Below are 57,671 nucleotides of genomic sequence, written 5' to 3'. Positions count from 1 at the left end.
AACGTAAATAATTTCTTTTTTAAATGTACCATCTCCTGCGTCAGGTACAACTTGCTCAATACTTAATGACTGGTCACCAAAACCACCCTTTGGTACTGGTGGTATATCAGCTGTAATCTGATTTGGTGTGTTGGTACCGAAATCACCATAATCAAAGTATTCTCTTTCTAGAGTCCCGTAAGATGCCTTGATGTTTACACCATCAATCAAGTCAAAGCTTGAACCTGATAGGACAATATCATCTCCAGCATCCACGTTGTATCTGGTCTTGTCAGCATCCGTGAAATTTGGAAATGTATCTAAGGCTAAATCAAACTGTACGCCATCAACGGCTAATCTAGAACCGAAACTGATGGTTTCATCTTTATCAAAGTAGTATTTCTTAAAACCTGGTGTATCTGTCTGGAGTTCACCCATGTTGTCGGTAAAACCATTGATGGAATCCTCAAACAAGATGGTTGCCTTATCTAACTCCACACCCCAAATTTCAACAAATGATCCAGAAATCTCATAACCATTATGGACCTTACGGAAGATAATCTCGTTAACAACAACATCACCTATGGTGACAGTCGCTTGAGCGGGTATGACCCCTGATGTCATAAAGACAACCAGAGCTAAAAATAATGATAATATTCTTCTTTTCATGCTTGCCTCCTACTTGACATACTCAATAGTAATATTGCCGTCCACAGTATATTTAAAATATGATCCACTTGGTACAGTAGATGATTTAAAACCATTTGAAAGATTTATATAAACAGTATTGGATGAATTGAATTTTTTTGCAGTTGGATCGTAACCTGATTGAATGAGTTCAACCATAGTTTTTAAAGTATCATACTTGACCACATCGGACTGATAGAATATATTGATTAAATCCTCTTGTTGAGACAAGATATCTGGTCTGTAACTTGATACCATATTTGAAATAACATATTTTAAACCAGTATCAGTCTTAAAAACAATCAGCTCTGACGCATCATTATTTGGCACTCTTAAGCCATAGATTTCACTTGAGTTGGCATTAGAAAAATGGTCGTCAACGTACTTGTTTTCAACCCAACCATACTTTGATGCAATCTTATGAATCAAGACTAGGGCTTGTTCTCTAGTAGCATTAGCAGTTGGTGCAACCTGGTTGTTACCAACGCCTGATAAGATACCATTTTCAGAAGCGAAATTAACCGCATCATAAGCCCAAGCAGCTACAGCCTGCTCGTCAGAATATGCCATTTCACCCTTAGACGTTGTATTAACACCTAAAAGCTTTAGTTCTTTTACTAGCATAACAGCAATCTCTTGGCGGGTTACTAAGTTGCTTGGAGAAAAGAGTCTCTGGTCCTCATCGTTAAAACCCGTTCCTGAAACAATGCCTAAATTAAAGGCCTTTGCAACCATCTTATTATTAGAGTCTGCAAATGGGTTCCATTCTACTAAGTCTTCTATTTTTTGTCCTTTAGATTTTGCATATAAACGAACCGTTAATTCTGCAAATTCCTCTCTTGTAATGGGATGTTGCATCTTTGTTGTATCCAGGAGTTCCTCACTGGCAAGCCCTTCTAACAACATAGCCTTTACAAAAGGTTCTGCCCAATCAGAAGGTGATGCAAAAACACTTGTAAGCATCCCAAAAAGAATGACCACTATTAAAGTCATTGATAAGATGCGCTTAAAATTATTCATATTATTCATCCTTTCAGTATTTCTCTACTTATATTATATCGGATGAAAGTATCAATTTCATTAGGCTTTCATTACACTTGTGTTACTTTCATAAAGAAAAAAAGCAACCTCAAAAGGTTGCTACGGTAATAGAATTTCACCCGCCAGTACAGTAACGGCTTTGCCGCCTACCAATACGCGCTTATCTGAGACTTTAACATAAATCTGACTTGGACTTTCCATCCAATAACCTTGATAGGCATAAAAGCTCAGTTCATCATTTTCTTTTAAACCCTTGTTATATAGGCAGGCCCCTAGAGCACCGTTAGATGTACCCGTTGCAGCTTCTTCATTAATACCACATCCCGGCGCAAAATTTCTGCACCATACATCTTTTTCATCTAGTGTAAATGCATGAACACCTATAACATCTAATTCATGACTTAAACTTGCCAATTTCCCCATATTGGGAGAAATATCCTTTAAAGCCTCTTTTGATTTTACCGGCAACATAATATCCTTTAGGCCTGTTGACCATACTTCAGGTCCTTTCATAAGGTCAATACCTATTAGATCTTTATCAATCCCCATGATGAATGCAAAATGATCTAGATCGATATTTACATCCACGCATACCGGGTCTGCTTGTGTCATGACCACCTTATCATCAATAAACTCGATGTCTAATAAGCCAGCCTTGGTCTTTTGAACCAGCTTGTCTTTTTTTATCATACCAAGTTCTTTTAGAAGACTAAAGGTTGCAATGGTAGCATGACCACATAAGTCCACTTCTTCAGTTGGCGTAAAAAATCTTACTTCAAAGTCATAATCACTTGATCCAGGAAATACAAATGCTGTTTCTGACAGTTGCATCTCTCTTGCTATTATTAACATTTGATTTTCTGTTAATCCTTCAGCATTTACCATAACACCTGCTGCATTGCCGCCAAATGCTTGATCTGTAAATGCATCTACTTGATAAATTTTACGTTTCATCTTTTTCCCCCATTAGCTTAAGAAATCAAAATCCTTACCTAACTTTAAACTCTTAGCCTTATTATACAACAAAGTCGCAAGACATGTATCTTGTATGCCCATACCAGTGGTATCAAACAGAGTGATTTCTTCTCTTGTCGTCCTGCCATATTTATCTTCAAGCACCAAGTCTGATAGTTCCTTTAAGTCTGAAACATTTAGTGTACCTGCTTCTATGGCATTTCTTGTTTCGCCTAAAGCTGTCACTTGAGAGATTGAATCACAGAAAGCCCTCGCTTTTAGATATAGGTCAGGATCCAGTTCTTGTTTACCTTCTGCATCCGCACCTACAGCAACTATATGAGTACCTGGCTTAACCCAGTCACTTTTTACAATAGGCTCTTTGCTAGGTGTTGTCGTTACGAGAATATCCACATCACATGCTTCTTTTGCCGTTTCACAAATTGTGACCTCGACCCCCAGTATTTCCATTTCCTTTTTAAATAAAATCATGCTATCAAGTGATAAAGCCCATATTTTAACTTGTTCTATATCTAGAACTTCCTTGATTGCCATCAATTGCATTCTTGCCTGATTGCCTGCTCCTATGATACCGACAAGCTTGGAATCTTTTCTGGCCAAATACTTGCAAGATAAACCTCCAGCGGCCCCTGTCCTATAGCCTGTGATTAAAGAACCATCCATCATACACAGGGGGGAACCTGTCTTTGAATCTAGGAGGGTCACCGTCGCCAAAAGACTTGGCAGTCCCAGGTCTTTGTTACGCCAGAAGCCACTGGCAGACTTGATGCTGATCAAATCCGTTTCTTTTGAATAGCATGATTTGATATCTAATTCACCTATTTCCGCATCAATAGACACGATAGGTGGTTGAACCAATGCTCTTTTTCCATATATCTTATAAGCTTCTTCTACAGATTCTAAAGCATCTTTCATGGTTAATAGATGCTCAACATCAGATTTTCCAAGCATCAAACTCATCTTACACCAACTTCTTATCGATGAGATAATTCTCAAAGTGCTTGAGACTCTCCTCAAAGTTATCACGACCAAAGCCCATTCTGAAATACTGGCCTTCAAAGCCGTAAATCGATGATGGTAATAATAAAACACCTGCCTCTTCTACAAGTTTGTCGCAAAAATCTGCAATAGGCATATCAATCTTCATTTCAATAAAGGCAATTGGACCTGCCATTGGTCTCGTATAATTGAACAGCTTAGGATATCTATCAAAGAATGCTTCTGCTATGACTAAGTTATCTTCAATAATCTTTGTGTTTCTTGCCAGCAGCTTATCAGAATGCTTTAGAGCAACACCTGCTAAGAACTCAGAAGGTCCACTTGAACAGATACTGGTATAATGTTTCATCTTAATAAGTTTACCTAGCAAATCTTCATCTTTTGTTGCAAGCCAGCCAATCCTTAAACCTGCTAAACCATAAGCCTTACTCATAACCCCTAAAGAAATACCCTTTTCATATAAATCAGCTAGCCATGGACGTTTGATACCATCTAGCTCTACACCCTTATAAACTTCATCACAAAAAACATAGATATCATGTTTTCTTGCAAGCTCTACAATTCTCTTAAGCTCTTTAGCAGTAAATGTATAACCCGTTGGGTTATTTGGACTGTTTAATACAATCAACTTGGTAGTATCTTTTATCATTGATTCCAACTTATCTATGTCCATAAACCAACCATTTTCAGTCATCTCTAGTGACCATTTTGAAACATCACACCCAATGGCATGGGCCACTTCAAACAAGGATTGATAAATCGGAAACTGAGTAATCACATGATCACCCTTATCTAAAAGCACATTCATACAGTTAAAAATTGGCTCCTGCGCCCCTGCATGAACGATGATATTTTCTGTTTCCATTGTCGTGTAAAGACCTGCAATAATCTTTCTAAGCTCTGGATTTCCAGGGACTTCAGTGTAACCCAGCCATTCGGTCATAAATTTTTCTTTAGAACCAGGCTCCATAGCAAGCACCTGATCTATAGACATAGACGCACAATCCGACTGTGTTAATAAATAAGGTGCTGTAAATTCATGTTTTCCAAAAAATACTTCTAATTTAAAATCATTAATCTTCATAACAAACCTTCCCTTCTTGTGTATAATAAAAGTATAAGAGATATTTTTTCAAAAATATCCAACCAATGCAGATTTATTAACCAACCAATTTAGGAGCTTGATATGTCTAAAAAAATACAAGTGAACTGGCAACCCGACAGAAAGTCAAAAGTATCTCTTTCGGATCAGATTGTGTCTTATATAAAAAGCAAGATTTACAAGGGTGATTGGTTAGTTGGTGACCTTTTACCGTCACAAAGGGCCTTGTCTCAAACGCTTGGTGTTAATCGTTCAACCATTGTAGATGCTTTTTCTGAGTTAAATGCTCTTGGGATCATAGAATCCAAAACAGGCAAAGGCACCCTTATCGCTAACTCCTCTTGGTCCATGCTTTTATCCAAAACACCGGACTGGCAAAATTACATTAGCGGGAGCATTCATAAATCCAACTTGCCAACCATTCAGTCCATCAACAAGTATGAGTTTGAAGAGGATATCATCCGATTATCTACAGGAGAAATAGCTTCTGACTTGATGCCCCATGATGCCATTTCAAGTGTTCTTATGAAATTGGCAGAACTAAAGGAGCCTTATAACTATCTAGAACCTCTTGGCCTAGAAGAACTTAGGATCCAACTTTCAAATTATTTAAAAAGGTATCATCTAAATTTTAAACCTTCTGAAATACTGATTGTTTCTGGATCTTTGCAAGCTCTCCAGCTTATATCAGTTAGTCTTCTTGGAGAAAACTCAACTGTACTTGTTGAAGAAAACTCCTATGTGAAGTCACTCAAAGTTTTTGAATATGAAAAAATGAATATGAAATCTGTTCCAACAGATTCAAATGGACCTATTCCGTGGCTGATTGATGAGAAAGAGTTAAAATCAAATGCTTTACTATATACCATACCGACATTTCATAATCCCACCGGTCGCCTTATGTCAACTTCTAGACGACTTGAACTATTAGACTGGTGCAAACATCACCATTTACCCATTATAGAAGACGATGCTTATAGGGAACTTTATTTTGATAGTATGCCACCTGTACCCATTAAGTCTTATGATGACAGTGGCAATGTGCTCTATCTGGGTTCTATATCAAAATCCCTTGCACCAGGTCTTAGAATTGGTTGGATTGTTGGACCAGAATCGATCATTGAACGACTAGGTGATATAAAAATGCAGTCAGATTACGGCGCATCTTCTATTTCACAATGGATGTTAACCTATTTAATAAAAGATGGTCACTACGAAAAACATTTGGAAGTTCTAAGAAAAGAACTTAAAGACAGGTGTCATCATTTAAATGATCTATTAATTAAGCATTTTTCTAATATAGCAAGTTGGGAAGTACCAGAGGGCGGCTTCTATATATGGCTAAAACTCAATGATCATATCTCAACTGACATACTCTTCGATCTTGCACTAAAAGAAAAACTTCTAATCAATCCCGGTCACATATATGCCTTTAAAAAACATACCTATATCAGATTGTCATATTGTTATGCCAGTAAAGATCAATTGAGTGATGGCATAAAAAAATTGGCTGATATCATAAAAAAACTTTAAGGAATCTCTCCTTAAAGTTTTTTAATACAGCCATTTGTTATCTTCGAACTCGATGGAAATGCTTTTATTTGAAGCCGTTTCACCTGTCATAATCAGTGAAAAGTCATCTACTTGTCTTGGATCATTGGTTGGATGGCCAAGATAATTATGAGAAAAGAAACCACTTCCAATTTTGCATGCACATGACTCTCCTTGTATGCGGATATTGCCTTCTTTAAGAATCATATAATTACCTGATGATGCTTCTAGAGTAAACTGGTCATTCTCAAGCATAGCATACTTGGGAATGCCTATCTCCAATCTAAATGGAATATGCTCATAACCACCAGCATCCAAATGAATAGTTAAAGTCTTTTCTTCATGTTCAATCTTTACCTTCATGCTAAATGTATTATTTATCAGTAACTCACGTTTTTCATGGTCCATTTTCCACCAGTCACTGCTTTCTTGCTTTTGCTCAAAAGGCCTATAATACCAGCCTTCAGCATCAAAAAATAATTCATAACCATTTTCCTTAGGAACTATTTCTTGTATTTCAAAGTACCTCACATGACATAAACTAACACCAATATGTACCTGTAATCTCATGTCCTTATACTTAAGTATAAGAAAGTGTTTCTTATCTTTAACTAAAGAGTAGGTCAGATTATTCTTTCTGTAACGTACTACTCCAGATTCTTTAAAATACTTATTGTAATCTAATATAAACTCAGGTGACGATAACTTGTGATCTAGCAAATGTTTACGCAATAATATATCCACTAGGAAGTTGGGGAACTCATCTCTCTTTATGCCACCTTCTATCAGTTTGCATGCTGCCCTACTAAACAGCTCATCTTCATTTGAGACATAAAGGTATTGGAAAAAGTATTTTAGGCCAAACTCTTTGGTGCCCATGTCTTGTCTAGTTGAGTTGTCAGTAAAAATAGTATCATCTGGATCAAAGTAATACAGCATCATTTTTAGATTGCGTTTTATATATTCCAAATACTCTTTTTTGCCAGTGATTTCATAAAGTGAAATTAAGGCTCTATTTACAACTGCATTATAGTTTCCTGAAGAACGCTCTGCATATTCTCCATCCTCATTACAATCTATGCCTTCATTCAAATACTTGTCAGCTGCTTCTGTAAACACTTTTACCATTTTGCTATCTAAGTTAATTTGGCTTGACTGTAACAAGGCTGATGAGATAGCCCACCTATGATTTGGCGTATGAAAACCACCTTTGCAAATACCAATTGTCATTTTCTCAATTAGGATATAAAGTTCATGAGCAACTGACTTCAATGACGGCTCATGGTCAATAAGCTTGAAAGATGGTACCAATTTTTCTATACAAAATGCAGTATCTGGCGCTGAAGAAAAATTACACATGACAAAATCAATAGTTTGAGTCTCTCTTAACTCTCTGTTAAAAAAATCTAGTGACAAAGACATTGCATCTTTTAACGCTGGGCTTTTAAAGTATTTACTGTCTGGACATACATAAGCAGCTGCCATATAAGAGAATGAATACACGGTCTTTTTAATATCTACAAACTTATCTCTAAAACCTCCGTAATCTCTCCTACTTGGGTCTAAGACTCTTGAACATAAGTAGTCATCTACAGCTTCATCATTCTTAAAAACAATATAATCATAGTATTTTTTCATCTTTCCCCCTCATATACTCAATAAAAGCCAACATGGTAAGCGCCTGTCCATATGGTTTGGCTTCTAAAGGAATTTTTCTATAGTAGTCTAAATCATGTCCCATAGCAGTACCTGCTGACACACCATGTACAAGACCTTTTTCATCAACACATGCCAGTAAGGAGCTAATGCCTTTTTCTAACAGCGAATGATCAAGACAGTCGATTAAACCATCATTATAGCCTTTAAGTAATCCATAAATGATACCAGCACTACCGCTTGCCTCAATATATGTTTGGTTGTCATTTAATAATGTATGATAGAGTCCATTCTCTGAAGAAAGTGAAATTAAAGATTTAATCTGAGTTTTATAAGTTCTAAGTAGTTGCCTTTTTAAGTTTGTTTCACCTATAATATCTAGTAGTTCAGGTACAAATATTGTAATCCATGCGTTCCCTCTGGCCCAAAATGCTTTAGAGAAGTTATGACATCCTTCAAAAGTCCATCCATGATACCATAAACCGCTTACTCGATCGCTTAGATAATATTCATGTAAGGAATACTGGTATAAGGCTTCATCAATATACGCTTGTTTGTCAAAAACAACGCCTGCTTTGGCTAGAAATAAGACAGACATAAAAAGCGTATCATCCCAGAGTTCCTGACGGTTCTCTGCTTCACAAGTTAAATGTGATAAGCCACCTTGCAGCGTTCTTGGATGTTCATTGTATAGCCATGAAGCCCATTCTTTACATATTTCCCCATACTTCGCATAATTGTCTTCATCTAGAATTGAAACCATCGTCAACATCGGAGCCATAGAGTTGATGTTTTTACTAGGTAGACCATCTTTGATCCTATCATCGAAATATTCCATAATTATCTGTAAATACTTTTGATCTTTGGTGTGCTTATACATCTTATAATAGCCATAAAGACCCACACCTTGGAACCAATCAAACAGCTCAATTCGTCTTATGTCATCCTCTAAGAAGCCCTTGCTCTTCAAGCTTTTAACGACATGCGGATTAGATGCATATAAAAATTGCTTAAAGTTTTTGGCTATTAAATCTAATTTCGTCTCTATATTCATAAATACCTACTTTCAAGTTTATCTTATGATGAACAGAATATCTTTTCTCCTCTATTTTTGTCATAGGTGCTCATAAAACCGCATATTTTGTCAAAAAAAAGCCCCTTGAGATTATCTCAAAGCGACTCTTTATGGATGTGGACAAATCCCGATTAGAAGAGTTTATCCACATTTTTATTGACTTATCCTCTTATAAAGCACTCGAATAAAAAGTGTGATTTGAATCAATAAGATACCTATGATCATGACCCACTTTACAGCGCTGAAGATTGAAGCGAGGCTTGCAACAAATTGATTTTCTACTACTTTAAAATAGAGTGAACATGTGATGTTCTCAAGTAAATCGAAGTTAACTGCTATAAGAGGCAAGTACCTTATAAACTTTGTTTTTTCATCAAGCATCAAAGCCAAAGTGGCTACCATAAAAAACAGATAAATCAGTGGCCATACAAGATCATATGAGAATCTTGTCCATACATATGCATTTATGCCTTCTTGACTATAGGTCATCTTAATTTCATGTAACCTTCCTGCATTATAAAAGAAATCACTGTCAGGCGTTATATTATGACCGTTTAAAGACTCTAGTACGCCAGACATCTGAGGTAGCAAAATTAAAATGGCAGCTACAAACATAAATATTGATATAGATGCTTTTATTTTACTTGGTTTATACAATCTTTCTAACATTATTCCTCCTTGACACATTTGTATCATTTGCATATTTAATGTAAGCTAGATATAGAGTCAAATCAATTAAAAGTAAAAAAATAACACAAAACATACACCTTTGTGTCATGGAGATTATATGGAACTAAACATCAATAAAGACAATGAAAATTTTAAAAGCCTTACTAAAACAAAGTTGATGATCATCAAGGCTTTAGTAGATCTCATGCACGAAAGAGACTTTTCTTCTATTACAATAACAAACCTGTGTGAACATGCTCAGGTCGGTAGAAAAACCTACTACCGTCACTTTGAGTCAAAGTTTGAGGTTCTTATAACTTATCTCAAATTTCTTATGGAAGATGCTATTTTAGATCTTGAAAAAAAAGACCCTCAAACACTTGAAGATCTTCTTACTCATTACTTTTACTTTTGGCAATCTCATAAATCACTCATTCTTCTACTTAGACAGCACCAACTGTGTTATTTGATGATTTCTGTATGTGAAAACTACTTTGAAAACAGACCAGGACTTAAAAATGACTTTATTCACAAGATGCCTCATTCAGTTTCTATCTTCTTATTTTCCGGAGCCACTAGAGTGGTTCAAAAATGGATCTATGATTCTATGCCAAAGTCAGCCAGTCAAATGGCAAAAGAATTACATGATGCCATGGAAAATCTTATCTAGTTATTTTCTTTTAACAGTGATGATATCACCGTACTTGTTAAAAGACACCAAGACATCATGGGTACCACTGATGATGTAGATATGGTCCAGTTTAGAAGCCCTGATAACTTCCGATTTTTGTATACCTTTTCTTAGAATTTCAAAGTCATCTTGTCTTCTAAAGGCAATCCTGTTGTTAAATATAATGACATTCCTAGTCTTTAAAGTCACATCATACTCGTTGTACTTTAGGGCCTTTTTTTCGATGCATTCAAGAATTCTCTTGTGTATATCAAAGTCATTGTAATTGGTCTTTTGTCTTGTATGTGTGTTCTTTAAAGATCTTTCAATGTGTTTGATATAGGTTTTAAACTCTTTGGTGTTATGATCCATACCTGTAAGAAGATAAACTGCTTCATTAAACTTAGCATTATGCATATCTGTCGCTTCAGTCACTTCATAACCATGTTCAAAGTCATTGTGAATAATGAAATCCGGAGATTCACAATCTGTAAACCTGATATGGCTGTAATCATCAAAATAAAGATCTAGAAAATCGAAGAAAGCACGTCCTTCTTTTTTAAACTTCCACTTGAGATATTCTTCTTTTATAATCCTAGACTTTATCTTAGACCTGAGACTAACAGGCATTTTAGACTTAGCGACAAAGTCCAGTGTTAAGAGGTTAAATCTTACCTGGTACTCATGACCTCTATAACGGAAGGCATAATCACAAAAGCAGTCGCCTGCCAGCATTTCTTCATGTGCTTTTTTCATCCATGTTTCATGATCTCTTTTGATATGCTTTAACAGTTCATTTAAAGTCATTTTGCCCTCCTTTTTAATCTTATACCCAAGAAATAAGGCATTATTTAAGAACAAAAAAATAACCATAAAAATGGTTATTAAAATCTCAGAAGTTTTTTAGTTTGAGAAATTAGAAGATGCATCTCATCTTTTCTAATCTTATCCTGGGGAATGACCATGACTTGTCTACCAGAGAACAACTTGGATGTCTTATACCTTAAGTCTTCAGACATCAACAAGTAATACAAGTCATCACAAGTATGGTGGTCAGCACTTTTAAAGAGTTTTTTGATAAAGCCCTTCTCCTCTGCAGGCTTTAACATCATGTTGACAGTCACATGATCCCCTTTCAGTTTGCTCGACATATTAACAGCATACATCAAAAGCATGCGCATGGCGTTTGAATAAGATTTGCCTTCAGAAAACAATAGGCTTGCATCTTGAATATCACCCTTTAAAGCTGTTTCTGATATGAGATAGACAATTCTTGCATGTTCTTCTGTTTTTAAAGAAACTGACAGACCCTCCGTTAACATGAAAGGAGCCAGATAATGCATGGCAATCAAAGGATCAAACCCCTCTGATGTAAGTGTTCTTTCACCACTCTCACATTGTTCTTGAAAAAGCAGTGCATCTAGATATGCATATCGTTTGTTAAAGTCTTTTAGAAAAGACGACACACTTTTTAAGTCGGTCAAATCCAAATACATATGACTGACACGAGAAGCTTGTTGACTCTTACAAGCGACAATAACTTCATGTCCCTCTTCTTTAAATTTTTCAATTAATTCTTTGGTCGTGGAGACGACCTCACCTATTATGAGTATTCTTTTTTTCATCATCACCTACATATTTTTTCGCATTTTATGGCAACAGAAAGTTGCTCATAGAACTCACCATCAGATGTAATCTTCATAAGTTCTTTCATTTTTTGTATTCTGTAGCGTATGGTATTTTTGTGCTGAAACATATGATCTGCAGTCAAAACCATGTCTCCTAAATTTTTAATATAAACTCTGGCAGTCTCAATCAACTTGCCATCATCATAAGATTTTATAGGGTCTAGTACACCTTCTACATAACTTTTCATCCAAGTATCTTTATGAGGCAGTAGCATCTTATAAAGACCAATATCATGGTAATCAACTATAATATCCTGGTTCATTTCACAAACCATATTGGCATAAACGGCTTCTTTTATACCCTTGTCCAGTAGTTGAAGAGATTCAGAAATATGACCATGACCAATATAAAAGTCACTCACCTTATAATCGCCAATGGTCATTAGGTAGTCCAGATCTACCCTCGGATGACTGGGTCTCTTTTCATATGTCAAAACCACAAGTAGACCATCCCTATACTTAAATATACCATGTTCAGACGGTCTTTTTCTAGAACGTTTGTAGCGTTCAGATATTTCAATGATGCCCTCATCATTTATATACCTTTTTTCTTTAAGGAAAAACACTTGATGATAATTTAAGAAATCACCATTTAGTTCAAAGGCCATTTCTTCTACAAGAGAAGCTTTTAAGTCATTTGAAAACATGGTTTCAATTTTAGATTCAATGATTTCCATATAAGACCTCGAGTGCATGCCTTTTATTAAGCCCTCAATGACATCTTCAAAATAGGCATTCGATTCAAATAAAAAAATGGGAATATCCTTTTTATTAGCTAAACTGAGAACACTTTCAGACACTTCTTTCACATAGATATTTTTTATAGCAAGGGCTGCAATATTGCAGTCTATCAAATCATAAATAGCCTGATCAATTAAATCAGGATAATTTCTAATTGGTGTAAAAGTCGTTAAGACAAAGTCACCACTTCTAAAATTGCCTTTGATGCCTTCAATAAGCTCATGATCTAGGATCCCTATTTTATCAATTCTTTTAATTAACTTGACCTCTTTGTTTAAAAGCTTTAATGGTTTTAACTCGTTTAACATCAAGGCATCAGCAATAGAAATAGACATAAAGCCTCCTTTTGTATTTTATACAACAATTCTACATGATTTTCTTTTCTAGTACAAATACAATCGTCAGAATTTTCTATATAATAGAGAAAAAGATAAACAAATCAAGGAGGTTTTATGTTTAAGGTAAAGGTATTAAATCAAGCGGTATTAGAAGAGGTATTAGAAATGCCAATGGTAATTGAAGCCATTGAGCAGGTATATACATTAAAAGAACAAAATCAAACAGCACTATTCCCAATGGTTTTCCATGAGTTCAACCCAGGTGTTGCAGATATGGACATTAAGTCAGGCCACTTAAAGGGTGCTGATATATTCGGTCTAAAACTGGTTTCATGGTTTGGTGAAAATAAAGATAAAAATCTACCACTCTTAATCGGAACAACTATGATTTTCGATTCTAAAACTGGTGCACCACAAGCCATCTTAAATGCAGACCACATCACTGGTATGAGAACAGGTGCCGCAGGTGCAATCGGTGCTAAATACTTGGCTAAAAAAGACTCTAAAACAATGTTAATGGTTGGTACAGGCCACATTGCACAATTTGAAATTGCTGCAACTCTTATTGCAGTACCTAGTATTGAAAAAGTTTTGATTCACGATCCTATGTCAGTAGAAAGATCAAAAGATTACGCTGGCTCTATCAAGGAAAAACTCCTTAAGAACTTCAATGTAGATAAAGAAGTGACATTTGAAGCAGTAGAAAACTTTGAACAAGCAGTTGGTGTTTCTGATGTTATCATCACAGCAACACCTTCAAGACAGGCAATGATTCAAAAAGACTGGGTGAAGCCAGGTACACACCTCTCTTGCGTGGGTGCTGATATGGAAGGCAAACAAGAAATTGATGAAAAGCTATTTGCAGATGCCATTGTCGTTGTAGATGATATTGGCCAAGCCGTTAATGTTGGTGAAACTGAAACAGCTTTTAAAGCAGGTATCATTTCGGAAGATAAAATCTACTCTGAAATCGGTGCTGTTATATTAGGTGACAAAAAGGGTAGAACATCTGATGAAGATATTACAATCTTTGACTCTACAGGTATCGCACTTCAAGACTTAATGACTTCAAAGATTGCTTTAGAATTAGCAGATAAAAAAGGATTAGGTACAGTTATCGATTTATAGGGGGCAAAATGAAAATTAAAGATTTTGGTGTAGAGATTTGGATGAATCTCTATGAAAACAATTGTAAGTACAACCTAGCAGAAACATGTGTAGAATCTATGACAGTAAAAGAACTTTTAACACTCGCTGGTAACCAGGATGAGGTCATGAACAATATCCTAAACATGCAGATGAGCTATGGCGATATTGAAGGTTCAGATAAACTTGTAACAGGAGTTAGATCACTTTATAAAACTGTAAAACCTGAGCAAGTAACCATTACTCATGGTGCTATTGGTGCAAATGCACTGACTATGTTCAGCTTAATTGAACCAGGTGATAGAGTTGTATCTGTTCTACCGACTTACCAGCAGCACTATTCTATTCCAGAAGCCTATGGTGCTGATGTTCAAATCTTAAAACTAAAGCCAGAAAATAAATTCTTACCTGACTTAGAAGAGCTTGCATCACTTGTGAATGACAATACAAAACTTATTTGCATCAACAATCCTAACAACCCTACAGGTGCATTAATGGATGAAGCATTCTTAAAGGAGATTGTTGAAATCGCAAAGTCAGTGGATGCTTATGTAATTTGTGATGAAGTATACAGAGGACTTGACCATGAAGGTTCAGGCTTCACAACTTCTATTGTAGATTTATATGATAAAGGTATCTCTTCAGGCAGTATATCGAAAACTTTCTCATTAGCTGGTTTGAGAATCGGTTGGTTAGCAGGTCCAGAAGACTTTATTGAAAAAGTGAACAGAAGAAGAGACTATACAACCATTTCATGTGGACGTATAGATGATTACCTAGCATCAATAGCCCTAGAGAATAAAGACAAGATCATCGAAAGAAACCATAAGATTGTACGTGATAACATCAAAATCTTAGACGAATGGGTTCAAAAAGAGCCTAAGATTTCTTACGTAAAACCTAAGGCTGGAACAACAGCATTTCTTAAGTATGATTTTGATATGCCATCTGAAGAATTCTGTATTAAGTTGCTTGAGTCTAAGGGTGTTATGTTGGTGCCAGGTTCAGCACTTCATACAGAAGGCTTCTTAAGAATCGGCTATGCATTTAGTCCTTCTGCATTAAAAGAAGGCCTTGATAAATTCTCAGAATTCTTAGAGGAACTCTCATGTTAGATTTAAGATTAATCATAGAGACAAAGAAACTCATTGATTCATATGTATTGGAAACGCCACTGAGCCTTTCCAATACTTTAAGTTCTAAAAATAGAAAAGTCTACTTTAAAAACGAAGGATTACAACCAACAAGAAGTTTTAAAATGCGTGGCGCCTTTAGTAAAATGCTTCGTCTTAGTGATGAGGAAAAATCAAATGGTGTTGTAGCAGTCTCTTCTGGTAATCATGGAGTAGCAGTATCTTATGCAGCCAAGATGCTGGGTATTGAAAAAGCACTTATCTTTGTTCCAGAAAACACACCTGACTCAAAGATAGATACCATCAGACATTACGGCGCAGAGCTTATCGTCAAAGGTAAATCATACGATGAAGCTCATGCCATTGGTATGGCCTATGTAAAAGACCATCAAATGACCTATATTGATGCTTATGACAAGGATCCACTTATCTATGCGGGACAAGGGACTGCAGGACTTGAAATTCTTAGACAGAATCCTAATATTGATACCATCTTGGCGCCAATTGGTGGCGGTGGCTTGATTTCTGGTATCTCAACTGCTGCTAAGACCATCAATCTCAAGATCAAAGTCATCGGTGTCCAAACTGAAGCTTGTCCAGCAATGAAAGCTTCTATGGATGAGAAACACTTTTATCCAGAATATCCATCAGATGAATCTGTTTGTGAAGCACTCATCGGCGGTGTTGGCGAGCTTGCTTACAATCTAGCTGATGAGTTGATTGATGACATCATCATCGTAAAAGAAGAGAGCATTATAAAAGCCCTTAAACATATGATACTAGAAGAACGTACCATCATCGAAGCATCCTCTTGTGTTGTTGTGGCAGCACTTATGGAACATGCAGACTATGATTTTGGTAAAGAAGTGGCACTTTTATTATCAGGCAATAATATAGACGTTGAATTAATGAAAAAAGTGATAAATGATTAGGACATCCAAAATGGATGTCCTAATTTTGTGGTTGAAGATAGAGATGTTCGATGGTATTGCCACTGATCTCAATGTCATCGACAAGATAAACCAAACGGTTAGTGCCCTTTCTTAAAACAATCTTTATCCAGTAGGGAGACTTAAGACGATTGTTTTCAAGGTCTTTTGTGGAGTCTGTAAGGGGTAAAACATAATGAGTAGTCCAGTTAGATTTATCACTTGTTGACATTAAGATTGGGAATAGAACTTTACTACCAACCATTTCTTCATAATTGTATGTGTTGTTGTTTTTATCGACATAGGTCATGGCCATTAACTCATCACTCATGGTCACCTGGATGTCATCAGGTTCGCCTATAGTTTCTACATATATATCAATTCTTTCAAGGGACATAAAGCGGTGTGGCTCGTCTGTTAGCGTCTCTCCAAATATGTTTTCTCCACCATCCCAGTATGTCCAAGCACCTACAATTGAAATATTTAAAGCCCTTAATGAAACTTTTTCAGTTTGATCAATTTTGGACTCATCTTGATAAGGACTGGAATGGATAATAGCCCTATAATGAACATCATAGAAACCATCTTCAAGATCAGAAGCTTCATAGTCATAAAACCACTTATCATCCACTTTGGTCATTTTATAAGTTTCAGCATATGGAGACCCGTAATAAATGGTTAACTGAACTTCATCAACGTATTTTGAAGTTTCACACTCAAAGGTATTGGAGCCAGGTAAAATCATGTCAGGCGTAAAAGTTATCAAGTCGATTGGTGTATCAATAACAATATCAAAGGCTCTAGCATCTGAATTAGAACTATTATCTGAATCTCTTACACATAGCTCAACTTCGTAATCGCCATTAACATACGCCTTAGGAACAAGAAAGGTCATTTCATCATAATGCCTGTCACCTTCATGGAGGCTGTAATCACCTATATAGTCCATGTAAGAAGAAACTGGTCTACCATTTTCTAACCATCTATAAACCAGGTCATGGTCATAAGGATACCTAGTCTTTACATGAAAAAACCTCAAATATTCTGTTCCTGGAATACCATTTAGGCTAAAACGATTATCCTCTACTTTTACTTTTGCATCTAAGAGTTGTGGTGGCGGTGTATCCGACAGAGTAAAGGTCACCTGCTTTGGATCACTCCAAGCCCCTTCCATATCTTTTACTGAGTATCTAAACTCATAGGTACCTGCTGACAGTTTGTCCGGCACAGCATAAATCCATACTGATGATAAGGTGTTTCTATACATAGCCTTTACATCACGTATGCCCTTACGGTCATCTGAATATTCATGGTCTAAATCATAAGACTGATCTACAAAAATAGTCTGATACATTGAAGATGATGCATCATATGTCCAGTCAAGGACATAATCTGCAATAGGTTTTCTGTGGACCAATATAGAAACTTCTGAAACATTGGATTCTTTATCAAAAGAAACCTGACCTGTATTGTCTTTTAAGAGTGCGTATATCTTAAACAAACCAACCTTAGAAAATGATGCGGCAACGTGGTTTGAAAAATTGGTCTTAGCCTGTTTATAAATCACACTAGCAAAAGACTCTAAACCCATAGGATTATCAAAAACCTGGTCTTGTACATATTGATAACCATAGTTGGTTAAAGGATCACCTTCCGTATCGAACATTATTTGACTCAAAGTAAAGGTGTCACCTACTTCAACTAGATATTTTGATGAAAATGGATACTTGCTTCCAATATAATCAATGGCCTGCTTCATAAGATTATCCATCCCTGAACCATCATTTTCAATAAACATGACTTCATTTGAAACGGCATTCTTTAAGGCTATATCTCCAATCAGAATAACATCATAGTGAGCTCTCGATTTCATGATGTTAAAATCATCTAAGTTAAAGGTATCATCTGCAATGTAAACGAGATACTTATCCGATGTTTCTCTAAAAGGATTTGCATAGGCTTGTTTTACCGATTTATAAACCGTACCAGAATAGTAACCCGTGTACCTGTTGACAGTATAATAATGCCTTTTTGTCGTAGTTTTGGTTTTACACTCCTCTTTCTGCCTATAATCTTTATCACAGCAGCCAGAATTGCAGCCAGACTGGTTTCCTATCCCATTACATGCCCTAAGACAAGCAGAGTCACAATTGACATAGCCATTAAAAACATTCACTGTTTTACAGGATTCGTAAGATTCCTCGGTTGTATAATAGTCTTCATAAGAGTTATTAATCACATTGTATCTTGAAAGAACACCTATGAATCCAGAAGATGAATAAGTCAAGGTGGCTGAAGGATAGGTATCGCCACTATAATCAGAAGTATCAATTTGCTGAGATTGTACATAAGTCTTCAAGTCTCTATAGTCCGCCTTAACGTCTAAGCCATAAAGACGAAGGTCATTGTTATAATCCACACGACTTTCTCTAAGCTCTGAAATATCTCCATCACCTAAGTTCTCATCAGACATGATATACATATCAACCTTTTGAAAACTTTCGGGTATATCAAGGTCAATTTCTACAAGAGGTCTTAGATTATCAACATAAAAAACTCTTTCAACCTTCTTTGTCCTTTTATCTTCTTCTGTAAGAAAGGCTTCAATGGTTGCCTCTCCATAGGATTCACTGACATTATTAACAATTTTGTAAAATCCTAACATTGTCGGTGTAAAAAAATTTAACTGCCCTTCAGATTCATGAATCAACTTTTCTGCAATGCCATCGTTATCCTCATCAAAGTAAACTTGAAAATGATTGAATGAAATCCTATCACCATCAAGACTATCTGCAGAATACGTGATGTTTAAGGTTTCATTTCTAGTTAAGACATTGTTCCAAATGTTGAAATATACATTGGGTTCATAGTCAGGTACAATGCCGATATGATAATCCGTTGATGTAGACTCAGAACGTGCATCATTACTTGCAACTATAGTCGCCTTATAAAAACCCGGACTCTTAAAGATCATATCAATTTCATTTTCTGACACAGGTTTCATTTTCCAATCATTCATTAATCCATCTACTGAAGTATAAGAAATTGTATAAGAGTTGGGATACTTTGCAGCAACAAAGGGATCTTCAACATCAGATGACTTGTTATAAAGAGTTACCAGACGATTTTCCTTTAAAGTGCCTTCTGCTACCAGTTTAGACCTTGGTAAAGAAGAATGCACATTAAAAGCTTCTTTAAAGGTGCTCTCTACATCTTGATCATTTACAACTTTAATGACAATATCAGCTATATAATTATTATGAGTCTCTCCAAATGAAAACTTGCCATCAAAGAAATCATCCCAATCAACCTCATCACCGTCAATAATTATAGACTTTGATTTTACTATCTGACCACCATAATTGGTATTATCACTTGCCTCTACGGGATCAATGTCTATAACATGGTGGGGTATGTCAAAGTCAAGTTCAATGGCCTGCTTGACTTCTTTTCTAAAGGAAAAGGCGTCATAGTAGCGATCTGAAGACCTGCTGTTTTTAACAGTCTGGTAAACTATATACGACTCATAATGATCGTCTACAGTAATGAAGTCATACAAATCATCTACAAACCCAATAGGCTGACCAATATAAGTATAGGTTGCTTGTCTTGAAAGATCACCTGTCTTAACTAATATCTCATATGTTTCAATATCGCCAGTAGAATAATCCTTATAATCTAGCATGTCCACAGTAAATGGCAAAGTCTTAGAAGGATCACTCGGGTCAGGCAGCAACTGAACATCTTTTACATCAAATAGTGATTTCAAGCCATCACCTACAGTGTCCACGTCTAAGGCTGAAACCTCATCGTTGACAACCTCTGATTTATTAGCACCATAAAATGAAGTATACGATTTACCTGTAGCTGTAACCAAACCATCTTGAATATCGTCTTTATCAATCTCAAGTTCAAAAATATGTTCTAATGCGGTATTGCCATTTACTACAGTATTCGGTCTTCCTGAATAAACGACACTCTTATTACCTATTGCCAAACTAAGATGAATTCTTTTTAACTCCTCTTGATTATAAAAAAGCACCTTATCGGAATCAGAAATAATATCAGAATCTAGATATTGACCGATAACTTTAACAGAAACCGCAACACGACCAGTAGCATCAATCTTATAAGTACCCTTATCTAGAATCTCTACAACAACAGCCTGATTCTTCTTATCTTTAGCCTTAGCAACCTCAGTCGAAAACATCTGATACCACAATCGTCCAGCATTCCGCTGATACATCTTACCTTCTCCGTTATAAAGGGTAGAGTTGATTGTATAGATGTTCATATGATCTGCAACAGCTTTTCCTTGACCACTGTAGTCACTATACTTTGGATTATTTTTATCTAATCCTTCATATGTAGAATACAATAGAACATCATCCACCATATCATCTATCTGTTTTCTTAATGGTGTATATTTTGGATTTTTTTCATTTGTAGCATCTAGTGTTATTTTTGACGCATCTTGTCCTGAAACTTCATCCCAATGATGATAAATCCACTTTTTTTCTGAAACAGATCTACCTGAATCTGAATCTCTAGGAAAATCATCGTTAGAATAAAGAATGCCATTTAAAGCATAACCATGATGCCTGTACTCTCCTCGAATATCGTTTTTTTCATAGTAACCTATACCACTAGAATTTCTAGTTTCAGTTTTAAAATCATTTTTTCCTTCAAACAAGAATACAGAACCATAGTAACCATAAACCTGTATAGCTTTTTCTTTGTGCAGCTCCACATTGAAATATAATTTCTTATCGTTAATGTTGATATAGTGTGGAATCGAGTTATGTTCAAAATCACCATTATCATCATTCCCATCAATATAATAATTGATATAGTATTTTGCCTTGTATTCATCACTCTGTTTATACTCACTTTCAATGTAGCTCTCATTATATAGGACACTATCATTAACTTCTTCTGCATAAGGCACATGAATAGGTATATTCAAAAGCAACAAGGAAAATAAAAGCGTCCATGCAATTATTTTTTTCATAAAGTCTCCTATTTATATAAAAGTGCGTTAACTAGCAAAATGTCTGTTTTTCTTGTCGAATAAAGAGTAATTGAACCATCATTGGTATCGATACGAACATCACGCCCATTATGAACACCAATATACTCAACATCACCTGAACTTCCTTGAAGAGATAACTCAACAAACTTGTTCCAAACCAGTTCTGAATCATCTTCAAACATGTATGCAAACAAAGCTTTTAAGACCTTTTCGTGTTCCCATTGATTTGGATCATCCCAACCATGAACTTCAATCCAATCTGTATAAGTTGCATGTGGAGGGGCTTTTCTAAAAATTAATCCCCATCTTTTATATAAATGTGTTTGAGTAAATGGTGCATAGTCAAAATCGAACATATTGTCATATAGATTCACACCGTGGAAGGATTCAAAGTTTTCTTCCATAATTAATGCATAACCATTTTCCACATCTTCATTTTCAATGGCATCAATGAGTGTAAGCATATTGTAGATATCTTGGTGCTCGGGTAGATAATATACTTTAAAGCTTTCAGCTGTTACGCTTGTTGTTTTATATTCAAATACACCCATTTCTAGAGTGATTTGCTTTCTTTTTTCTGGCAGTGCTAGTCTAGAAATAAAGACTGCTGCTTCAGCTCTAGTAAGGTTGTTAGTAGGTTTAAATGAACCATCGTCATAGCCTTCAACTATGCCTGATGCTATAACACCTACAACACCTTGAAGGTGCTCATCGTTTACATGGCCAATGTCAGAGACTATGTCTAAAATTTGTTGTTTTTGGTCTGAATTATATAGGGCCTCTTCTTTTAAATAGGCATTATAGATAACACTTGCAGTTTCTTGTCTCGTGATATAGCCATCAGGTTCTGATACCATTAAACTTTCACTATCAATGATATTTTCTTCAACTGCTTTATCAATAATATTTTGTCCCCAGTATCCATCAGCTATTTGAATGTCATGCCCCAGTGATTTCATGGTAAATGAAAGAAGTTCTATTCTTTTTAGCTGATTATCAGGTCTAAATGTACCATCAGGATAGCCCGAAGTAATCTTCAGTTCATCTATCGTTTCTATCCACTTAGAGTACCACATGCCAGCGTCTACATCTTTAAACTTTGTTCCAGCAAAAACAGGTTTTACTAATATCAATAAGACCATCATAATTAGCAGTAGTTTCTTCATTGTGTACTCCCTTCATTTTTCAGATAAAGATCATAGCCGTCTTTCATATTGTAAACACTAAAGCCCTTTTCAACTAAGATATTGGCTGCTCTTATAGACCGGTAACCTAAGCTGCAATATACCAGGACTGCTTTGTCTACACTAAGTTCTAAATACCTATCTTTTAACTCATCAACGGGTATGTTAATAGCCTGACTCAAGTGATTTTCTTTAAACTCCTCTTTAGATCTAACATCTAGAATCACAAGATCTTTACTTACTTCAATCAACTTGTCTATATCATTACAACAAACATCCATGTAAGTAGCACCACTACTTCCTACTTGTTCACCTCAGAGAGTGGAATCCTTATCTCTAGCATCCGTTTTCTGCAACAATGCCTTATCGCCGTTTGATAAGGTGGATGTATAATTGATGATTAATCTATTACCATCTTCAGATAACATCAGTGGAAGTGCATCTTCTTTTCTTGAAACCAAAAGTCTTACTTTAGCTTCATCTGCTATAATATTTACTTGTCTACCAAATGATTCACAAGTATATGTATGACTTATATCTTTTTCTCTTGGTAAGTCTGATTGTTCTACAAACTTATCCCATAGTCTACTGGTGTCTTCAGCAAATAGATAGTTGAATACAGCATCAATGGTTTCTTTATGTTCTAACTGATTGTCATGTCTATAGGATATTAACTCAATCCAGTCTTGGCCTTTCTTTGGCTCTTGTCTCAAAAGATTCAAAGACCATCTTTTATAAGTATCCCTTTGAGATGTTTTTGTATATTCAAAATCACTTAGGCTTGAGTAAAGATCAAGGAAAAAATCATCCTTCATTTCTATTTCAGCATAACCCTTATCTGCATCCATATTTTCTAAGTGATCTACAAGAATAAGAAGGTTGATGATATCCTGGTCTTCTGGATTATACATGACTTGAAAATCACCTGTAACCTGACTTTGAGACTTATAATTGTATACACCCACTTCATCTATCAGATGTCTTTTCTCAGGCTTTGAAAGTCTCGATATAAAAACACATGCTTCCGCTCTTGTTAGCGTATTTTGTGGTTTAAAGGTCTTATCTTCATAGCCAACCACAATACCCGAGGCAATCAAGCCAATAACACCATCTTTGTAGATAGCGTCCACTTGATCAAAGTCACTTACCTTAATTTGTGTTCTTAACTCAGATTCAAAGTCTAGTGTCTTGTTGTTCTTTAGATAGGCATTATAAATGACTCTAGCCGTTTCCTGTCTTGTGATAAAACCATCCGGCTCACTATACATCAAATCAAAGGGTTGATCACTTATGATATTTAACTCAAGGGCCTTGTCAATGATATTCTGACCCCAGTAATTTTTTGATATGGGTATCTGATAGCCTAGTGATTTTAAAGTCATAGATAGAACTTCAATTCTTTTTATCTTGTCCATTGGTCTAAAGCTTCCATCAGTATAACCTGCTACAAAACCTAACTCTTCAGTATCTTTTACCCACTCTGCATACCATGCAGAATCATTCACATCACTAAAATTTATTCCATAGGCTGTCTGAATCAAGAATGTCAAGCTAATCAATACAAGTGCTACCTTTTTCATTTTGGCTCCTTATTAACTTCTCAATACATAAATAGTTTTTCTATATTTTGCCAGTTTGTGTTATTATATCCTGTATTCCTTTTTTTGTAAATAGCACAACTTCTCATTTCTGAATTTCTAAGGTATAATATAAAAGATAAAAGGAGAATATCATGAGAATATTAATTGCAGTAATGGTCATCATTCTAGGACTTGTCGGTTTTTTATTTTATAACTTTGTTTCTGATGAAGTCATTGAGTTTGAAACATCAGGTATCAACACCATCGTTACAGAGGAATCCAATCCTATCACTGTGGATAACCTAGATGATTTTAACAACTATTCACACAGGGTATCCACTTATGAACAAACTTCAGAAAACTTAGTTAAGGCAACAGCACATTTAATCAAAGATCTAGATATGAACTATCTTCATATTTTCTATAAAGATGATGTTTTAACACATGAGGAGTTTTCTGGTGATACCATCGATTTGGGGAAAATCCACAAGGAATGTTTGATTGTTCTTGATCACCAAGTCACACTAGAATCCAATCTAGAATCTGATGATTTTACATTTTATGAGGTAGATGACTATGTCTTAATTCATATAGTACCAAAGCAAACTGGCATCTTTAAAATAGCCTTTGATGATGTTTTAATCACATTTGAAAACATAGAACGTAAATAACTTCGGGAAACCGAAGTTTTTTTATTTCAATTTTGGGTAGTTTATTAATAGGAGTTCTTATGAAAAAACTGTTTGTAATCGTATGTGTGCTTATGCTATTAATCTCTTGTAATAACAGTACACAGGAAACATTTGAATTAACTGAAGAAGAAAAAGCCTGGTTGCAAGATAACCCGGTTATTTATCATGTGCCGGACCCTGCTTTTGCACCTTACGAATATATCGATGATTATGACTTAATGAAAGGTGTGGTTAAAGATTATCTTGATTTAATCGAAGAAACACTAAGTATAAGATTTGAAGTTGTCAACACCCAGACTTGGACTCAAGCACTAGAAACTGCAAAATTAAATGAAAACCATATGCTTTTTATGACCAAAACCGAGCAACGTGAAAAAGATTTTGTTTTTACAGAGCCCTTTGTTTATGCACCCAATGTTATGGTTATCAACAATCAAAATCATACGGAGATTGATAAAGAAAATATATCCAATTACATGTTTGGCTTAATAACAAATTATGCGGCCAGTGAATACTTTAAAATAGTTTATCCCGATGCAAACTACCTTGAGTTTGAAACCATTAATGAAGCTTTGTTTGCTTTAAAATCTGGACAAATTGATGTATTTGTCGGTGACTTAGCTCAAACCAGTTACTACATCAGTTTGAATAAACTGGACCACTTAATTGTTTATGAATCGATAGAATTTGATTACAAGTTTAGGTTTGCAGTAAATAAAGACTCTATTATGTTTGTTCAAATACTTGATAAGGCCATCTCTAACATTACCTTAGAAGAACATGCCAACATTAAAGAAAAATGGTTCCAGGCAGAGTACAAAGACTGGCTTAATAGAGACAGAATTCAAATCATCTACATCGCAAGCATTGCCATCTTCTCAATTGCAGGATTTATGGTTATCATCATTATCTTGCTAAGAAGAATTGTAAAAGCCAGAACTGAAGAACTTAAAAAGGTCAATGAAGAACTTGAGCAGAGAGTTCAGGACAGAACAAAAGCCTTAGAAAAATCTCTAAAGGACCTTGTTGATACACAAGACAAACTGGTTCAGTCAGAAATGTATGCCTCACTGGGTAAACTGGTATCTGGTGTCGCCCATCAGTTAGGCTCGCCCCTAGGTACCAGTATTACCAATATTGGTTTTAGTAAAAAGAAAGTTGAAAACTTAATCTATAAATATGAAAATAGACAACTCAGTAAATCTCTTTTGGAAGAAACAAGCTCTGATTTGATGACGCTTTTGAATCAGTCTGAAGATAATCTAAGACTGATAGGCTCTAAACTATCTCAGTTTAAAAAATTAGAATCTACTCTTATGACCAATGAGACAGATGACATACAACTACTTGCAGCCGTCAACAAGTCTGTCAAACAAATGGAAGTACAAAACCTTATTCCAGATGCCTACAAGATAGAAGTTGCCATAGATGCATCTATCTATCTCAACTGTGCTGGACTTTGGATTGATACAGTTATCAATAGTTTAATATTAAATGCCATAGAACATGGTCATATTCAAACCGATACTATTAAGGTTATTGGTTTTGAAAGCGATTCTATACATTTGATCATTGAAGATCACGGCAGAGGTATTGAAGTGAAACACCAGGCAAGGATATTCGAGCCATTCTTCAAACACGATTCAATGAGTGAACATACAGGACTGGGACTGAGCATTGTAAGAAATATTGCAATTAACAAGTTAAAAGGGACCATACAATTAAAAAGTGAGTCCTATAAAAAGACTCAGTTTATCATTAAAATACCACGAGATTAAACCACTTAACAGCGTTAAGTGGTTTTATGTTACCTGATTGGGTCATCCCAGTTCCAGTTTGTATAAATCGCGTAAGCAAGTATCCTACTTGCATTTTCATCTTCTGTAAATCCAGCTATCATATTACCGACCCTAAATGTTGGTTCTAAATATTGATCTTCAATAGCTGCTGATGTCGGTAGAGTTGTACCATACTCTGTATCATCATCGATGTCTACCCATTTACCAGAATCTAATTTAAAGCTTAAACCATCATCCGATACTTCAACTATGGTGCCTTCTAAATTTACCGCAACACAAGCAGATGGGGCATTTGGATCAATTGTAATTCTTTCTGTTAAATCTATTTCTGGCATAACCTGCGCTTTTGTCGCTGGGTTAAAACCTATAGCCCCTACCGCTAAAACTGCACATGCAGCAATACCTATAACGATTTTTTTCATGTTATTCATATCATACCTTCTTTCTTTACCTAACTCCTCTAATAAGTCATCTTTAAATGTCTGACTTGCTTTTATCTTATTCATTGTTTGAATATACTTATTCATATGACACCTTCCTTGTCAAAAGAAGCATTTAGCTTTGATCTTCCACTCTCCAGTATAGTGATGACTTGGGCCCCTCTCTTAAAAAGCATGGCTTTTACTTGTTCGATGGTAAAGCCCTCATAATCATGTAAAAAAAGAATTATTCTTTCATCTTCCTCTAGTCTAAAAAGTTTATTTAGAAGGTCATCTTCATACAGCTTTAGACACCTAAGTTCATTCTTATTCTTGCTTCTCATATAAAGCTTACTGCCTTTTATAGCTTGTCTTATCAACCATACTTTCATGTCGTTTGAATGAGTAAAAGCTTTTCTATATTTCATAAGTTTTTTATACACTTCTTTTACAATATACTCAGCATCAGTTGTACTTCCTGTATACTGAAAGGCTATCCTTATTAATAAATCAGAATAGGTTTCTACAACAGAGTGGATTGTTTTACCGGCAAATTTATTATCCAAACTTATTACCTCCTTCATACATAATACGAATGAAACAATAGAAATCGTGCATAAAAAAAGAAAAGTCTTTCAACTTTTCTAAATAACTTTTTTAGTTTGCCAATCGCCTTTTATGTAGTAATACATAATAACTCCAAGTTCCATAATATCACCGACAATATAGGATATCCATAACCAGATGATGTCTAAATCCAATAGGAATATAGCTACAAAGGCAAATGGTATAGCCGCTAACCATCTTCCTGCAACAGAAGACACCAAGAACGGGAAGTTGTATCCGGATCCCGAAAATACTGTCGAGTAACCAAAGAGTATGGCTAAAAGGAACATGCCTACAACAAATACCTTAAGCATAGGTACACCAATGGATATGACTTCTTCTACATTTGTAAACATCCTCATAATCTGTTCATCGAAGATAAAGGTAAGTACTGAGACCAAAGCGATGACTGCGACACCCAGTTGAGCGGCAGATTTTGCAGTTTCTTTGGCCCTATCCACTTGATTAATACCAAGATTTTGACCAACAATAGCGCCACCACCCATCATAAGTCCAATCAGCGGCATAAAGAGTATACCCATAAAGCGCATACCAATACCTGATGCAGCAATAGCAACAGACCCGTAGTGGCCTATAAACTTCATTACTACAAAGTTACTAAGGTTTCTGTTAAGTGATTCCACACCATTTGGTAGACCAATGGTAATCAACTTATAGTCAATGTCCTTATCCAGTCTAAACAAACCTTTGAAGCTGATCTTTATATAAGACTTTCCTGATATCAGGAAGTAGAATCCAATGACAAAGGCTATCGTAATGGATATAACAGTAGCAAGCGCTGCTCCAAATACACCAAGACCAAATCCCTTTATGGTAAAGTCAATAAAACCAAATTTGATTGGTAAGGTATCAAAGATAAATATTGGATCTAGGACAATGTTTAGTACTGAAGAAATTAACATCAAATAAAATGGTTTCTTAGAATCACCAATACACCTTAAAGCAGTATTAACCGTATAAGATGAAAACATAATTGGTATAAAGAATATCCTAATGTAACCATATGACATCACCGACTGAACAACTCTTGGGTTTGAATCAAAGAAAATAGCCAGTGGTTTGATGATGACCATCAAGATAATACCTGCTAAAACTGCTACTAGGGCCTTAAAGGTGATGGTCTGTTCTATGATTCGACTGGTCTTTTCTTTGTCACCTTCGCCATAGGATTGAGATATCATTGATATGGATGAAGAGCCAATAATCTCATTAAGTACACCAACAAGCCAAAATATGGTGGCAAATATGGTTACACCCGCTAAGGCTTCTAATGAAATTCTCCCTATCCACATCATATCTACAACATCGTATAATGTTTGAGCGAAAAATCCTGCCATGGTTGGTAGTGACATATATAATAAATTCTTTTTTACACTTCCTTGTGTTAAGTCTCTTGTTTTCATAAATCCTCTCCTACCTTAACAGTTTACCCAAACAAGTGAGTCTTTAATAGGTAGGTTACTTTTTAGATTGTTTTAACCTAAAAGTGCTTTCCATTTTCAAAGTACTGGTTCTTCTTTAGGTTGGTGAAATAGACGGCAACATCTTCATAGTCAAATCTTTTAATAATTGATGTGATTGTCTTTGCCACCTCGTCCATAAGATGGTCTCTGTCAAACCATAAGACATCTACAAAAGGATATCTATTAGCATCAGTCTGACCATCATATACAAAAGTAGAATGCACATGTTCTAACGTAAAATGATCTCTAGGTACCTCTATGATTCTAACCATTTCATCCAGTAAGTCTTTTGAAATCTCAACTAGTTCCTCTTCTTTCATTCCTCTCACTCGTAAATGCGGCATAAGTGCTCCTTTCTTAAACTAAAATTCCTAAGATAATTAACAGCCAAAAGACTATGATTAATACAGCCATTAGCCAATTCTTTTTCAACTTGATAGGTTGATATTGAGCCTTAACTCTGGCTTTATCCATAAGATCTTTCGGTATCAGTCTTATGGATAAGTAGATAAGCACTGGTAGAATAATCAGATCATCCAAATAGCCCAAGACAGGTATAAAGTCTGGTATCAGGTCAATTGGACTTAATGCATAGGCCAGAGTAATACCTATTAATATTTTTACACCTAAACTAGGACCTTCCTTCGATACATAAAAGAGTGCTGTTATTTCATTTTTAAGTGCTTTTGCCCATTGTTTCAATCTATCTAACATGCATTATTCTCCTATCATTTCTAGGATAGCATATCGTCATAGATTAGGATACATTCTCTTCATGAACAGACAATAGTTTTCTGTATTTGCTAGATGCCATCAAGTCTTCATGGCTACCAATGTCATGAATGCTGCCATCATCCATTAAATAAACAAGATCTGCATCTTTTATGGCAGAAAGTCTATGAGCAATTGTAATTGTGGTTTTACCTTTTCTCAGCTTTTCAATATTTCTTAATACTTGATACTCCGTTTCTGTATCCAAAGCAGATGTCGATTCGTCTAGAATCAAGACGTCTGTATCTTTTAGAAGGGCCCTAGTCAGAGCAAGTCTTTGCTTTTGCCCGCCGGATAAAGTCGTACCCTTATCTCCTATGATAGTCTCATAACCCTTATCAAGCGCCATAATAAAGTTATGACACAAGGTCATCTTAGATATTTGAGTAATGTAATCCAGACTATAATCTTGTCCTAAGGTCAGATTATCTAGTAGGCTTACAGGTATAAAATGAGGCTCCTGCGTTACAATGGTAATAGCATCAGTATAAGAATTGTCGTAGTCGTTAATATCAATGCCGTTTATAGTCACTCGACCTTGATCAGGACAATAAGACTTGCATATAAGCTTTCCAATCGTTGATTTACCACAACCGGACTGGCCCACAATGGCTATGTTTTTCCCAACTTCTATGGCCATCGTTAACTTATTTAAAACATTATCACCTTGATCTGAATAGGCAAATGATACTTGTTCAAACTGGAGGCTTTTTACATGATATAAGACCATTTTACCATTAGGTAAAGATGCCCTATCCATAGGCGCCTTGAAACTCTTTACAGCAGCGACTAATCTTTTACCTGTTAGGGCTTGATTGAACAATAGGCCCAGTTCAGTAATGATCTGGTCAACTAAAGAAAAACTGATGACAAAGTCCCCTACAGAAATCATACTTCTCATAACCAAGCCACCTCCTAAGGCGATGGCACTTAACTTTGTTATAAATAAGAGAGGTTCACTCAATAGAATAACCTTGTTCTTATAAAATCTTTCTTTCAAAACTGCTTTATAATAATTTTTAAAGATAGACTCATAAGAAGATACTTGCCAATCATATCTGTTATTAGATGCAACTTCTCTGATTCCAGTAATCGTCTCTTCAATACGAGTTGATAAACCGGCTTTTTCTTTTCTGACCCTAGAAGACAAGTCTTTTGTTTTCTTGCCAAATACCTGAACAAGAAGATAATACGAAAGGCTCACACCAAGTACCAGAAGGGTCATTACGATGTTAATGGAAGCCAAAAGCCCCGAAAGTAGTAGTATTGTTAATAAGTTCTTTAAACCTTCTGACAGGAGTTGATTCATAGACAGATCACACGCGTCAGAAATATCTGACCTGATATGATTGACCAGTTTACCAACCTGCTCATTATGAAGTTCTTTTCCCTTTAAGCCATAAATCTTATTTAAAAAGTTTGATACAAGGTTCTCTTGTAGGTCATAGGAAACCTGTGAAAATAAGACACGTCTAATGGTAAACCATAACTTTGATCCAAAGAAAAAAAGTAAGTAGACTAACAAAAGAGGTAAAAACTTAGAATATACCTTACCAATAAATACTTGATCAATCAAGTTCCTTTGAAAGATCATAGTAAACATGGGTATAAGACTCTCAATAATCAAGGCTAAATAAGCTAATATAAGCAGCTTCTTAGATTTAAGCTGTTTGAGTAAATACTTAAGTTCTAACATACCTCACCTCTCTTGACTAAACTGTAAAAAAGTCCTTTCTGATTCATCAGTGAGACGTAGTCACCATCTTCTGCTATAGAGCCTTTATCTAGAACAATAATTCTTTCAAAATCCTTAATGGTAGACAAACGATGGGCGACGGCAATAATGGTCTTATCTTCTGAAATGTTTTCAATCGTCTCTTTAACCATAAGCTCTGTTTCATTATCTAAAGATGAAGTCGCTTCGTCTAAAATGATGATTTCAGGATCCTTTAAAATCATTCTAGCCAGGGCTATTCTCTGCTTTTGTCCACCAGATAAGCCTAAGCCATTTTGACCGAGTACAGTTTCATAACCAGACCCAGTATTTACAATAAAGTCATGGGCATGGGCCTTCTTACATGCTAGTATGACCTCATCATCTGTAGCATCAGGTTTTGAAAACCTTACATTATCCTTAATGGACATATTAAATAAAAATGTCTCTTGGAATACATAGGCCATTGAATCTCTAATAGATCTTTCTGATAGATCTTCAATATCTATACCACCAATAGAAAGACCTTGAGTTTTGTAAAATCTCCCTATAAGTTTTATTAAAGTCGTTTTGCCACATCCTGTTTCACCTACAATAGCCATCTTCTGACCTGCAGGAATCATCAAATTCAAATCTCCTATAACAAGATTTTCACCATAACCAAAAGATACATTTTTAAACTCAATATCATGATCAATAAGTTCTAACACACCTATAGTGTTTTGACCATTAAGTTTCATAAAGTCTCGTAAGTCTTTTGCATAAGTAAGTGCATGGTACTGGGAAGGTATGACATAGAAGAAGATTGAGAAACCTCTTGAAATCACGCCAATTAAAAAGGTATAGCCAATAAAAGAACCTAATGACAAGTCACCGCTTTTCATTAAGTTTAGGCCGACATAATACACCAAGAACATTGAAATAGTCAGTGTTAAGCCTACTATAGTAAACCTAATATGTCGCCATAAAATAGATTTCATACGAGGATTTTTATAAGATTCAAAATCTCTTTTTACGGTATCATGAAGCCATTTGTCTGCACCTAAGGCCTTCATTTCTTTAGCAGCTGCCAGGCTATCGTAAACTGACTTATGATATTGATGGGCTGCTTTCGATTCTAAGTCCAAATACTTTCTAATACGCTTATTTGTACCATGATTAAAAAAAACATAAAGAATATTGCCAACCATAGTTACTAGAAAAAATAAGGGTTCATTCATTAACAAAATAACTGATGGCACTATAAATTGTGCAAGGCTATAGATAAAATGAGGAAATAGAAAATTGTAGGTTTTTTGAGTTTCTCTCACAGAGTTTTCAAATAATGAAATGATTTTACCGGTAGGATGTTTGTCATAATAAGAGAAGCCTAATGATTGATACTTCCCTATTAAATCTTTCTGCATATCCCTCATAATCTTGGTTGCAATGATTTGTTCAAGCATATTAGATATTATTTTAGCCAATATAATTAGGCCTACAATCATAGACAAGGATATAATCTGATGGCCAATTATACTCAGACTTCCATCTGCTATCTTATCGATGATATAACCCATACGTCTTGGTATGGTTACTTGTCCTAAAATAATCATACCACCTGATAAAATTAAAAGACTTGTATGTATGATATAAGGTCTAAAATAACCCATGGTCCACATATAAGTCTTTAACATGTCTTTTTTGTTCAATAGAACCCCCTTAATCCAACATCATTATCATATCACATTTACAATTCAAAATTGGATGAAAGCGTTTGCTACTTTAGAGATGTTTATTGTATCGTAATCATAATGATTACAATCTATTTGAACGTGTGCCAACTAAATGTTATAATTAACTAGGAGGTCATCATGTTTATTGGAAGAAAAAATGAGTTAAAAACTTTAGAAAAATTCTATTCAAGAGAGTCTTTCCAACTCGTTACCCTATATGGTCGTAGAAGAGTTGGAAAAACAGAATTGATACAGCAATTCATTAAGAATAAAGAAGCTTTGTTTTTTTCAGCTGAGGAAACTACAAGCCTAGAAAACTTAAGAAAGCTTAGTAAAGAGTATGAAAAGTTTATAGAAAAACCCATCGGAACGTTTGGTAATTGGGACGATTTCTTTAATGCACTTGATTACGAATCTAAAAAATATATTTTTGTTATTGATGAGTTACCATATATATGCGAAAGTGATACTTCTTTTTTATCAAAATTTCAACATGCCATTGATCACTCTTTAAAAAGCAAAAATATAATGATTATATTATGTGGTAGCTCTATTTCATTTATGGAAGGACTTCTAAGTGAGAAAAGTCCAATATTCGGTAGAGAAACTGGTAATATCTTATTAAGGGCTTTACCATACTATGATGCAATAAAAATGCTTCCTAAAATGAAAAACATCGATCGATTAGAAGCATTTTTCCTTTTAGGTGGCATTCCAGAATACCTAAAACAGTTTAGTAGTTACAGTGACTACAATCATGCTATTGTGGAGAGAATATTAGATCGAAGCGAACTCCTTTTTCAAGTACCAAACAATTTCTTAAAAATGGAACTTAGAAATCCTGCTATATATAATGCTATTATAGGTGCAATAGCAGAAGGCGCATCAAAGCAAAATGAAATCATGACAAAAGTTGGCCTTATGCCTGCTACAGGTCAAAGATATCTGGATACGCTTATTAAACTTGATATACTTGAACGCTTGCATCCAATAAACAACATTACTAAAAGAAAATCTATCTATAGAATCAAAGATCCCCTTTTCGAATTTATTTATAGATTTGCATATCATTATAGAACAAATATCGAAAGAGGAGATGGCCAACTAACATTTGATAATTTCATCAAGCCAAATCTTAACACTTATTTTGGTCATCAGTTTGAAAAAATTGTATTTGAATATATACATGTACAAAATTCCTCACTCTTGTTGCCTGATTATTATCATACCATTGGAAAATGGTGGGGTGGTAATCCAATTAGCAAAACAGAAGAAGAAATTGATATTGTTGCCTTTAGCAATCATTCTTCTTTATTTGTAGAATGTAAGTACAAAAATTCACCTGTCGATACACATACTTTAGAAGCACTCATTCAAAAAAGTCATCTTCTTTCAAGAACTAACTGTCATTATATGATTGCTTCAAAAGGTGGTTTTACAAACTCATTAAAACAAAGAGCATCCCAAGATCCTACTATTCATTTAGTTGATTTGGACGAAATATTGTCACTCTAAGCGTTGACAGGAAAAGAGTTCTAAACCAAAACTCAGCACTTCATGTGCTGAGTTTTTACTTAGGCCATTATATGAATTAAGATTATTTGGAAGACAATCATCATAAAAGCTATTGGAATTTGTCTTTTAATAACACCATACTTATCTTTCATATCCAAGAGTGCAACTGGCACAATATTAAAGTTAGCTGCCATAGGTGTCATTAATGTGCCACAATAGCCGCTTGTTAAAGCTAATATACCGACAACACTAGGATTAACGCCTGTGGATATAACAAATGGAATACCAATACCCACAGTTATGACTGAGAAGGCTGCGAAAGCATTACCCATGATCATAGTAAAAATAACCATACCTAGAGAATAGGCAATAATACCTACTGTTAGATTACCTGCTGGAATGAAACTTCCCACACCGTTTGAAATGACTTCTCCAACACCTGCTGCTGTAAAGATAGCACCTAAAGCTGTTAGTAGCTGTGGTAACATCGAAATAGGACCAACTGCCTCTAAAAGTCTGCCTCCTTCAGTACCAAGTTCTTTAGGAGAATCTTTGGCCATAACTAAGATAATAACTGCAGCTAAAATCGCACCAACACCTAGACCAACTAAAGCACCTAAACTTGGTATAAACTTGGCAAAAATAAGTGCAACAACACCAATTGTCATAGCTGGAATAAAAAGCTTTAAACCGAACTTTTTAGCCATTTGCATCTTGTATTCTTCTGATGCATATTTACCACTAGATGGTTTTACTTTGTTAAGCATTGCCGGTACAGCCATAATAACTACTAATATACCTGAAACCATACTTGGCAACCATTTACCTAAACTCAGTACAATACCTAAAGCCAACCAAAAGATTACAGAAGCATAATTCTTTTTTTCTCTATGAAAAGCATTCTTTAAGCCAATATAAATTGCAATCAAACCGCATATAATATAGAAAAGTTCTAATAAATTCGCCTTCATAAGTCCCCCTAGCTCACCTTGTTTTCTGAAGATGATTTCTTTTGAGTATATTTTTTCATCATCTTTCTATCTTTTAGCATAAATAAGATTGTTGTAACAACTAATGCAAATATAACAACAGGCACCTCTGCTTTTACACATGTCATTGGATCAATTTCATAACCTTGAGGCTCTAATGTACCTTTAACAAGTAATATACCAGCACCTGCTACAAAGAGTACTTGTCCAAAGAACCAGGCAACATTTTCAATTGCACCGCACATTGCCTTGATTTCCTCTTCATCCTCTTCTTCAATTTCATGGCCAGTTTCCTCAATTGTTCCTACTGCCATGGGATAAACTACCGGCCTTACAAAACCTGCAACACCACCAAAGCTTACATTAAATGCAGCAAAAATCGTCCTAAAAATACCATAGGCAGATACAACCTTACCTGGTGAAGCATTTTTAATTTTACCAATAGCCATAGCTGCCGTTTGCTTCATTCCATTTCTTTCTAATACACCAATTACAGGAATGATCATTATAAACATTGCCATGTAGCGCGTGTTTACAAAAGTTTCTCCTAATAATGAAAGAAATTCCGGTATCGACATACCACTTACCATTGCAGTTACAAAACCTGCAGACATAACTATAGCGATTGCATTAAATCTTAATGCAAAACCTACAATTACTATTAACACACCAATAAGTTTTAACATAGTTCCCCCTTCTCTATCCCTTACGACCTAAAGGTCGTTTCCTAAGCGTTTTTAAGATAATACCATTTTTATCACTAGACAGATTTTCTTTTTCAACTTTTAAAGTCATTAGATAATCCATAGTAGCCAAATTAGACATCATGTGTGACTTGGAGCATAATTCTAAATACTTGCCCTGTGCTGTTTCATCTGAAACTTCTGTTGTCCATTCTAAACTGGTTATCTGTGGATACCTGCTAAAAGCGTGCCATGCATCTTTAGAAGCTTCATACTCCATCCAGTAATAAATTAACTTTTTATAGTAATTGGCTGGAAACATCTTCGGTAGCCATTTATGAGCATATTTTTCGAATCTGTCTTGCCAGTCATCATTCCACTTAGACATATATTGATCCTTTGCAAAAGTTTCAGATATGACGTCTTGTAAGCCCTCATAAAGTTTAAAATGTTCCGGATAGTTTATTTTGCTCAAATGCCAGAAATAGCCATAATAAAGAGCTCTAGGTAACCAGAAACCTTTAAACCAAGGAGATGTATAACCAGAAAATTGCTGGTCCCATTCATGTGATGGTACACCATGATTATCAACTACAACATCAGGTAACCACCTTCTCCATGTTCTTGTATAAGCCAGTGCTTCTGTATACTTTGTTTCATCATTGAAATAATCATAGGCAAATTCTTTTCCTACTGAGTTAAATCTGGCAACATGAAGTTTCCATTCAGGATTATCTTTCTGGAGTTCATAATGAATGGCACCCCCATCTACATTTTCAAAAGGTATAAAAACAATATTTAAAGCATCTAAATACTTGGCATTTTCTTCTTTTAAGAGTTCATGTATGGTCATAAAAGCAGCATTTGTACTTGAAACCTCATTAGCATGATGTCGGTTATTTATCAGATAAACTGGTTTCTCGTTAATAAGCTTATGTCTCGATACTAAGTCTGCTTGACTATAATCCAACATTTCAACGACATGTATCTCTCTGTTCTGATAGGATTTAGAGCCTAGATAGGTATTTACATAATCCTTCTTTTCAAGGTTTTTGATTAAACCCAAATAGTCTTCATAACCTATAACTTCATCAGCCTTTAACTCAACTTCTTCAATAAAGCATTCCTTAACTTGTCCTTCTATATCAAGAACATCTCCCCCCACAAGTCTTAAATTAAGTGGACTATTCAATCTAAGATAGCCTTTGTTTATAGCACCTTTTAGAGTTTCAAACTTCTTTAATTGATCTTGATTTATCTTAAACTCACCAAACCATTTTCCCTTGTCATATGTAAGTGCCACGATTTCTTGTTGTTCAGCTGTTTCAAAATACTCTATTTGATCTTTTCTGACCTTATAAGGTGTTTTAGACAGTTCCTTCACAAGTGTTACTTTAACTTTTGGTGGACCATCAGATTTTTTTATTACGGGTAAAATCAAACCTGGTTCATTAATAACTTCATTGAACTCTCTTTCACCCAAAATTTTAAAATAATCTAATCCTACGAAATAAATATCTTCATGAAAAGCATCTATCGATGAAATCAAGTCTTTTCTTGTTGGTAGGCTATAATCAGGTTCACTTACATGAATTTCAAGTCTGAGTGTCTTAAATATTGGCTGTGTTTCATGAGTGAGTGTTCGACCTTCTTCTAAAGCAATGTTTGTTACTTTGTCTAATACTTCCTTTTGATAATAAGACCAAATGTTTTCTAAGTCAGTATTTATTCTCTCCAAACAAATAACTTTACTATTTATCTTAATCTCTATGAAACCCGTCGATGGATGTACTTTACCAACCTTAGGATACCTATCTAAGTAATTTCTTTCTGAATAATGGACATCATAAACATCTTCATATACGACTTGTTCGTCTTTAAATGCTAACACTTGATAGGTATACTCCAGATTTGAGTCATCCTCAAAGATAACTCGATTCCGACTAATTTCTAAGTCTGATGCAATAAGATCATCTATCGGATAAAGTTCTTGTAACCATCTTATGGGTAGATCAAACCAAGCATCGTCATCTGCTCTTTCAACATTATACTTAGGTTTAGCACTATCCTCATCAAACCATTCCGTTTGACCTTCTTGTAAAAAGGGCTTAAACTTTATCACCACTTTATCAGCATCTATCTCTTTTAATCTTGGTAATAAAGATTTGAGCCAATGAAACCCTTGTTTATAAGAAGAAAGTAATGTGCATGAATCGAGTTTTACTTCTCTCATATTACATTCATCACCAATATACGAAGCTAATTCATCCAGTATCTGAGGAGATTCACTTAAACATCCTCGTATTTCAACTGAATCATCTGGCTGACACTTACTCAGATTCTCTAATAAGATCTTTTTAAATACATCAACTTCCCATTCAAATATTCTTTCATCAGACCAAACAATTTGATCCTCGCGATATTCTCCAATTTTTAATTCTGGTAAGTCATCTGAAAGACGCTCTACATTGGCATCTGACAGGTTTTCAACACGTAATTCTGTCACTCGATCTTTACCTAAAACATCAATTAATTGTCCATGCGTATTTTCTGATCTTAGAAACTCATTCACGAAGTTTTCGAGATTTTTCACATCGTTTATTGGTCTCCTCTTATACCATGGATACTTCAATACCAAATTCTTTGTAAAATCTTCTATATCTTTGCTTTCAATAATTAAATCACCATTTTCAAAATAGATTTTATTATCTTGAGCTTTGTCATTAAACTGGATACTTGGACCACTATGGATATCCACTACCAAAGGCATTGAAAGCGACAGACAGTCCAAAGCAAATCTAGAGACAAAAGAAGACATTGCTCTAATAAGAGCTTCATTCACCTGTTCAGGTACTAATACCTTGTAAGCAGAAGAAGTTGGGAAAAAACTATCCTCACTTTCATACAAGCCGCCGACTGAAAATAGATCCGTCAAATCTCTCTTTTTATCAACTTCACTTGAAGCAAAAGTCTCTTCTTGTGATGCTTGAATCTTATTTGGATTTTGAAAAAACTGATTATTAGTCTCTATAGATGCAAGCATTGAAAATCTCTTCCAATCAATATCTAACGCATCGTTTACATAAGCTTTCATTATACCTTGATAATCAGAATCAAGAACAATATGGTTTGTAGCCAGCTGGTCTAATTTAGGTGCAAAATCATCTATAGACCATATATATGGCAACCTACCACATATGTAGTTAATAGATTTTTCGAGTGCTTGGTCAGAACCGTATTTAACTTCAAAGTAAACATTGTTACTTATAAGATGTACTTCTGTAGAAGCTAATCGATCTGATTTAACACACCTAATATGCATCTTGTCTTTGTTATAATCACCAATCACTAAATTATCTAGGTCAAACCCAACTGATTCATAAGCACACCTTGCTATAAAATTTAAAGCAAAGAGTGCTGTGCTTTTATTCAGTTCCTCTATAACGACCGGACCGCTCATACCGCTTATGAGCTTATCTTCTTTTAATATTCCTTCAGATGTAAACAACTTATCTAATGTCATTTTTTCTTCCTCTTATACGATTTCTTTTACTTTCTCTTTTGAATTTGATTTATTTGGCACTAAGTAACTAAATACAACCAGTGCTAAAATAGATAATGGTGCTGATATTAAAATTGCGTTCCATCCCATTGGTTTATGTAGGACAATTTCCCAGATTAGAGTCATACCACCACCTACTAATATAGAAGCTAGACCTGCAAACTTTGATGCTCTCTTCCAAAGTAAAGCACCTAAAAATGCTGGTGTTATTGCCGCACCGTACATGGTGTATGAGTACATTTGCATTGCCAAAATCGATGGAAAATACTGACCTATAACATAGGCTAATATACCTAAAACAACAATAAAAATTCTTGTATACTTAAGTTTTTCTTCTTCACTTGCATCTGGTTTTACATATCTTAACCACAAGTCATAGGTAACATTTGTTGCAGCTGATAATAAGAACGAATCACCTGTCGTTACCATAAATGCTACAGCAGCAGCCAATATAAAACCACCAACTACAACCGGTACACCACCCATCGCAACCTGTAAAATTGCTGTATCTGCCTTAATTTCTGGAAACAGCAATATGGCAGCAGATGCAAAAGTAATGGTTAAAAACATGATTACGAGTTCACCTAACAAGAAGCCAATGTTCGATTTTCTAGCAGTGGCAGCATCTTTTGCTGAACCAAATCTCTGAAACATGTTTTGATCGCCTAACAGTAGGAATATGAGTGGCAATATATAGCCAAGAAGCTGCATGCCAGAAAGACCGCCTGACCAAGTTGTTTTCTCTTTGGGCAATGCATCAAATAATGATGACCAACCACCTACATTTGATAATACAAATGGAAGGCCGATACCCATAGCCGTTACAATAAGAAGAGCACTGATAAAATCAGAATAAGCTATCGTTACCATACCACCTGTAACTGCCAATAAAATAATAACAACAGCTGAAACTAGGACACCTGTTTCTAGCTCCATTCCGGTAGTTAGATTTAAAACATAGCCGCCACCCTTAAACTGGTAAGATATAATCCCTACATAGGCAAGTATGATACATATAGACGAAATGGTTCTTGCGAGTGAACCATACTTAGTTTCAAGAATTTGAGGAATTGTATATTTTGCTAAATCTCTAACCTTATTAGCAATGAAATACAAAATCACTATCCCAAGGGGAGCACCAATAAAATATAAAATTCCTGCTAGTGGTCCTCTGGTATAAATAAAGTTTGCCGCTCCTGTAATGGTTCCAGAACCAATCCAAGTAGCAAGAAGTGTACCTATCAAAACAAACAAAGGCAACTTTCTTCCAGCAACAACAAAATCATCGCTTGTTTTAACCTCTCTTTTTGCAAGTATTAACCCAACAACAACCAATAAAAGCAGGTAACCAATTACAAAATACAAATGCACAGATCCAAACAAAACTTCCCCTCCTTTTTCAAATTCATATGCTGTGATATAATTATTATAGTAAATATCACATTCGTTGACTATAGTCATTGACTACAGTCATTTTATCATTTAGAATTTTTTGTGTCAACATATTATCTGAAAACGAGGTACAATTATGAATAATCAGAATTTAACCAAGCGTCAAATAAAGGCATTGGAAACAAAGAATAAACTTTATCATAGCGCTCGTACTCTATTTGCTGAAAAAGGATTTTATAATGTCTCAGTAGATGAAATTGTAAAGCTTGCAGGCACTTCCAAAGGCTCTTTTTATACCTACTATAAATCAAAGGAACATGTTATTATCGAACACTATAAGCAATTTGATGATTTCTATCTGAAGTTTTATGAGGAAATGGATCAAACTAAAGCATCTGCTGAAAATATTATGGATTTTGCTGTAAGTTTATTCACTTACGTCAAAGAAGAAATTGGATTTGAAATGACTTATGTCGTTTACGATACACAACTACGTCATAAAAATGAGATGACATTTATTAAAGATTCGGAAAGACCTCTTTATCAAGTGCTAGATAAGATCATAAAAAAAGGCATGGAAAATGGTGAACTCAGAACAGATATTCCTTGTGAAGATTTAGTACTTCTAACATGCAGAACATTTAGAGGGGTTTTTTATGACTGGTGCTTATACAAACAGACATTAGACCTAGTAGAAATGGGTACTTTAAACTTTAAAGTATTTATTGATGGAATTAGAAAATGAAAAATGCAATGATATCATTCATTGCATTTTTTTCTATCTAAAAGACCACTTAGGTTTTCACTTGTCATATTATAAACAGCATATAAAGGAACAGATTTAATATTATTCTCAAAGCCAAAGTTCTTTTGGCTTATTCTAATAGAAAAAGCAGGATTGTATCTCTTTATATATTCACTTAAGCTTCTAGAGCGTGTATTAGTAGATGCTTTTACCTCTACAGGTATTGGCATCCCCTTTACTGATATGATAAAATCAACTTCTGCAGTGCCCTTAGAAGTCCAGTAATAGAGTGGATAACCCAAGCTCGTAAGTTCACAGGCAACATAATTTTCTGTGATACCCCCAAGCGCTTCTTTATCCTTTATTCTGTTCATACTATAGTCTGTCAAACCAGACTGTTGAGATAAAATGCCAATATCACTGTTATACAATTTAAATGAAGATAAGTCTTCATATACAGCTATGGGTATCTTTCCTTCACTAATACGACCACACTTCAAGACAAGTCCAGAATGAATTAACCAATCAATTGCGTCTCCATATAAAGAAGCACGTCCACCAGTTTTGATAAGCTTATATTGAAACTTTGTATTTTCCTTAGCAAGCTGAGCTGGTATCGATTGATAAGCACTTTTGGCTTTGACAGCATCAGATGCAGATTGATACTTAGACATATCCGAGGTATATGATTCAATAATCAAGTTTCTCAACACTTCGTCTTCAATAACCTTATCCTCAACTAAAGCGTTTTTCACAACTGCTGGCATGCCTCCTGTAATAATATAGGATTGATAATATTTTAGTGCTTTTTCATGCAATACTTTTTCTAAAGGCTGATTGCTATTAAAGGCATTTGTTATTCTGTTAAGTAGGAGTTCCTCAGAACATGCCATAAGATACTCCTTAAAACTCATTGGAAACATATGCTTAATAAACACTTTACCAACAGGAAAATTGTATTTTTCTCTATTTACTGCTACTCCCAAAAGACTACCAGCAGCAACAATATGGTATTCTGATGCTTCTTCAGCAAAGTACTTCAAAGAAGCAAGTGCTCTTTCCGATGCCTGTATTTCATCAAAAATGATCAAAGTCCTTTTAGGCTTGATTTCTAGACCATAATATTTTTCAATAACATCGATCAAATTCTTAGGTGAAATATTTTCATTAAAATAAGACTGAATGATTAGATCAGAATCAAAATTTATATAAACATAAGTGTCATATTCCTCTTTTGCAAATTTTAGCAAGGAAAATGTCTTTCCAACTTGTCTAGCACCATAAATCAATAGCGGTAATCTATCATTGTTCATGCTTTTCCACGCTTTTAAATAAGACTCTATTGCTCTTTTCATGACTTACCTCCCTACTAAAATACTAACATCTGTAATATTTTAAATCAAGATTAATGTCATAGTTCGCATTTTTATGTACATATAAATGTAAGGATATACATTTTATCTAATCCATTTTCAAAATTTATTATGATCTTCATTTTAAAATTCAGCGCAAACGTTTCCGTTCAATTTTCTTTTGCAACGAAAAAAAACCTTTCGACTCTAAAAAGATAACGAGTGATTTTTACTCGTTATTTCTCAGATTAGTGCCCTAGTTGTATTAAACTAATCTTATCCTCCACATGCTCATAAAATGATTTCATAGCATCAGCATTCTCAAAGGCAGACGCTGGAATAATACATGCGGAAACTGAACTATCATATATAAAGATATGTTCTTCAGTTAAGCATACCTTGTTGAATACAGACCATTTTAATATGTATGTCCTGTGATCATTTGATAATGTTAGACCATGGTCATCCATCTTCAAAAGATCTTTCCCTAAATATGCTCTGTTCTCATCTTCTGAAAGCATATTTCGAGCTTGTTTGGCATAATTTTTTTCAATATATTTGGGATATTTAAGAACCCATGTGATACTTAATCCAAAATAGAAAAACCAATATATAATTGGAACGTGGTATCTTCTGTACATAACATAGGCAATCAATACAGTCAAAGCAAATCCTATATACCTTAATGACTCGCTGCTTTTTTTCATCGATTTTGAGTGTTTCATGTGATATATCTGAAAAGCTAGCCAGTCGTCTTCATCAGTCAAATAATTTAGTGTCATACCATCCCCTCCTTAATTCGTTCTATCTAAGACATAAGTATTTCTCTTTAGTTTTAGATGATAACTACTGTATCAGCTTATCACATAGACCAAACGGATAATAGAGACTCAGGTACCTTTAACAAGTACCACAGTACCTGTTTTTAAATATATTAACATAAAAAAAAAGAGCCATTAACTGGCTCTAAGTTTTCTATACTAAGTTTCTATCAACTAATTGATTCACTACAAATGATGCTACATGTTCTGCGTATGTCTTAGGACCAAAACCTGCATCGTAACCTAATTCTTTTGCAAGTTCATGACTGATTCTAGGACCACCACAAATAACTACCATTTTCTCTCTAAGGCCTTCAGCTTCAAGTAGTTCAACCATGTTTGTTAAGTTCATGATATGAACGTCCTTTTGAGTTACTACCTGAGAGATAACGATGGCATCAGCATTTAATTCTACTGCTTTTGCAATCAACTCTTCATTAGGTACCTGAGATCCTAAGTTTACTGCTTCAACACCTTTGTATCTTTCAAGACCATAGTGACCATCGAAGCCCTTCATATTCATGATAGCATCAATACCTACTGTATGAGCATCTGTACCTGTACATGCACCAACAATAACCACATCACGCTTGATGTGCTCTTTGATAAAGTCTTCCACACCATACTTGTCCATGATATCTACATCTACTTTAGGCACTTCTATTGAAGAGTAATCTACAGTGTGTTGACACTTACCGTATGCTGTAAAGTAAGTATAACCAACACCTAAATCTTCTGAATAAACAACAGCTGCTTCTTCAATACCCATCTTTGTAAGAAGTTGTCTAGCCGCTTCATCTGCTTCATCTCCAGCTGGAATCGGTAGTGTAAAAGAAAACTGCATTCTACCGTCATTTAGGGTATCACCATAAGGTTTTACTTTCGTTAAATCTACTTGAGTACTCATTACTTACCTCCTAACATTAATTCAATAAATGGATTAAAGTACTGATCGTCCTTTTTAACAACGCCATCTAGGCCTTTACCTGAAGTCATTGTACGTTTAACATCAGCAAACTTACCCTGAGCAATACAGTTTGTTAAACCTTCTTGTTCGATTTCTTTTAACATATCAACAGATTCAGCAAGCACCTTTTGAGCTCTCTTTTGGATGATACCGTCTTTCTTGAACTCAATTTCGCTACCTAAGTCTTTCATATTGTTGAATACGTACTGAGCATTCTCAATAGATAAGTATCTATCTTGTAAGAATGGCGTATGAATGGCTTCTGTTAACATACCAAGTAACTGAATACCTTGATTAGTCATAATTGATACAGCATTGAATAAAGTATTTTGAACATGACCTTTAAAGATATTTCCTGTCATATACTTCGTTGGAGGCATATACTTAAGCGGTGCATCTGGGAAGATATCTCTTGCCATTTGTGCCTGTGATAACTCCAGAAGGAAACCATTTTCAATATTAGGATTCATTTCGAAACAGTGACCAAGACCCATTTGCTCTTCTGGTAAACCAGCTTTTAATGCAAACTGCTCATTGATAAACTGAGACGTTAGTACAGTATGTGCTTCTTCTACTGCATCAGCAGTAGTTAAGTAGTTGTCTTCACCCGTATTGATGATAACACCTGCAAAACCATTGATGATTCTTGAGAAGTATTGGTCAATTAAAGTTCTTTGCATATTGATGTCTCTGAAAAGGATACCATAAAGGGCATCGTTTAACATAACATCTAATCTTTCAAAAGCACCCATTGCAGCGATTTCAGGCATACATAAACCTGAACAGTAGTTACAAAGTCTGATGTATCTTCCGACTTCCTCACCAACTTCATCTAGTGCTTTTCTCATGATCTTGAAGTTTTCCTGAGTCGCATAAGTACCACCGAAACCTTCAGTTGTAGGACCGTAAGGTACGTAATCTAAAAGTGATTGACCCGTTGTTCTGATAACAGCAATGACATCAGCACCTTGTCTTGCAGCCGCTTGTGCTTGAAGAACATCTTCATAAATATTACCTGTCGCAACAATCAGGTATAAGTAAGGTCTTGGACCTTCACCAAGTGTATTTAAATAGTTTTCTCTATCTTTTCTATTATTAGCAATTAAATCTACCGATTCTTTTGCACGCTTAGTTACAACTTCTTTGATTTCCTTGTAATCGCTTTGTGGAATTTCCATCAAATCTAAATCACCAGCTGCAACTGCTTCGGCAATCTCTTGTGTTGTTTTGCCTGTATGGATCATAGCATTACCCATCCAGTATGCTAAACCAAGTGGTAAACCACCCTTATCTTTTACAGCATCAACAACAACATTCGGTAGAGGTCTTTCGATATCATCTACACCATCAACCCCTAATAATCTTAAAACTGTTCTTTCAACAGCAACTGTCGTATGCAGATCAATCATGCCCTGAATATCTTCAGCGATAACTTTTGCTGATTGTCTTGCTTCAGCTACTAAATCAAAATCTAAGTTTAATTTATTCATCTTTCCTCCCCATCCAAGATACGTCTTGCATCTTCTAATATTTCATCATCGACACCCATCAGTTTCGATATCCTTATAGCATCTTTTGGTACAGCTTCAGGTCCTTTAATGACTTCCAACCTATAATCCATCAAGGAATGAATGGTTTCTAAGTCACCTTTGATGTTAATTTTCAGATCTTCAAAATCAACATCCTTTAAACCTCTAACTTGTAAGTGAAGAACGTCTTCTTCATCAGCCAAACCATCAAAGTGTGTTGTAATAACAGATACTGACGCTTTATCTTTTAAGTAATTGATGATGGCCTTACTAATGGCATACCCTTCCTTAGGATTGGTACCTCTAGCCAACTCATCAATAAGAATCAGTCCCTTTTCATCTGCCTTTTCCAAAACCTTTGATACATTAACCATCTCAGCACCAAATGTACTTAAGCCTTTATCAATTGATTGAGCGTCTTGAGATGATAGAAATACGAAATTTCTTGGTTCAAATTCAAATCTTTTACACGGTACAAATAAGCCCAGTTGAGCCATAGTCTGCATCTGACCCATTAAACGTAGACAAATGGTCTTACCACCCATGTTGGCACCCGTTATACAGGACATGCCTTCTTCTACATCAATGGTAATAGGCATGAACTTAAGGCCTTCACTGTGCAAATGATCTTGAACTTTTAAATGTATACCTTCATCAATCTTTAACCCCTTGCCAAGTAGAGGTCTGGTCATATGAAAGGCTATGGCAAAATACGATTTAGCCATTAATATATCCATTTGACCTATGATATCAATATTGTTTCTAAATGCATCTAAGTGATCGTATAGCTTCTTGGTCAACATGGTTCTGACCATAAAAGACTCTTCTTCCTCTTCAAGTCTTAAACGATCAATCTCCTGCATCTTTTCTAAAACATGATCGGTTACTTTTACTTTAAAGTTTCTATGCATCATGGTATCAGAGACATAAACAATATCATCCCTCTTTTCTATTTCAGCCATAAGAAGTTCCTCATGCTTCTTAATGGTAAACTCGTCATTAGGTCTGATCTTAATATTCAAGGCTTTTGAAATATGATCTCTAGCCTGTTTTTTAGCACTCTGAATCTCACCCTCAAGAGTTTTCATTCGTGCCCTGATCAAACGGAGTTTGTCTGAATAACCATCATAAATATAGAAACTGTTGATCCCAATGTCTTCAGGGTCCAAAAGTGTAATAACATCCCTTAAAGGTATCAGTTTCAAATCGTTAAAGCAGAGTTCGTCTTGAAGCATAACCAACTTATCCACTAAAAGAACGAACTGCTTTATTTCAAATAACTCTGTGACACTTAAGGTTTCCAAACTGTATATTCTTTCAAGCGTTAACTCAATAGATTTGAAATGAGCAAGTATCCCTCTTACCTTTTTATAGGTCACTGGATGTTTTTCCATATGACGCTTTAAGGCTTCTAATTGGTCTAAATGCGCTGATAAAGCAGATGAATCATCTGCTTTATACACCTTAAGCTCTTTTTTTCTTTTTAGCCCAAAAGGCGTCTGTACCTTAATCTTATTCAAGATATAATCCACATCTAACTGATGTCTTGATTCCTGTAAAAAAAAGATAAAAACACCTCCTATGTCATCACATTGATGACTGGCAAATCTTTTAGATAAAACTGAAGCTGTTTCTGATAAGTTTCCGGATCGAAATAATACCCTTCAGGCGATGTCGGATTAATCGTCACAGCTATCAGCTTAATTTTATCTAGTACGCAAATACTTACGCCGACCTTATTAAAATATATCCAGTCTAAATAATCAATAAATATCCTCGTTGCATCTTTGACAATAAAAGTCGTATGTTTGAAGTGTGGACTTGTTTTGATAATGTCCATCACGGTTTTGGTTACCAGTGAACCTGGTAATACAACATATGACGTATCCTTTTTCATTGCCTTTGCAATCTCTGTGCCAGCATTTAATGCTGTCTTTAAATTCAGAGTTACAACTTCATCACCAATGATTGCAATAGACTTCTCTCTTATAGCCTCATCGGCTATAGCCCTTATAGAAAGATCATCTAAGGCTTCTAACTGAAAAAGCGTTGCTTGATAAACAGTTTTCTCAATGGCCTTATCCATATCTCGACTCAAAACAGCACCAGTCGAGAGAATAGTTGCCTCTGTAATAGATGGTGAAGCCGTAGTTTTCCGATCAATGGCCCCATCCACTATTATCAGGTCAGCACCATAAGCCTTCATCTTTTCACCCGAAAGCATAATTTCATGGTTAGAACATGGTCCAGCTATCTGAATATAACCTGCCATTTTTACTCTACCAATGATTATCTTACCCATGGATGTGTAGAAATCAGTGACTTCTAACACTTCCATTTTGGCTTCAGATTTCTCAAACATAGATTCTGGAGTTGCTATGATGCTGCCTTCATATACGTAGATCAGTGGCTTTTCTGTACAAGTAACAATGTCCTGTTTTTCACCATCTCGACCAATTGAGGTTAAACCTATTGTTTTCCCGTTCTCATAGGCCTCATCGAGTATCGCGTTCAGCGTCACTGTTTTTCCTGCATTCTTAGCCATTCCTACAATAGAGATGGACTCATACTCACTAAAATATTCAAACATGTCCATCTCCTAGTTTTACTCGTGATGTGATCTCTTAGCTCTTTCAAGCTCTTTTAACTCAATGCTTACACGGTTACCTTGGTGTAAACCAGCTACACCAAATAACTTATGAGGCTTTTCAGAAGTACATTCTTCACACTTGCACTCATTCTTATATGGCTCTGGCTCAGCATAAGTAGTGATAACGCCTTCGTAATTTCTAAGTACAACCTTATCAGCTGATTGAGAAATTAAGTATTGTGGCATTACTGGAATCTTACCACCACCACCTGGTGCATCTACAACAAATGTTGGCACAGCATAACCAGAAGTGTGGCCTCTTAAACCTTCAATGATTTCGATACCTTTTGCAACTGGTGTTCTAAAGTGCTCGATACCTACTGAAAGGTCACATTGATAGATGTAGTATGGTCTAACTCTCATTTTAACCATATTGTGAACTAATTTTCTCATAACATGTACACAGTCGTTAACGCCTCTTAGAAGTACTGATTGGTTACCTAGTGGTACACCAGCATCAGCAAGAAGTCTACAAGCTTCTTTTGTTTCTGGTGTTACTTCTTTAGAGTGGTTGAAGTGTGTATTTAACCAAACTGGGTGATATTTCTTTAACATATCACATAGTTCAGGTGTGATTCTTTGTGGTAATACAACTGGAGTTCTTGAACCCAATCTAATGATTTCTACATGCTCGATTTCTCTAAGCTTAGAAATGATATACTCAAGTCTATCATCTGAAACCAGTAAACAGTCACCACCAGATAATAATACGTCTCTTACACCTGGTGTATTTCTGATGTATTCAATTGCCTTATCGATTCTATCTAGTGGCATTACATCATCTTGTGCACCAGCAAAACGTCTTCTAGTACAGTGTCTACAGTACATAGAACACATATCTGTAATAAGAAGTAAAACTCTGTCTGGATATCTATGTGTTAAACCAGGTACTGGAGAGTCACCATCTTCATGTAATGGATCGTCCATGTCATTATCAGTCTTATGAGTTTCAGCGATAGTTGGAATAGCTTGCATTCTTACAGGGCAATGTGGATCATTTTCATCCATTAACATTGCATAGTAAGGTGTAATACCCATTCTTAAAATCTCAAGAGATTTAATTACGCCTTCTTCTTCGTCTTTTGTTAGATTAACCACTTCTTTAAGCTGCTCTAAAGTTGTGATTCTGTTTTGTACTTGCCATTTCCAGTCTGCCCATTGCTCAGGTGTTACGTCTTTCCATAGCGAAATGTCATTATAATGACGCATAACTTTGTCCCCCTTTAATTAAGCGTATAAGTCTGTATAGACTTTTCTAATGATTTCAGATTCTCTAATAATCTCTAATGAAATATTTGCATGGTCTCTAGCATAACCATTACCAATAATCATTGTTGTGTCCATACCTACGCCCTCAGCACCTAATGCTGCTGCTGTAAAGCTAGTTGCCATACTGAAGAAGTAAATTACACCGTCAGCTTTTGTAGCTAAAATACATGACATTTCAGTATCTGGAATGTTAACACAGTTAATTGTTACATCAACCATTTCCCCGTTAGTCACTTCCATTACTTTTTCATATACATCTACTGAGTTAGTTGCATCAGCTAAAATAAATGAGTTAGCAAAGCCCATGTCTTTAGCACGCTTCATAGAAGCTTCATTATGTGCTAAACAAATGATGTTAGCATCTGGACCAGCTTGCTTTCTTGCTTCATATAAACAAAGCATACCTGATTTACCAGCACCACCAACTACTAATACAGTATCACCCTTTTTAACAAGTTTTCTTGTTTGTGCAGGTGCACCAGCAACGTCTAATACAGAAAGTGCTAAGTTTTCTGGAATGTCTGATGGTAACTTGGCATAGATACCTGATTCAAATAAGATTGCTTGACCTTTGATATCAACTTGATCAATGTCTTTTCTTACTTCAATAATTTCATCAATTTTAAGTGGTGTTAATGAAAGAGAAACCAATGTTGCAATTTTATCACCAACTTTTAAGTCAGTTTTACCTTCCATAGCAGGACCAATTTCTTTGATTGTACCGATTAGCATACCACCTGAACCAGTAACTGGGTTGTGGTGCTTACCTCTTTTAGCAACGATACCTAACATGATTTCTTTGATCTTCTCTACATCATTGTTAGCTTGACCTTTAATTTGTGTAAAACTCGCTGAATCAATATTCAATGTTTGAACATCGATTAAGATTTCGTTGTCATAAATCTCCATTGTGTTGTCAATTCTTTCAGCAGGTTGAGGCAACAACCCCTTAGGCTCAATAACACGATGCGTTCCAAATTTGTTTCCTTTTTTCATTTGAACTCCTCCATTAATCAATAATTTTGTTCATAACAATTCAATAACCGTCCACATATAATGCAAGTATGATGCCAATGCTAAAAATGGGTTCAAACTACATAAAAAAACAGAAAAAATACTATATCTTGTGTTTGTGAAGGAAAATGTTTTCCCTTTGTAAAAAAACATGTTTCCACACCGCCCATTTTTCGGCAATGAGTAGTTTTTACCTGTTCTCTTGTCTAGACCTTCGTATTTGCAATAGGTGTAAAAAAATTTATACCAATGTCTATAAAATTAGTGATTGTTCAAGTTAAAATTGCACGCGCCGAAATTTGGGCAACTGCCTATTTTTCGGCATATAAAAAACGGTAGATATTCTACCGTAATTCTTTAAGAGGTATTTTCTTTTTTATAGACCTTTCTCGATTCATCAAATACCTTTCCAAATGAGAAAGAATGCTTTCTTCTACTGCCTGTCTTGAGCCACTAGAAGTATAACCGATTACCCTAAGGGCAGGTGATATTTTATAGGCCATGGTGAAATCTTGATGTCTCGAACCTTTTGGCTCATAGACTTTGTCTGTTAAAACTCTCAAGTTTGAGTCATTACCATAGTCTGCCCATTGACTTGACCTCATAAAAATACTTTCCGTCTCAAGTGGTCTGACCTTTTCTAAAGGCTCTAGCCAGGCATCCATGCCTATTAGAAGTGAAACAGGATTCTCCATAACATACGAAACCTGTGCGCCACCACCTGTAGAATGTCCTATAAGAGCTAATTTATCTAAATCCAAATGATGATATAGTATCTTATGATGGTCATTTAAATAATCCAGACGTTCTATAATAAACTCTAAATCCTTTTCGTACATATCAATGACATCCAGGCCATCAGAAAGTAGATAATCATCTCTTATCAGTTCTCTGTTGCATAGGACAACTTGACCGGTATGCAACATGGAAACCGTCGCAATTTCAGTATGATCAGGTGCTACAACAATATAACCATAAGAGGCTAAAAGTTCTAGAAGATTAACATGAAGTGCTGAAAATGACCCCCATCCATGTGAAACAATAACTACAGGTAATTCACCTTCAATGACTTCTATATCCTTATAGGAGTTGGTCGTCACATCATTGAGTTGAGATAGGATAAAGTCAGGCATCTCGTAAAAGTCTGCAAACCCCTCAACCATACTTTCAGATCTAAACCACTTTTCAGGTGATTTACCCTGGCTATTTTCAGAAGGGTAATATATATGGACCGGCAGTTCTCTGTCTCTTATTTCGTCTATCAGATACATGGTTGTTGTGCCAACTACATACCTGCCAGATGGCGCTTCAATAGTAGGTGTGGAAAAAACAACCACAATTAAGCTTGTCATCACAAATAGGGTCACCATGAGAAGAGCCATCAGCTTTTTAAAGTTTGTCTTGTTGTGCAAGAACCAAATCAGCGGTAAGCCATACAATAAAGCAATCCGCCAAGTGATGCCATCAAATCTTATTTGAAGGATGGTTGTAATCAACTGAAAGATAAACCAGCCAATCATTTCCTTGCCTGGTCTCTTTAAAACAACAATCCTGAATATATTTACACATGATAATATCCATAAAAGGAATACAAATAGGCTCATAGTCTCCCCTAGCTAAAGAGCGCTTTAATTTCCTCCTCACTTAAACCAGTAATAAAGGTTTCTCCAGGCTGTATGACCTGATTGATTAAAGCTTTCTTCTTATCTTGCAACTCATAGATTTTTTCCTCTATGGTGCCTTTAGTAACAATTTTGATGACGTGAACCGTTTTCTTTTGACCTATTCTATGGGCTCTGTCAGTGGCCTGGTCTTCGACAGCAGGATTCCACCATGGATCACAATGAATGACAGTGTCAGCACCTGTAAGGTTTAGGCCGGTTCCTCCTGCTTTTAAGGAAATTAAGAAAACATCGTTTTCGCCCTCATTATATTTATCGACAAGAACAGAACGTTCTAAAGCCTTAGTCTTGCCATCAATGTAAAAATAGCCGACCTTTTTTTCATTCAGAAGTTCTTGTACATTTGAAAGCATGCTTGTAAACTGAGAAAAAATAAGCACACGATGACCACCGGCAAGTAATTCATCTAAAAGTTCACTTAGTAAATCTAATTTAGAACTGCCTCCATCGTAGTTATCTAAAAACAAGGATGGATCCAAACAGATCTGTCTTAATCTTGTCAGCGCAGCCAGTGTTTTCATATGACTCTTTTGATAACCATCTCTTTTATAGATGGCCTGAAGTTCCTCTTTGTATCTATTTAAATGGGCTACATAAACCTTCTTTTGTTCATCATTTAAATCTACAATCATTTTATTTTCTATTTTGTCTGGTAGTTCTTTTAATACATCTCCTTTTAATCGTCTCATGATAAAAGGTTGAACCATTGATTTTAATGATGTTGGTTCTTGATTTTTAATAGGCAATTCATACTTTGACTTAAACTTAGTAATACCACCTAAATACTGAGGCATGATAAAATCGAATATCGACCATAACTCTATCAAACCATTTTCTATTGGTGTACCCGTTAAAGCAAACTTTCTTTTTACATCTAATGATTTTAAAGCTTTTGCTGTTTTTGAATTTGGATTTTTAATGTGCTGTGCTTCATCTATAATACATATATCTAATGGCATTTCCTTGTAGATTTCTAAGTCATTTCTGACTAGAGCATAAGAAGTAATCAAGAGATCGTATTGGTCTAAAAGGCCTAACTTGTCTTCCCTTTGTTTCTTGTTACCGTCAATGATTAACCCCTTCATGTCAGGTACAAACTTTCTTATCTCATTCATCCAGTTATAAACCAAAGAAGTTGGTGCCACAATGAGTACTTTACTGGCAAGTCCCTCTTTGATTTCAGATTGAATATAAGTCAAGGTTTGAATGGTCTTTCCAAGACCCATATCATCTGCTAAGATACCGCCAAATCCGTATTTTGAAAGGGTTTTTAACCAGTTGAAGCCAGATGTTTGGTAAGGTCTTAATGTAGCATTTACACCTTCAGGCAAGTTGTAATTTTCTACAGCAGGCGCCTCTATCAAAGACTTCAGTTTATCATCCATAATGGCCGTCTGACCAAGGGCTTCATTAAAATAAAAAGCAAGATAAGTTGGTAGACGTTTCTCACCAAGTTCTAAGTCTTTACCTTTAAGGTCTAGATCTATGAGCATATCTGATATCTTTTCAAAATAAACATCATCCAGTGATAAGAAAGAACCATCTTTTAAACGATAATATTTTTTCTTTAAAATAATGTCGTCTATAAGAGAAGCTATTTCTCTTTGATCTAAACCATCTACTGAAAACTTAAAAGAGAAGAAATCTCCCGAAGTTTCCAGACCAGAAAAGACTTGAACAGCTTCCTTATCTTTTACCTCTAAATGTTTAAAGGCATCTGAATAATAGACATCCATGGACTGCTGCAAGGCCGGCAATCGATCGGATAAAAATGAATAGATGTCGTCAACATCACTCATATAATAACCTTTTTTAGATACCTTAAAGGCTGATGACTCCATGATATGCATAATCCTGTTTTCATGTTTTAAATCTCTTAGTAAAAATTGATCCTCTAAGGACTCAAAATCCTCCAAAGCATCAATGGTATAATCACCATAAACATGCTTGATTTCTGCATAAATAACAAAGTCTTTTTGATCTAAATACAAACGCGACTGACAAGGATACCTTAAAAGTTTTTCTTCCAGATTGCCATCAATGATGACATCAGATGATCTTTCTATAACTGGAAACATATAAGACATAAAATGGTCAATCTCATCTTTTTTGACATCTAGAAAATCATATTGGTGGTTGATCATCTGAAAAAGTGGAAAAAGCTCTTTTCTTTGATTGTCAGAAATCATGTGCATCTTATCATCTTTTCTTAGAACACCATAATCTTCTGTCAAGGAGTGATAGGCTTTTAGGTCCATCAGATTTAGCTGAAAGATATTTTCCTTTTCTTCTAAAACAAGCTCCGGCTTTATATCCTCATAAACGACATGAACCTGACTGGATGCATCTCTCATCTTTAAATGAATTGGCTTATTAATAAGCTTTAAAAATTTTTTAAGATGGTAAGCACTTAAATATATATCCTTTGTATCTATATTTTTATATTGTTGTTTTCTTTCATTAAAACTGTTGTAACTGATAAGCACGCTTTTTAAAAACTCAAATAAGTCTAAATCCTCTTGAGAAAAACGATGAACAAAAGGGTCGTATTCAAACTTCTTGCCAAATATATAGTTATGGTCTAGATTATCAAAGAAATGAAGTGGTTCTTTGATGATGTAATCCATATCCTGGCCTACCTTAACATTGACAGTTGCCTGATAGTTACTGATGGTTAAGGTATAATCTACGTTTAATTCCAAATGTCCCTGAGCTTTCTCAAAATCAGTATCCATGTAGTAGTCAAGGACTTGACATAAAGCCAATGTTTCAGGCGCTATGTTTTGATTGAATTTTGCATGTAATAAGGTTGCTACAATGTGTTTACAAAAGCCTGGGTATTCATGAAAGGCTCTGCAATCACAAAATGCATCATCAATAAGTCCATCATCTAGTCTAACGTCCACATGATAAGGGACACTGCCTTCAACTTTTGCATAAATACGTTCTAAGTCGGGTGCATAAGTCAGTCTAGTTACCCTATTACCCTTGTAATACTCATTCCCTCTTTTAAATACAGCCAGTGATGTAGATGCTCTTATAATGTCTTGTATTTCATAATTTAACATATCATTTTATCCCCAAACGACTCAGTTTGTATTGTAAGGTTTGTCTTGGAAGTCCTAACATTTTTGCAGCCTGAGTCACATTGTCGTCACTGGCTTCCATGGCTTTTTCTATCATTTGCTTTTCTAGCTGTAAAATGGCATGTTTTAAGTTAAGATCATCACTCTTTAAAACAAACTCATCAGAATAAGATTCTTTTGCAATATACGATGGAATATCCATCATACGTATGTTCTTGCCATCTAATATATGCATGGCACCCTTAATCACATGTTCTAGTTCACGAATATTACCAGGCCATGAATAAGATAAAAATAAACTTTCTACCTTTTTTGTTAGGCCTCTTACCTGCAAATAGAGTTGATCATTAAATTTCTCTATAAAATGCATGGTCAGTGGCAGTATATCTTGTTTTCGGTCTCTTAAAGGTGGTATTTCAAGAGATATGGAGTTCAGTCTGTAATAAAGGTCTCTTCTTAACTTACCATCTTCAACGGCCTTTAAAGGATCCATATTGGATGCAGCTATGACCCTGACATCAACCTTTCTAGACTGAACATCACCAACACGTCTTATTTTGCCTTCTTGCAAAACCCTCAGAAGTTTGGCCTGAAGCTCCATTGGCATGGAATTGATTTCATCAAGAAAAAGTGTGCCACCACCTGCAATTTCAAATAAACCTGGACGGTCTACCGAACCAGTAAAAGAACCTTTTTTTGTACCGAAAAGAATAGATTCTAATAAGGTTGATGGTAAGGCTGCACAGTTTTGTGCAATAAAGGGTGCACCAAGTCTTTTACCGGCATTATGGATAGACTGAACCAAAAGCTCTTTACCAGTACCCGTTTCTCCCGATACCAAGAGGTGCATGTCGCTCCTAGCAGCACGTGTTGCTCGTGATTTTAACCTTTGCATTTTAGGTTCTACAGATAAAATATCTGCAAAAGTATAAACAGCATCGTCATCAACGATATCAGACGGCTTATTAATGGTTTTTTCTCTCAGTATATGAACCGTTTCAGATAACTTCTTAACATCGGTAATATCTTTAGAAATCTCT

46 protein-coding genes (2 of these 46 cut by a window edge) are annotated in these 57,671 nt (G+C 35.3%); 9 read left to right on the top strand and 37 right to left on the bottom strand.

Annotation, left to right across the window (positions count from 1 at the left end; genetic code table 11):
• The 5 genes from EZV73_RS05425 to EZV73_RS05405 all read right to left on the bottom strand — a co-directional run.
• Positions 1 to 648, bottom strand: the start of a protein-coding gene (locus EZV73_RS05425) for an IPT/TIG domain-containing protein (protein ID WP_240839068.1). Its footprint begins 6,216 nt before the window's first position; only the first 648 of its 6,864 coding nucleotides appear in the window; it begins with the start codon at positions 646 to 648; its stop codon lies off the left edge, out of view.
• A gap of 9 nt (positions 649 to 657) precedes the next feature.
• Complete coding sequence (locus EZV73_RS05420; protein ID WP_240839065.1) at positions 658 to 1,686, bottom strand: S-layer homology domain-containing protein; 1,029 nt, start codon at positions 1,684 to 1,686, stop codon at positions 658 to 660.
• 120 nt (positions 1,687 to 1,806) lie between these two features.
• The gene (locus EZV73_RS05415; RefSeq protein WP_240839063.1) at positions 1,807 to 2,661 is read right to left on the bottom strand and encodes a PhzF family phenazine biosynthesis protein; all 855 of its coding nucleotides are present in this window, start codon (positions 2,659 to 2,661) and stop codon (positions 1,807 to 1,809) included.
• 12 nt (positions 2,662 to 2,673) lie between these two features.
• A complete protein-coding gene (locus EZV73_RS05410) occupies positions 2,674 to 3,642 on the bottom strand; it encodes an ornithine cyclodeaminase family protein (protein ID WP_240839061.1) in 969 nt (322 codons plus the stop codon).
• Between the two features lies 1 nt (position 3,643).
• Positions 3,644 to 4,765: an aminotransferase class I/II-fold pyridoxal phosphate-dependent enzyme gene (locus tag EZV73_RS05405; protein WP_240839059.1), complete on the bottom strand. Its 1,122-nt coding sequence runs from the start codon at positions 4,763 to 4,765 to the stop codon at positions 3,644 to 3,646.
• Between the two features lie 102 nt (positions 4,766 to 4,867).
• Between EZV73_RS05405 and EZV73_RS05400 the strand changes: the two genes are divergently transcribed.
• Positions 4,868 to 6,316, top strand: coding sequence for a PLP-dependent aminotransferase family protein (locus tag EZV73_RS05400; protein WP_240839057.1), 1,449 nt, complete (start codon positions 4,868 to 4,870; stop codon positions 6,314 to 6,316).
• A gap of 21 nt (positions 6,317 to 6,337) precedes the next feature.
• On the opposite strand, the gene EZV73_RS05395 is transcribed toward EZV73_RS05400, so the two are convergent.
• The 3 genes from EZV73_RS05395 to EZV73_RS05385 form a co-directional block, all read right to left on the bottom strand.
• Positions 6,338 to 7,972: a hypothetical protein gene (locus tag EZV73_RS05395; protein WP_240839055.1), complete on the bottom strand. Its 1,635-nt coding sequence runs from the start codon at positions 7,970 to 7,972 to the stop codon at positions 6,338 to 6,340.
• Positions 7,956 to 9,044, bottom strand: coding sequence for a glycoside hydrolase family 105 protein (locus EZV73_RS05390; protein ID WP_240839053.1), 1,089 nt, complete (start codon positions 9,042 to 9,044; stop codon positions 7,956 to 7,958). The genes EZV73_RS05395 and EZV73_RS05390 overlap by 17 nt, the downstream gene beginning before the upstream one ends.
• A 174-nt stretch (positions 9,045 to 9,218) precedes the next feature.
• A complete protein-coding gene (locus EZV73_RS05385) occupies positions 9,219 to 9,734 on the bottom strand; it encodes a hypothetical protein (RefSeq protein ID WP_240839051.1) in 516 nt (171 codons plus the stop codon).
• Between the two features lie 118 nt (positions 9,735 to 9,852).
• On the opposite strand from EZV73_RS05385, the gene EZV73_RS05380 reads away from it, so the two are divergent.
• Positions 9,853 to 10,404 carry a TetR/AcrR family transcriptional regulator gene (locus EZV73_RS05380; RefSeq protein WP_240839049.1) on the top strand — a complete coding sequence of 184 codons (552 nt, stop codon included), beginning with the start codon at positions 9,853 to 9,855 and terminating at the stop codon, positions 10,402 to 10,404.
• On the opposite strand, the gene EZV73_RS05375 is transcribed toward EZV73_RS05380, so the two are convergent.
• The 3 genes from EZV73_RS05375 to EZV73_RS05365 all read right to left on the bottom strand — a co-directional run bounded on the left by EZV73_RS05375 (position 10,405) and on the right by EZV73_RS05365 (position 13,168).
• Entirely contained in the window at positions 10,405 to 11,211 is an 807-nt protein-coding gene (locus EZV73_RS05375; protein ID WP_240839046.1) for a hypothetical protein, read from the bottom strand.
• A gap of 77 nt (positions 11,212 to 11,288) precedes the next feature.
• A complete protein-coding gene (locus EZV73_RS05370; protein ID WP_240839044.1) occupies positions 11,289 to 12,029 on the bottom strand; it encodes a hypothetical protein in 741 nt (246 codons plus the stop codon).
• A gap of 2 nt (positions 12,030 to 12,031) precedes the next feature.
• Positions 12,032 to 13,168, bottom strand: coding sequence for a PucR family transcriptional regulator (locus EZV73_RS05365; RefSeq protein WP_240839042.1), 1,137 nt, complete (start codon positions 13,166 to 13,168; stop codon positions 12,032 to 12,034).
• Positions 13,169 to 13,285: 117 nt separating this feature from the next.
• Between EZV73_RS05365 and EZV73_RS05360 the strand changes: the two genes are divergently transcribed.
• Genes EZV73_RS05360 through EZV73_RS05350 form a run of 3 tightly spaced genes read left to right on the top strand, consistent with a single transcriptional unit; the run spans position 13,286 to position 16,382 of the window.
• Positions 13,286 to 14,299: an ornithine cyclodeaminase family protein gene (locus tag EZV73_RS05360; RefSeq protein WP_240839041.1), complete on the top strand. Its 1,014-nt coding sequence runs from the start codon at positions 13,286 to 13,288 to the stop codon at positions 14,297 to 14,299.
• 8 nt (positions 14,300 to 14,307) lie between these two features.
• Complete coding sequence (locus EZV73_RS05355; protein WP_240839040.1) at positions 14,308 to 15,432, top strand: aminotransferase; 1,125 nt, start codon at positions 14,308 to 14,310, stop codon at positions 15,430 to 15,432.
• Positions 15,426 to 16,382: a threonine/serine dehydratase gene (locus EZV73_RS05350; protein WP_240839038.1), complete on the top strand. Its 957-nt coding sequence runs from the start codon at positions 15,426 to 15,428 to the stop codon at positions 16,380 to 16,382. The genes EZV73_RS05355 and EZV73_RS05350 overlap by 7 nt, the downstream gene beginning before the upstream one ends.
• Positions 16,383 to 16,401: 19 nt before the next feature.
• Here the strand turns inward: EZV73_RS05350 and EZV73_RS05345 are convergent, their stop codons facing one another.
• The 4 genes from EZV73_RS05345 to EZV73_RS05330 are packed head-to-tail and all read right to left on the bottom strand — an operon-like array spanning position 16,402 to position 24,175.
• Positions 16,402 to 21,390, bottom strand: a complete 4,989-nt coding sequence (locus EZV73_RS05345; protein ID WP_240839036.1) for an Athe_2463 domain-containing protein — start codon at positions 21,388 to 21,390, stop codon at positions 16,402 to 16,404.
• Positions 21,391 to 21,398: 8 nt separating this feature from the next.
• Entirely contained in the window at positions 21,399 to 22,577 is a 1,179-nt protein-coding gene (locus EZV73_RS05340; RefSeq protein WP_240839035.1) for an S-layer homology domain-containing protein, read from the bottom strand.
• Positions 22,574 to 22,876: a rhodanese-like domain-containing protein gene (locus EZV73_RS05335; protein WP_240839032.1), complete on the bottom strand. Its 303-nt coding sequence runs from the start codon at positions 22,874 to 22,876 to the stop codon at positions 22,574 to 22,576. The genes EZV73_RS05340 and EZV73_RS05335 overlap by 4 nt, the downstream gene beginning before the upstream one ends.
• Before the next feature lie 33 nt (positions 22,877 to 22,909).
• Positions 22,910 to 24,175: an S-layer homology domain-containing protein gene (locus tag EZV73_RS05330; protein WP_240839030.1), complete on the bottom strand. Its 1,266-nt coding sequence runs from the start codon at positions 24,173 to 24,175 to the stop codon at positions 22,910 to 22,912.
• Between the two features lie 152 nt (positions 24,176 to 24,327).
• Between EZV73_RS05330 and EZV73_RS05325 the strand changes: the two genes are divergently transcribed.
• Together EZV73_RS05325 and EZV73_RS05320 are read left to right on the top strand one after the other, a co-directional pair.
• Positions 24,328 to 24,846, top strand: coding sequence for a hypothetical protein (locus EZV73_RS05325; RefSeq protein WP_240839028.1), 519 nt, complete (start codon positions 24,328 to 24,330; stop codon positions 24,844 to 24,846).
• 59 nt (positions 24,847 to 24,905) lie between these two features.
• A complete protein-coding gene (locus EZV73_RS05320) occupies positions 24,906 to 26,645 on the top strand; it encodes a transporter substrate-binding domain-containing protein (RefSeq protein WP_240839026.1) in 1,740 nt (579 codons plus the stop codon).
• Between the two features lie 29 nt (positions 26,646 to 26,674).
• On the opposite strand, the gene EZV73_RS05315 is transcribed toward EZV73_RS05320, so the two are convergent.
• The 7 genes from EZV73_RS05315 to EZV73_RS05285 form a co-directional block, all read right to left on the bottom strand.
• A complete protein-coding gene (locus EZV73_RS05315; protein ID WP_240839024.1) occupies positions 26,675 to 27,193 on the bottom strand; it encodes a hypothetical protein in 519 nt (172 codons plus the stop codon).
• The gene (locus EZV73_RS05310; protein WP_240839021.1) at positions 27,190 to 27,651 is read right to left on the bottom strand and encodes an RNA polymerase sigma factor; all 462 of its coding nucleotides are present in this window, start codon (positions 27,649 to 27,651) and stop codon (positions 27,190 to 27,192) included. Before EZV73_RS05310 ends, EZV73_RS05315 begins: the two co-directional genes overlap by 4 nt.
• 78 nt (positions 27,652 to 27,729) lie before the next feature.
• Positions 27,730 to 29,115, bottom strand: a complete 1,386-nt coding sequence (locus tag EZV73_RS05305; RefSeq protein WP_240839020.1) for an MATE family efflux transporter — start codon at positions 29,113 to 29,115, stop codon at positions 27,730 to 27,732.
• Between the two features lie 77 nt (positions 29,116 to 29,192).
• The gene (locus EZV73_RS05300) at positions 29,193 to 29,519 is read right to left on the bottom strand and encodes a DUF1904 family protein (protein ID WP_240839018.1); all 327 of its coding nucleotides are present in this window, start codon (positions 29,517 to 29,519) and stop codon (positions 29,193 to 29,195) included.
• Positions 29,520 to 29,532: 13 nt separating this feature from the next.
• Entirely contained in the window at positions 29,533 to 29,889 is a 357-nt protein-coding gene (locus EZV73_RS05295) for a YkvA family protein (protein WP_240839016.1), read from the bottom strand.
• Positions 29,890 to 29,932: 43 nt separating this feature from the next.
• Positions 29,933 to 31,642, bottom strand: coding sequence for an ABC transporter ATP-binding protein (locus EZV73_RS05290; protein ID WP_240839014.1), 1,710 nt, complete (start codon positions 31,640 to 31,642; stop codon positions 29,933 to 29,935).
• Positions 31,636 to 33,351 (bottom strand): ABC transporter ATP-binding protein, encoded by a 1,716-nt coding sequence (locus tag EZV73_RS05285; RefSeq protein ID WP_240839012.1) that lies wholly within the window; start codon positions 33,349 to 33,351, stop codon positions 31,636 to 31,638. The genes EZV73_RS05290 and EZV73_RS05285 overlap by 7 nt, the downstream gene beginning before the upstream one ends.
• A gap of 162 nt (positions 33,352 to 33,513) precedes the next feature.
• Here EZV73_RS05285 and EZV73_RS05280 point away from each other — a divergent pair, with 162 nt between their 5' ends.
• Entirely contained in the window at positions 33,514 to 34,890 is a 1,377-nt protein-coding gene (locus EZV73_RS05280; RefSeq protein ID WP_240839011.1) for an ATP-binding protein, read from the top strand.
• A gap of 59 nt (positions 34,891 to 34,949) precedes the next feature.
• On the opposite strand, the gene EZV73_RS05275 is transcribed toward EZV73_RS05280, so the two are convergent.
• From EZV73_RS05275 to EZV73_RS05260, 4 genes are read right to left on the bottom strand one after another with little or no spacing between them, the layout of a single operon-like run.
• Positions 34,950 to 35,861, bottom strand: a complete 912-nt coding sequence (locus tag EZV73_RS05275) for a DUF979 domain-containing protein (protein WP_240839010.1) — start codon at positions 35,859 to 35,861, stop codon at positions 34,950 to 34,952.
• A gap of 8 nt (positions 35,862 to 35,869) precedes the next feature.
• A complete protein-coding gene (locus EZV73_RS05270) occupies positions 35,870 to 36,565 on the bottom strand; it encodes a DUF969 domain-containing protein (RefSeq protein ID WP_240839009.1) in 696 nt (231 codons plus the stop codon).
• Between the two features lie 13 nt (positions 36,566 to 36,578).
• Complete coding sequence (locus EZV73_RS05265; RefSeq protein ID WP_240839008.1) at positions 36,579 to 40,085, bottom strand: M14 family metallopeptidase; 3,507 nt, start codon at positions 40,083 to 40,085, stop codon at positions 36,579 to 36,581.
• Between the two features lie 12 nt (positions 40,086 to 40,097).
• Entirely contained in the window at positions 40,098 to 41,507 is a 1,410-nt protein-coding gene (locus tag EZV73_RS05260) for a sodium:solute symporter family protein (protein ID WP_240839007.1), read from the bottom strand.
• 145 nt (positions 41,508 to 41,652) lie between these two features.
• Between EZV73_RS05260 and EZV73_RS05255 the strand changes: the two genes are divergently transcribed.
• Positions 41,653 to 42,261, top strand: a complete 609-nt coding sequence (locus EZV73_RS05255; RefSeq protein WP_240839006.1) for a TetR/AcrR family transcriptional regulator — start codon at positions 41,653 to 41,655, stop codon at positions 42,259 to 42,261.
• A gap of 14 nt (positions 42,262 to 42,275) precedes the next feature.
• Here EZV73_RS05255 and EZV73_RS05250 read toward each other — a convergent pair whose 3' ends face one another.
• From EZV73_RS05250 to EZV73_RS05200, 11 genes are all read right to left on the bottom strand, one after another.
• The gene (locus EZV73_RS05250) at positions 42,276 to 43,616 is read right to left on the bottom strand and encodes an ATP-binding protein (RefSeq protein WP_240839005.1); all 1,341 of its coding nucleotides are present in this window, start codon (positions 43,614 to 43,616) and stop codon (positions 42,276 to 42,278) included.
• Between the two features lie 245 nt (positions 43,617 to 43,861).
• On the bottom strand, positions 43,862 to 44,395 hold the full coding sequence (locus EZV73_RS05245; protein ID WP_240839003.1) for a YcxB family protein: 534 nt from the start codon (positions 44,393 to 44,395) through the stop codon (positions 43,862 to 43,864).
• A gap of 193 nt (positions 44,396 to 44,588) precedes the next feature.
• A complete protein-coding gene (locus tag EZV73_RS05240) occupies positions 44,589 to 45,341 on the bottom strand; it encodes a B12-binding domain-containing protein (RefSeq protein ID WP_240839001.1) in 753 nt (250 codons plus the stop codon).
• Complete coding sequence (locus EZV73_RS05235) at positions 45,341 to 46,891, bottom strand: lysine 5,6-aminomutase subunit alpha (protein ID WP_240838999.1); 1,551 nt, start codon at positions 46,889 to 46,891, stop codon at positions 45,341 to 45,343. Before EZV73_RS05235 ends, EZV73_RS05240 begins: the two co-directional genes overlap by 1 nt.
• Positions 46,888 to 48,450: a DNA mismatch repair protein MutS gene (locus EZV73_RS05230; protein WP_240838997.1), complete on the bottom strand. Its 1,563-nt coding sequence runs from the start codon at positions 48,448 to 48,450 to the stop codon at positions 46,888 to 46,890. The genes EZV73_RS05235 and EZV73_RS05230 overlap by 4 nt, the downstream gene beginning before the upstream one ends.
• 59 nt (positions 48,451 to 48,509) lie before the next feature.
• On the bottom strand, positions 48,510 to 49,520 hold the full coding sequence (locus EZV73_RS05225; protein ID WP_240838995.1) for a hypothetical protein: 1,011 nt from the start codon (positions 49,518 to 49,520) through the stop codon (positions 48,510 to 48,512).
• Between the two features lie 15 nt (positions 49,521 to 49,535).
• Positions 49,536 to 50,789 (bottom strand): lysine 2,3-aminomutase, encoded by a 1,254-nt coding sequence (gene ablA / locus EZV73_RS05220; RefSeq protein WP_240838993.1) that lies wholly within the window; start codon positions 50,787 to 50,789, stop codon positions 49,536 to 49,538.
• A gap of 18 nt (positions 50,790 to 50,807) precedes the next feature.
• Complete coding sequence (locus EZV73_RS05215; protein ID WP_240838991.1) at positions 50,808 to 51,845, bottom strand: zinc-binding dehydrogenase; 1,038 nt, start codon at positions 51,843 to 51,845, stop codon at positions 50,808 to 50,810.
• Positions 51,846 to 52,207: 362 nt separating this feature from the next.
• A complete protein-coding gene (locus tag EZV73_RS05210) occupies positions 52,208 to 53,467 on the bottom strand; it encodes a hypothetical protein (RefSeq protein WP_240838989.1) in 1,260 nt (419 codons plus the stop codon).
• Between the two features lie 8 nt (positions 53,468 to 53,475).
• Positions 53,476 to 56,613: an SNF2 helicase associated domain-containing protein gene (locus EZV73_RS05205; RefSeq protein ID WP_240838987.1), complete on the bottom strand. Its 3,138-nt coding sequence runs from the start codon at positions 56,611 to 56,613 to the stop codon at positions 53,476 to 53,478.
• A gap of 1 nt (position 56,614) precedes the next feature.
• A protein-coding gene (locus EZV73_RS05200; protein WP_240838985.1) for a sigma-54-dependent Fis family transcriptional regulator crosses the window boundary here: on the bottom strand, positions 56,615 to 57,671 show its 3' portion. It continues 332 nt past the right edge of the window; the window shows 1,057 of its 1,389 coding nt (coding positions 333-1,389); its start codon lies off the right edge, out of view; its stop codon occupies positions 56,615 to 56,617.

Origin of the sequence: Acidaminobacter sp. JC074 (genome assembly GCF_022496765.1) — a bacterium.
Classification (GTDB): domain Bacteria; phylum Bacillota; class Clostridia; order Peptostreptococcales; family Acidaminobacteraceae; genus JABXKX01.
This window is presented reverse-complemented; position numbering and strand designations above follow the sequence as displayed.

Excerpts from the sequence above, each read along its gene's own strand:
- EZV73_RS05420 (WP_240839065.1), bottom strand. The coding sequence starts at position 1,686 with ATGAATAATTTTAAGCGCATCTTATCAATGACTTTAATAGTGGTCATT.
- EZV73_RS05415 (WP_240839063.1), bottom strand. The coding sequence starts at position 2,661 with ATGAAACGTAAAATTTATCAAGTAGATGCATTTACAGATCAAGCATTT.
- EZV73_RS05410 (WP_240839061.1), bottom strand. The coding sequence starts at position 3,642 with ATGAGTTTGATGCTTGGAAAATCTGATGTTGAGCATCTATTAACCATG.
- EZV73_RS05405 (WP_240839059.1), bottom strand. The coding sequence starts at position 4,765 with ATGAAGATTAATGATTTTAAATTAGAAGTATTTTTTGGAAAACATGAA.
- EZV73_RS05400 (WP_240839057.1), top strand. The coding sequence starts at position 4,868 with ATGTCTAAAAAAATACAAGTGAACTGGCAACCCGACAGAAAGTCAAAA.
- EZV73_RS05395 (WP_240839055.1), bottom strand. The coding sequence starts at position 7,972 with ATGAAAAAATACTATGATTATATTGTTTTTAAGAATGATGAAGCTGTA.
- EZV73_RS05390 (WP_240839053.1), bottom strand. The coding sequence starts at position 9,044 with ATGAATATAGAGACGAAATTAGATTTAATAGCCAAAAACTTTAAGCAA.
- EZV73_RS05385 (WP_240839051.1), bottom strand. The coding sequence starts at position 9,734 with ATGTTAGAAAGATTGTATAAACCAAGTAAAATAAAAGCATCTATATCA.
- EZV73_RS05380 (WP_240839049.1), top strand. The coding sequence starts at position 9,853 with ATGGAACTAAACATCAATAAAGACAATGAAAATTTTAAAAGCCTTACT.
- EZV73_RS05375 (WP_240839046.1), bottom strand. The coding sequence starts at position 11,211 with ATGACTTTAAATGAACTGTTAAAGCATATCAAAAGAGATCATGAAACA.
- EZV73_RS05370 (WP_240839044.1), bottom strand. The coding sequence starts at position 12,029 with ATGAAAAAAAGAATACTCATAATAGGTGAGGTCGTCTCCACGACCAAA.
- EZV73_RS05365 (WP_240839042.1), bottom strand. The coding sequence starts at position 13,168 with ATGTCTATTTCTATTGCTGATGCCTTGATGTTAAACGAGTTAAAACCA.
- EZV73_RS05360 (WP_240839041.1), top strand. The coding sequence starts at position 13,286 with ATGTTTAAGGTAAAGGTATTAAATCAAGCGGTATTAGAAGAGGTATTA.
- EZV73_RS05355 (WP_240839040.1), top strand. The coding sequence starts at position 14,308 with ATGAAAATTAAAGATTTTGGTGTAGAGATTTGGATGAATCTCTATGAA.
- EZV73_RS05350 (WP_240839038.1), top strand. The coding sequence starts at position 15,426 with ATGTTAGATTTAAGATTAATCATAGAGACAAAGAAACTCATTGATTCA.
- EZV73_RS05345 (WP_240839036.1), bottom strand. The coding sequence starts at position 21,390 with ATGAAAAAAATAATTGCATGGACGCTTTTATTTTCCTTGTTGCTTTTG.
- EZV73_RS05340 (WP_240839035.1), bottom strand. The coding sequence starts at position 22,577 with ATGAAGAAACTACTGCTAATTATGATGGTCTTATTGATATTAGTAAAA.
- EZV73_RS05335 (WP_240839032.1), bottom strand. The coding sequence starts at position 22,876 with ATGGATGTTTGTTGTAATGATATAGACAAGTTGATTGAAGTAAGTAAA.
- EZV73_RS05330 (WP_240839030.1), bottom strand. The coding sequence starts at position 24,175 with ATGAAAAAGGTAGCACTTGTATTGATTAGCTTGACATTCTTGATTCAG.
- EZV73_RS05325 (WP_240839028.1), top strand. The coding sequence starts at position 24,328 with ATGAGAATATTAATTGCAGTAATGGTCATCATTCTAGGACTTGTCGGT.
- EZV73_RS05320 (WP_240839026.1), top strand. The coding sequence starts at position 24,906 with ATGAAAAAACTGTTTGTAATCGTATGTGTGCTTATGCTATTAATCTCT.
- EZV73_RS05315 (WP_240839024.1), bottom strand. The coding sequence starts at position 27,193 with ATGAATAAGTATATTCAAACAATGAATAAGATAAAAGCAAGTCAGACA.
- EZV73_RS05305 (WP_240839020.1), bottom strand. The coding sequence starts at position 29,115 with ATGAAAACAAGAGACTTAACACAAGGAAGTGTAAAAAAGAATTTATTA.
- EZV73_RS05300 (WP_240839018.1), bottom strand. The coding sequence starts at position 29,519 with ATGCCGCATTTACGAGTGAGAGGAATGAAAGAAGAGGAACTAGTTGAG.
- EZV73_RS05295 (WP_240839016.1), bottom strand. The coding sequence starts at position 29,889 with ATGTTAGATAGATTGAAACAATGGGCAAAAGCACTTAAAAATGAAATA.
- EZV73_RS05290 (WP_240839014.1), bottom strand. The coding sequence starts at position 31,642 with ATGTTAGAACTTAAGTATTTACTCAAACAGCTTAAATCTAAGAAGCTG.
- EZV73_RS05280 (WP_240839011.1), top strand. The coding sequence starts at position 33,514 with ATGTTTATTGGAAGAAAAAATGAGTTAAAAACTTTAGAAAAATTCTAT.
- EZV73_RS05275 (WP_240839010.1), bottom strand. The coding sequence starts at position 35,861 with ATGAAGGCGAATTTATTAGAACTTTTCTATATTATATGCGGTTTGATT.
- EZV73_RS05270 (WP_240839009.1), bottom strand. The coding sequence starts at position 36,565 with ATGTTAAAACTTATTGGTGTGTTAATAGTAATTGTAGGTTTTGCATTA.
- EZV73_RS05265 (WP_240839008.1), bottom strand. The coding sequence starts at position 40,085 with ATGACATTAGATAAGTTGTTTACATCTGAAGGAATATTAAAAGAAGAT.
- EZV73_RS05255 (WP_240839006.1), top strand. The coding sequence starts at position 41,653 with ATGAATAATCAGAATTTAACCAAGCGTCAAATAAAGGCATTGGAAACA.
- EZV73_RS05250 (WP_240839005.1), bottom strand. The coding sequence starts at position 43,616 with ATGAAAAGAGCAATAGAGTCTTATTTAAAAGCGTGGAAAAGCATGAAC.
- EZV73_RS05245 (WP_240839003.1), bottom strand. The coding sequence starts at position 44,395 with ATGACACTAAATTATTTGACTGATGAAGACGACTGGCTAGCTTTTCAG.
- EZV73_RS05240 (WP_240839001.1), bottom strand. The coding sequence starts at position 45,341 with ATGAGTACTCAAGTAGATTTAACGAAAGTAAAACCTTATGGTGATACC.
- EZV73_RS05235 (WP_240838999.1), bottom strand. The coding sequence starts at position 46,891 with ATGAATAAATTAAACTTAGATTTTGATTTAGTAGCTGAAGCAAGACAA.
- EZV73_RS05225 (WP_240838995.1), bottom strand. The coding sequence starts at position 49,520 with ATGTTTGAATATTTTAGTGAGTATGAGTCCATCTCTATTGTAGGAATG.
- ablA (WP_240838993.1), bottom strand. The coding sequence starts at position 50,789 with ATGCGTCATTATAATGACATTTCGCTATGGAAAGACGTAACACCTGAG.
- EZV73_RS05215 (WP_240838991.1), bottom strand. The coding sequence starts at position 51,845 with ATGAAAAAAGGAAACAAATTTGGAACGCATCGTGTTATTGAGCCTAAG.
- EZV73_RS05210 (WP_240838989.1), bottom strand. The coding sequence starts at position 53,467 with ATGAGCCTATTTGTATTCCTTTTATGGATATTATCATGTGTAAATATA.
- EZV73_RS05205 (WP_240838987.1), bottom strand. The coding sequence starts at position 56,613 with ATGTTAAATTATGAAATACAAGACATTATAAGAGCATCTACATCACTG.